Here is a 57,671-nt window from a genome sequence, read left to right on the forward strand (position 1 = left end):
GACCCCTATGAGCTGGATTCGTTGGAGGTGCTGCGCGGGCCGGTATCGTCGCTCTATGGTCAGAGCGATGCGGGCGGTCTGGTCAATCGCGTCACCAAGAAGCCGCAGGCTGAAGCCTTTCATGAAGCTTCGGTGGAATACGGCAGCTATAACCGCAAGCAGTTCGGCGTCGATCTGACGGGTCCGGTCAATGAAGACAAGACGCTGCTTTATCGCATGATCGGCGTGGTGCGCAAAAGCGATACGCAGTTCGAATATTCCAATGGCGACGAGGTCAAGGACGACCGGTACATGTTCGCGCCGTCGCTCACCTGGGCGCCGGATGCCGACACGTCGTTGACTGTTTCCGGCCAACTATTGCGTGACGACAGCGGCGGCAGTGTTCTGCCTGCCACGATCAGCAATCTTTATCCGAACTCGCCGGATATTCTGGTCGGCGATCCTGATTTCAACAGAAGCGTGCAGAAGCAGGGCAGCATCGGCTATGAGTTCGAACATCATCTGAACGACACCTGGACCCTGAAGCAGAACCTGCGTTACGGTCAGGTGAGCTTCCTTCTCGACAATGTTCTGGCGCTTGGTCTTGGACCGACGGGGATTACCCGTCAGGCGCGTCGTTTCGACGAGAATATGAGCGGCTTTGTTGTAGACAATCAGGCAGTTGCCGAATTCGAAACCGGCAATATCGCGCATGAAGCGCTGCTCGGTCTCGACTATTCCTATTCCGACTCCGACGTCTCGCAATATCGCGACCCGGCGCCAAGTCTCAATCCGTTCAACCCGTCTTACGGTATTCCCATCGCCGTGCCGACGACACTGACGCAGAGCTATCGCCAGAAATATAATCAGACCGGCATTTATGCGCAGGATCAGATCAAGTTCAACGATAGCTGGATCGTGACGCTCGGCGGTCGTTATGACTGGCTGAATCTCGACAATCATAACCGTCTCGATGACAGCGATACGGATCAGAACATCGGCAAGTTCAGTGGTCGCGCCGGCATCACCTATGTCACGCCTTGGGGCATTGCGCCCTATGTCAGCTATTCGGAATCCTTCGTTCCCAATCTCGGTACGGACAATAGCGGCAACACCTTCGATCCGTCGGAAGGGCGTCAGTGGGAAGCAGGCGTGAAATACCAGCCGAAGGAATTCGACGGTCTGTTCACGATGGCATGGTTCGACATCGTGAAGTCGAATGTGGTTTCCTACAGCTATATTGATGGCCCGCAGGCAACCGGCGAAGTCCATTCGCGTGGTCTGGAGCTGGAAGGCAAGGTCAACCTTTCCTATGGTTGGGACTTCATTGGCTCCTATACCTACACCCATACCGAAATCACTGAAGACGCCGCCGCCTATATCGGCAAGCAGTCCACAATGGTGCCTGAACATCAGGCCTCGGCATGGCTCAACTACACATTCAACAGCGGCGTTTTGGAAGGGCTGAGCCTTGGTAGCGGCGTGCGTTATGTCGGTTCCAGCTATGGTGACAAGGCCAATACCGTCAAGGTTGACGGCCGCACATTGGTTGATGCGGGTGTGAGCTACAAATACAAGGATATGACCTTTCAGCTCAATGCGACGAACCTCTTCGACAAGAAGTATTTCACGACCTGTGAAGATACCGTGAGCTGCTATGAAGGTGACCGTCGCTCGGTCATTGGCCGGGTTAAGGTCAGTTTCTAAGGCGAGTGCTTTGCTGACCCGTCGCCAGATATTACTCGGCCTGTTGTCGGGACCGGGCCTCGCACTTTGCGCGGGGCCTTCCGGCTTTCTGCATCAGGTGCAAGCAGGGGATGCGCCGCGCATTGTGTCGATAGACTGGGCGGCGGCAGAAGCTATGTTGTCTTTGGGTATCGTGCCGGTAGGGCTCTCCGATACGAGTTTCTACCGTCAGCGCATGGCGTCGCCGGTCTTGCCCGACACTGTCGCCGATGTCGGGCCATTCTGGGAAATCAATCTTGAAGCGCTGGCAGAATTGCGGCCAGATTTCATCATCGCCACCGATTATAATATGGTCATGACGCCGCGCATTGCGGATGTGGCGCGAGTGGAGCTGGTGCCAAGTATCACCACACCCAATGTCGAGCGCTATCAGCTGGCCGTCGATATTCTCAACCGCGTGGCCGAACTGTGCGGCGTGCCGCGTTCCGGCGCAGATGCGATTGCGCAAATGGCCGAGGACCGCTTTGCCGAGGCGCGGGCAAAGCTTGCCGGGCACAACCATCCTGTCGGGATCATGCTGCCCGATATTGGCGGGCGCGAGATGACCATGTATGGCGCGGGTACGCTGCCGGATGCCGTGCTGCGCAAGCTCGGTCTTGCCAATATCTGGACGGGGCCGGTCAACGGAACCGGCATGGCGCGCGCCGGTCTCGACCGGCTGATGGACAACCCTGATGCCGCATTTCTGGTGGTCGATATTCCGTCGCAACGGCTTCAAACGGAGCGTTCGCTGCAACAAAACACCATGTGGAAATTGCTTGCTCCTGTGCGTAACAAACGCGTTGCCTGGCTGAACCAGTTTCACCCCTTCGGCGGCATAGCGTCTGCGGTGCATCTGTCGGGGCTGATCGCATCTGCCCTGACACAGATGCCGGAAAAGGCGTGAGGTTGCGGTGATGCGTATCGGTGCTGTTTCATCCGGTCAGGAACATGCTCATCGGCGTTTTCCGCTTCGCTGGCCCGTGCTGATCATTGCCTTCGTTCTGGTTTTGCTGCTTGTCGTTCAGGGCTTTCTCAGCATTGCAAAGCCTGCGGAATGGCTGCGCATCATCATGGTCCCCGATCTTGACGATCCGCGCCATGTGATCGGCTTTTACAGTTTTCTGCCACGCCTTGCGGTGGCGCTTCTGGTGGGCGGGGTGCTGGGGTTGGGTGGTGCCGTCTTCCAGACTGTGCTGCGCAATCCACTGGCAGAGCCGGGTCTGCTCGGCGTCGCATCCGGCGCGCAGATCGCCCTTGCTCTTGCGCTTGTCTTTGCACCCGGCCTGTGGACCTTCGGCAGCGAACCCATCGCGCTTGCAGGCGCTGCCGTGGCGCTCGGCATTTCGCTGCTGGTCGCCTCGGCGGGGCGGTTCTCATCCACAACCGTGGTGCTGGCAGGGCTGATGGTGGGGCTCTATTGCAACGCTGTTTTCAGCCTGCTGGTCCTGTTCAACCATGACTATCTGATCAATCTTCTCACCTGGCAGGCGGGTTCCTTGCAACAGGGCGGATGGGAGGTCTTCCTTTATCTCCTGCCGCGTCTGCTGCCATTGGCTGTGCTGATTTTGCTGTTGCAGCGACCGCTCAACCTTCTGTCGCTGGGCGATGGTCAGGCCAAGGGGCTCGGCGTATCTCCGGCCTTCATGCGGCTGGTACTGCTGGCAGCGGCTGCGGCGATGGCTGCGATCGTCACCAGCAGCCTCGGATTGATCGGGATGGTGGGGCTTGCTGCTCCCAATCTGGCACGCTCCTTTGCGCCGGGCTATGATGGGCGGCGTCTGGCATGGTCCGCCATTTTGGGGGCGCTTCTGCTTGTGGGCGTCGATCAGCTTTTACGGGCAATCACGCCCTTTGTCGGCACTATTCCGGCGGGCGCTGCTGCGGGTCTCTTTACCGGGCCTGTCTTGGTGATCCTCGCAACGCGCGTGCGGCTTGGCAGTGCGCCACAAATGGGGGAAGCGGCATCTGAAACCAACGCTCTCAAGAATCCGGGGAGAGCGCTGCTCCTGCTTTGCGGTCTGTGTATCGTGAGTGCGGCTTTGTCATTTCTGGTGGCGAAGAACGCGCAAGGTTGGGCTTTCAGTCTGCCAGATGTGACGGATATGGCGGCGAGTTTCTGGCGTGTCCCGCGCATCTTTGCGGCGGCCGGCGCTGGCGTGTGTCTGGCCGTTGCAGGCGTGATCTTGCAGGGCACATTGAGAAACCCGATGGCGAGCCCCGATTTGTTGGGTATCGGTTATGGTGCTGGCGTTGGTCTGGCTGTCGCGGTGCTGTTTCTGCCCAATGCCGGTGGTATGTCCAAACTGGCCGTAGCCACCATTGGCGCTTTTGTCGTTCTGGCAGCGATTGCGCTGATCGGTAAACGCATGGCGTTTCAGCCGGAGCGTGTTCTGCTGGTGGGGGTTGGTCTTGGTAGTGCTTTCCAAGCTTTGATGATCCTGCTTCTCGCCAGCGGTAACCCGCGTGTGGCCGGGCTTTTGAACTGGTATTCCGGGTCCATGGGCAATGTCGGCAGCAGCGATGCTGTTCTGGTTTGTGTCTGTGCGCTGGTCGTTGTCCTCGCGGCGATGCTTTTGAAACGCCCGCTTGAAATATTCCCGCTTGGCGATACCACTACGCGCGCCATCGGGTTGAGAGTACCGCAAAGCCGTGGGGCTTTGCTGCTGATCGCAGGCGTGGCGACAACTGCTGCAACACTGACCGTCGGTCCCATCAGTTTCATAGGGTTGATGGTTCCGCATTTCGTGTCGCTGCTTGGCTTCCGCACAATCGGGCTTCGTTTGTCAGCAGCGGCGCTGGTCGGCGCGCTGATGTTGATCTTCGCCGACTGGTTGGGGCGCAATATCGCCTATCCATGGCCAATGTCGCCGGGTCTCATCGCTTCACTGGTCGGCGGTGTCTGGTTCCTTTGGCTGCTCTATCGCAGGAAAGGGATCGTCAGCTAGACGCCTGTTTTGGGGGTGACTCGAAGCACACGCCAACCGAGCAGCGTGAAGCCGATAGATAGCAGCAGGTTGATGATGTTGAAGAAGCAAAAGGCGGCATAGGCAGTGGTGCTGACCCCAAGTGCCGCCGCCATATAAGCACCACAACTGTTCCAGGGTATCAGCGGCGAGGTCACGGTTGCGCTGTCACCGATCACGCGGGACAGGAGGGCTGGCGCGAGGCCCCGGCTGGCAAAGGCCTGTTTGAACATGCGCCCCGGCAGGGCAATTGAAATATACTGATCGGACGTGACCACATTCGACAGCACGGCGGTTCCCGCAACGGTGGTGACCAGACCGGCATCGGATTTGGCGCGACGGATCATCGGGCCGATCAGGCGATTGAGAATGCCTGCATGTTCGATCACTGCACCGAAGGCGAGTGCGGTGATGATAAGCCAGATGGTCGTCATCATACTGGCCATACCGCCACGGCTGAGGATTATGTCGATGTCGTGGTCGCCAACGGAACTCGTATAGCCAGTGGCGAGCGCCAGCCATGCGCCTTTCAAAAGCGCAAGTGCGCTGGGCAGCGCGGCATCATTGGCAAAAGTGATCACGCGCTGCGGGTCCATAATGACGCCCTGGATCGCTCCGGCCAGAGCGCCGCTGAATATCGCGACGACGGGTGAAACCCGTGCAACTGACAGCACAAAGACCAGCAGCAACGGCAGGAAAGCCCAGAGCGAAACCTGAATCTGGCTGTCGATTTTCGTCAGAAGGGAACTGGCGTCAAAATCGTTCTGCTCACCCAGAAGGCCAAAAAGTACAATCGCGATGAGCAAGGCCGGGATCGACACCCAGAGCGATTCCCTGATGTGGTCGAATATTTCCGAACCGGCGGACGCTGCCGCCAGATTGACCGTATCGGATAGCGGTGATGCCTTGTCGCCGAAATAGGCGCCGGAAATGACGGCCCCCGCCGTAATGGCGGGCGACAGATTCATATGGGCTGCCACACCCATCAGCCCGATGCCGATGGTGCCCGCAACCGTCCAGGAACTGCCGATGCTGAATGCAACAGCAGCGCAAACAATGGCAGTCGTTGCATAGAAATAATCGGGGTTAAGCAGTTTCAGCCCATAATAGACCATGGATATGATCGTGCCGCTGAGCGCCCATGTGCCAATCAGTGCGCCCACCGCCATCAGAATGAGAATAGCAGGCAAACCAGCGGCGATCCCGTCGACAACGGAGGCGCGGACAGCGGACCATGTCGATCCGTTCTTGTAGGCCACGCCTGCGGCGATCATCCCGCAGACTGCAAGGGCGATCTGATTGGGACCGGACGAAGCCTCGTCTCCGAACAGATAATAGGAAAGGGCGAGGAACACGATCAGTGCGATACATGGCACCAGGGCATCCAGCATGGATGGAGGGCGGACGCCGCTTGTTGAACCCTGTTCGCTTTCGCTCACTCTATGGTCTCCCCGGTAGTGAATTGAGTGTAGGCGTAAGTTTAAACAAAGAAAACTCCGATCTTCGATGAAAGATCGGAGTTTCAATACTTAATTCAGTGCCAGGTTAGTTTCGGAAAGCCCGTGCTGACGATCGTGCCCTTCTTGCCATCGACAATAGCGGGAATGTCAGCCAGTGCGCCGATGGCGGCGGAGTTTCCCGTCGCCTTGGCGAAGTTACAGGCGGCATCTACCTTTGGTCCCATTGAGCCTGCCGGAAACTGGTATTGCGAGAGTGCTTCCGGCGTCGCTTCGTGAATGCCCTTTTGCGTCGGCTTTCCCCAGTCGGTGAAGACCGCCTCGGCATCGGTCGCCATGATGAAGAGGTCGGCATCGAGTTCCCGGGCGAGAAGTTCGCTGGCCAGATCCTTGTCGATGACAGCCTCCACACCGCCAAGCGACCGCTCCTTGCCCTTCTCATACATGGTGGGAATGCCGCCACCGCCCGCGCAGATGAGAATGGTGTCCTTTTCAAGCAGCCATTTCAGCGGGCGTATTTCGAATATCCGCTTCGGCAGTGGCGATGGTACAACCCGTCGCCACTTGTCGCCGTCCTGCTTGAAGGCCCAGCCTTTTTCGCCACGGATACGGTCGGCATCTTCTTTCGAATAGACCGGGCCGACGAACTTGGTCGGGTTCTGGAAGCCGGGATCGTCGCCATCCACCTCAACCATGGTGAGGATTGTGGCAATCGGAATATCGAACGGCAGAACGTTGCCAAGTTCCTGTTCGAGCATATAGCCGATCATGCCTTCCGTCTGGGCACCGAGAACGTCCAGCGGATAAGCTTCGTCGGGCTTGTAGGCTGCACCTTGCAAGGCAAGCAGCCCGACTTGCGGGCCGTTGCCATGGGTGATGATGACCTGATGGTCCTTGGTGATCGGCGCGATGGCCTCGACAGCAGTGCGTATGTTCTTGCGTTGCACCTCGGCTGTCATTGGCTCGCCGCGCCGCAAAAGGGCGTTGCCGCCCAATGCGATGACGATGCGCATCCTCAATCTCCAATCGTTGCCACAAGCAGGGCCTTGATGGTGTGCAGGCGGTTTTCCGCCTGTTCGAATGCGATATTGGCGTGGGATTCGAACACTTCGTCCGTCACTTCGAGACCATCCGAAATGCCGAACTGGTCAGCGATCTGCTTGCCCACCACGGTTTCCGTGTCATGGAATGCAGGCAGGCAGTGCATGAACTTCACCTGCGCGTTGCCCGCGGCTTTCATCAGCGCTGCGTTGACCTGATAGGGCTTCAGAAGCTTGATGCGTTCGGCCCAGACTTCCTTGGGCTCGCCCATCGACACCCAGACATCGGTATGGATGAAGTCCACATCCTTGACCGCAGCCTTGACGTCATCGGTGATGGTCAGCTTTGCGCCCGACGCCGCAGCGAGTTCCTCGGCGATCTTCCGATATTCTTCGGCAGGCCACAGGTCCTTCGGTCCACAAATGCGCACATCCATGCCCATCAGGCAGCCGACGATCATCAGCGAATGGCCCATATTGGACCGGGTATCGCCGACATAGGCATATTTGATCTGTGGGATCGGCTTGTCGCTGTGTTCCCACATTGTCAGCACGTCGGCCAGCATCTGGGTCGGGTGGTATTCATCGGTCAGGCCGTTATAGACCGGCACACCAGCATATTTGGCCAGCGTTTCCACGCCGCTCTGCGATGAGCCACGATATTCGATGGCGTCATACATGCGGCCCAGAACACGCGCGGTATCCTTGAAAGATTCCTTGTGGCCGATCTGCGAACCCGCAGGATCGAGATAGGTGACATTGGCACCCTGATCGGAGCAGGCGACCTCGAAGGCACAGCGCGTGCGGGTGGAGGTCTTTTCGAAAATGAGACAGATTTCCTTGCCCGACAGATGCTTTTGTTCGGTGCGGGCATATTTGGCGCGCTTCAGATCGCGTGCCAGATCCAGCAGGAAGCGAAACTCGCGCGGCGTGTAATCCTGCACCGTGAGGAGGGAACGATTGCGCAGATTAAAGCTCATGATACGTCTCCAAAACTATATAACGTTGCGATGAGTGCCCGGTGATCAAACCGGATCGCGCCAGATGGGGCAGGTCATGCAATGCCCGCCGCCTCGACCACGGCCAAGCTCAGAGCCGCGTATGGTGATGACTTCAACGCCGGCTTTGCGCAGTAGCGTGTTGGTGTAGGTGTTGCGGTCGTAGGAGACCACCACGCCGGGTTCCAGCGCCACGACATTGTTGCCATCATCCCACTGTTCGCGCTCGGCCTCATAAGCGTTGCCGCCCGTTGCGACCGAGCGCAGTTTTTTCAGCTCAAGCGCTTCGGCGACCACTTCCAGAAGATGCTTGGTTTCCGGGCGGACGGTGATTTTGCCATCGTCGCCGGGGTAGATGCTGAAGCAGCGGATCTGATCCACCACTTCGCCGAAAATGGTCACGAGGTCGCGGTCGCAGAAGCTGAACACCGTATCGAGATGCATGGCCGCGCGGCTCTTCGGCATCACGCAGGCGATGACGCGGGTAGCGGCCTTTGCTGCAAACAGCGCTTCGGCCACCTGGCCGACGGCCTGATAGGTCGTGCGCTCGCCCATGCCGATCAGCACGGTGCCATTGCCGATTGGCATGACGTCGCCGCCTTCCATCGTGGCATTGCCGTGGTCGGTATCGAAATCGCCCCACCAGATCTTGAAATCACCATCCTTGAATTCCGGGTGGTATTTGTAGATGGCGCGCTGGATCAGCGTTTCCGGCTGGCGTGCTGGCCAGAACATCGGGTTGACCGTCACGCCGCCATAAATCCAGCAGGACGAGTCGCGCTGGAACAGCGTGTTGGGGATCGGCGGAATGATGAATTCCGTGCCGCCCAGCACGTCGAGCATCAGTTCCTTGCCCCAGATATCGGGAAGGTCGGAAACGGCCACGCCGCCGATGAGCAACTCGGCAAGGTTTTTCGACGGAAGTTCGTCCAGCCATGGGCGCATGGAATTGGCAACATTGCGCCCCACCTGATTGGGCAGAATGCGGCGGTCGAGAACGAACTGGCGCGCTTCCTTGTCGTTCAGCGTTTCAGCGAGCAGGTCCTGCATTTCCAGAACTTCCACACCGCGTTCGCGCATTTTGAGCACGAAGTCGAAATGGTCCTTCTGGGCTTCGTGGACCCAGATAACGTCATCGAACAGAAGGTCATGGCAATTGGCTGGGGTCAGTCGTTGATGGGCCAGCGAAGGGCTGCAAACCATAACTGTGCGCAGCTTGCCGACTTCCGAATGCACTCCAAATTGTCTCATCTCGATGCTCCTGTTTGAAACCAGTGGTCTGGGTGGGAGGCCTTGCCGGTTCGGTTGCGTCATCTTGAAAGCCGGCAAAGGATCATTCCCACGGATAAGCGTGTCAGAACGGTGTGATGACCCCCGTCCACATCAGATAGATGGCGACCAGAGCCAGCAGAGTGATGCCTGCCGCGATCCACACTTCGTATCCTTCGAAGATCGGCTCGCCATGTTCCTTGCGGGCCTTGGCGTAAACCAGAATGCCGGGTGCAAAGAGCACTGTGCACATCAGCAGGAAGCTTAGTCCCGCTGCATAGACGAGCCAGACGCCGTAGAGGGTTGCAATCAGGCTCACCCACAGGTCGCGACGCCGCGCCTTGCTGTTGGCGCTATAGGTTTCGCCGCTGAGCGCAAGTTTCAGGGCGAAAGCGCCTGAGAACACATAGGGCGGCAGAATGGCGACCGACGCGATGAAGTAGAAGAACTGGTAGGCGCTTTCGGAAAAATAGGTGAGCAACAGGAAGAACTGGATCGCGAGGTTCGTTGCCCATAATGCGTGGGCGGGCGAGCCGTTCTTGTTCTCGACTGCAAACCATTTCGGGAAGGTGCCGTCACGACCGCAGGAAAACGGGATTTCCGCGCAAAGCAGCGTCCACGACAAAAAGGCGCCGCCAACCGAAATCAGAAGGCCGACATTGATGAGCAGCGCACCCCAATGTCCGACAAGCGGCTCGAAGACACCTGCCATGGATGGCACTTTCAGTCCGGCCAGTTCCGGCTGGCTCATCAGGCCGGTCGACAGCAGCGACACCAGCACATAGATGCCGAGCGCTCCAAGGAAACCGATGACGGTTGCGCGTCCCACATCCTTGCGGTTGGCCGCGCGGGCTGAATAAACACTGGCACCTTCGATGCCGATGAACACCCACAGGGTCACCAGCATGGTGCTCTTGATCTGGTGCGTGATGCTGCCGAGGGTGGCTTCTTCACCGCGGCCCCAGAAATTGAAGGTGAACTTGTCCCAGTGGAAGGCGATGATGGCGATCAGGATGAACAGCATCAGCGGCACCAGTTTCGCAATCGTGGTGACGATATTGACGAATGACGCCTGTTTGATGCCGTAAAGGACGAGCGTGTGGATCAGCCAAAGGCAGATGGACGCGCCGATGATCGACGGCAGGTTGGAGCCGTCGCCAAAGACCGGGAAGAAGAAGGAGAGCGCCGAGAAAATCGCCACTGCATAGGCCACATTGCCGAGAAAGGCGCTGAGCCAATATCCCCAGGCGCTGTTGAAGCCAATGAACGACCCGAAGCCGGCCTTGGCATAGGCGTAGGGTCCGGCATCAAGATCGGGGCGGCGGTTGGCCAGCGATTGATAGACCTTCGCCAGCATCAACATGCCGATGCCGGTGATGATCCAGCCGATAATCACTGCTCCCGGCGACGCTGCGCGGGACATGTCCGATGGCAGATTAAAAACGCCCCCGCCAATCATCGACCCAAGAACGAGCGCAATCAAAGGAAACAATGTTAGTTTGTGCGGTTCTTTTTCCACCGCAACCTGTCCGCTGTGCGTATCGGCCATGCAATTCTCCAATCGTGCGCGATTATGAGCATGAAACGAAATTTCACAGACAATGATATGAGAGCTAATCTCGCGTCATTGATCTCGATCAACGGTATAATTATTATTTATCAACTGCATTTGTGCTGGATTTCGTAAGTGAAATTAGCGCAAATTAAATAAAGTCAAGAAATTTTCTCAACTTAATTCCGAATCAGTATTTTCATGTCAGATTTATTGCTATATTCTAACTGTTAACCAGCTAAATATTGAAAAAATAATTTTAGTTTTATGGGTGTCTTTTGAATTATACTTAATTCCGACGGAAAGACTCTGAGCGTCGGTGGCGGTCAAGCCACGCACGCTGGTTCTTCCGTTCATCGTCAATGCCGTTCATTTTTTCATGCGATCCCCGCGATACGCAATTAAAACCGCCTGCGACCAAACCCGTGGTTGGCTACAGGCAGGGCAATAAATCAGCAAATTCTAATTGAGAGCTATGGCAGCGATGGATTTTATCAATATGGTTTTCTTAAAAAAATTCATGTGGTCCGGTTTTTCCAAATCGCTCGGTCATAACCTGCGGCAAGGGCGCTAATCTGCATTAGCGCCCTTGCCGCAGGTTATGACGTTTCGAAGAGTTTTCCGCTGGTCCGACTTCGTGATGCCGCTTTCGATATCAGCGGTTGCGAAACTGCGGCGGGCGTTTTTCGGCGAAAGCGTTCATGCCCTCCCGGCGGTCATCCAGCGCAAAGGTCGAGTAGAGCAGGCGGCGTTCGACATAAATGCCTTCCTGTAGGTGGGTCTCATAAGCTTTGTTGACCGCTTCCTTGGCCAATTGAACAACAGGTCGGGAATAGGTGGCCACCTTGGCGGCAAGCTTCACCGCCTCCTGCACTTGTGTGCCCACCGGAACCACGCGGCTTACCAACCCCATGCTTTGGGCTTCGACTGCCGAAAGCGCGCGGCCGCTCAGAATCATATCCATCGCCACGGCTTTGCCGACGATACGGGTCAGGCGCTGTGTGCCGCCAGCGCCGGGAATAATGCCGATGGAGGTTTCCGGCAACGCAAAGCGTGCAGTTTCGGAGGCGATGATCATGTCGCACATCATGGCGATCTCGCAGCCGCCGCCAATGGCGTGGCCGGAAACGGCGGCAATCGTCGGCTTGCGTACCCGCGCCAGCCCCTCCCATGTCGAGGTGATAAGCTGCTCCTCATAGACCTCGGCGAATGTCTTGTCCTTGATTTCCTTGATGTCGGCACCGGCGGCAAAGGCCCGGTCCGAACCGGTGACGACGATGGCGCCGATGGCCGGATCGGCATCGAAGGCGGCAGCGGCTTCGGAAAGCTCGGCAGTCAGCTGCCGGTTCAGCGCATTCAGCGCTTCTGGACGGTTCAATGTGATGATGCCGACCTGTCCTTCGACGGTGACAAGGATATTTTCATAAGTCATGAGAACCTCTCGGCAAGCTCAGGCGATGCGGACCAGAATTTTGCCCATGCGGGCCGGGTCTTCGATTTGGGCAAAGGCTGCGGGCACATTCTCCAGCGTGAAAGCGCTGTGGATCAGTGGCGCAAAACCGCCCGCCTCCCATGCGCGGATCAGGCGGACAAACTCCTCCATGCTGCCCATGGTTGAGCCGTGTATGGAAATCTGACGCACAAACAGGCGTTGAATGTCGGCGGAAGGGTGAGCGCCGGTCGTTGCGCCGCAGGTGACAAGGTGGCCGCCGCGCGCAGCACTGCGCAGGCTTGCGCCCCATGTTCGCTCGCCAACATTGTCGATGACGAGATCAGCGCCTTCTCCACCGGTCAGGCGCAGAACAGTCTTCGGCACATCGTCATTGCGATAGTCGATGACTTCAACGCCGAGATTGCGAAAATGAGCGAGCTTGTCGGTGCCGGATGTGGTGACGATAACGCGCGCGCCAGCCATGCGGGCAAGTTGCATGGCCGCATAGGCAACGCCGCCACCCGCGCCTTGGATCAACACCACGCTGCCGGGGCCTGTTGGTGCTTTGCCGAACACCATGCGCCATGCCGTCAGATAGGCGACGCCGAGGACGGCGGCCTGATCGATATCCGCATCATTGCTGATCTTGACCAGAGACCGCGCCGGAAGGGCGACCTCTTCAGCAAAGGTGCCATGGCGATGTTCACCGAGAATGCGCGCCGAGTGGCAAAGCGGCTGGTCTCCGGCAAGGCAGGGGCGGCAGGTGCCGCAAAATTCGTAAGGATAGAGAATGACGCGGTCGCCTGTCGCAAAGCCGCTGTCCTGCGGGGTTTCAAGCACTTCGCCCACACCATCAACGCCCATGATCAGCGGGAGGTCATGGGTGATGCCTGCGCCATTGTCGCGCATATAAAGATCGACGCGATTGATCGAGGCAGCAAGCATCCGCACCCGCGCAAAGCCCGGTGGGCAAGCTGGGCTCGGCATATCCATATAGGCGACGCCATCTGCGCCGCGCTCTTTCAAAACGATGGCTTTCATGATCAATCCTCCCGCCAAAGAAGGTAAATATATTTACTCAATTTATCAAGCTTCTTTCACGATGTCGTCTAAATACCGGCTTCAAAAGCCTGTTGCCTCAAATGGCATATGGGTATAAATGACAATATATTGCCATACATGGGAGGATATCATGGCTATGGATTCCGATACGCTGGCGCAATTTCTGGATACGCTGCGCCGTTTCGTTGATGACAGGCTGATCCCGGCGGAGGCTGAAGTGGCCGAAACCGACGCCATCCCGGCGGATGTTCTAGGTGAGATGCGCGAGATGGGCCTGTTTGGCCTGACCGCGCCGGAGGAGTTCGGCGGTCTCGGGCTCACGATGGAGGAGGAGGTTCTGGTCATGTTCGAGCTGGGGCGTGCTGCGCCCGCATTCCGCTCGATCTTCGCCACCAATGTCGGCATCGGCATGCAGGGCATCGCCATTGATGGTACCGACGAGCAGAAGGCAAAATACCTGCCGCTTCTCGCCTCCGGCGAGCTGACGGGTTCCTTCGCACTGACGGAGCCGGATGTTGGCTCGGACGCGGCTGCGGTCAAGACGACGGCGCGCAGGGATGGGGATTTCTACGTGCTGAATGGCACCAAGCGTTTCATTACCAATGCGCCGCATGCGGGTCTGTTCACCGTCATGGCGCGAACCGATCCGACGCAGAAAGGTGCGGCGGGCGTGTCTGCATTTGCTGTTGAGCGCGGTACGCCCGGCCTTTCTACTGGCAAGCCGGAAAAGAAGATGGGCCAGCAAGGCGCGCATGTCTGTGATGTGATTTTCGAAGATTGCCGGGTTCCCGCTTCCGCCCTGATCGGCGGCGTCGAGGGGCAGGGCTTCAAAACGGCCATGAAGGTGCTCGACAAAGGGCGTCTGCATATCGCCGCTGCCTGCGTTGGTCTGTCGGACCGGATCATCGATGATATGCTGGATTATGCGGTGAACCGCCGTCAGTTTGGCAAACCTCTGTCGGACTTCCAGCTCTTGCAGGCGATGTTCGCGGATTCAAAAGCGGATGCCTATGCGGCGCGCTGCATGGTGCTGGATGCAGCGCGCAAGCGCGACGCCAGACAGAATGTCAGTGTTGAGGCATCCTGCGCCAAGATGTTTGCCTCGGAAGCTGTCGGGCGCATTGCCGACCGCAATGTGCAGGTGCATGGCGGCAACGGCTATATTCGTGAATATCGCGCCGAGCAGCTTTATCGCGATGCGCGTTTGTTCCGCATCTATGAAGGCACAACGCAAATCCAGCAGATCGTTATCGCCAAGGCGCTTGTTGCAGGCGCGAAAGAGCGGGCCGGTCTGTAATCCCGATGCAGAAGGCGGCGGATTGATCTGCCGCCTTTATTCTATTCGGCAGCGTCTTCGGTTGAAGTCGCTTCGGGGTCAATGGCTTTGAAATTGTGCAGCATCTTGTCGAGGTAATGCAGCATGTGGATCTTGTCCTCGGTCGAGAACCCGTCCAGCGCTTCCTCGTAATAGCCGGTGATGACGGGGCGCATATTTTCGTCCCAGAGGCTAAGCCCCTTTTCGGTCAGCCGGATGAGGCGGGAGCGATTATCGGTTTCCGATACGGCGCGCTCGATATAGCCGAGACTTTCCAGTCGTGACAGGACGCCAGCCAGATTCTGCCGGCTGACCAGCAGGAAGGTGGCGAGATCGCCGACCGCAACGCCATTTTCGAAATCCGTGCGGGTCAGTGCGCCCAGCACAGCCCATTGCTGGGTGGTGATCCCATATTCTTCGAGCGCGCGCGTGCCCGTCTTATGCAGCATGTTGGCACATTGATACATCCGGAAGAACAGCCGGTTGCTGAGACCCAGGGACAGGTCGGTAAATTTTGCGCGCTCTTTTGTGGTCTTTGTCATGTTTTCCGCTTCGGTTATCGGCGACAGAGTGTACGTCCTTCGACTTTAGGTCAAGAGAGCGCGGCATATAAAATAACGTAAATATATTGACATAAATTTCTGATCGCTGTAACCATTTCAAATGGGAGTTTGCTCAGAGGTTCGGAGCTGGCTAAGGCGATAAATGCACTTATATCTGTAGTTATAAGGCATTGTTCCGCGAACCTGCCATTGGGAAGGAGAGCGCCATGCGTGGCTTAAAAGGTAAAGTAGTTGTCGTAACTGGCGGCGGTGGTGGGATTGGCTCGGCGACTTGCCTGCGTTTCGCCGAAGAAGGTGCACGTGTTGTCGTTGCCGACATCAGCGCGGATGCTGCCGCAAAGGTCGTGGATGCGATCAGGGCCAAGGGCGGCGACGCCACGGCGATGATCGTGGACCTGACGAATTTCGATGCGACGGGTGCGGCAGTAGCCAAGCTTGAGGCTGAATATGGTCCGGTCGATGTGCTGGTCAACAATGCTGGCTGGGATCTGTTCGTGCCCTTTCTCAAGTCCGAGCCGGATTATTGGGCGAAGATCATCGACATCAATCTGCGCGCAGTTTTGAACATCACCAAGCCGGTTCTGGCCTCGATGGTGGCACGTGGCAATGGCGGTCGTGTCGTGTCGATCGGCTCCGATGCGGGGCGCGGCGGCTCGTCGGGTGAGTCGGTTTATTCGGCCTGCAAGGCTGGTGTGATCGCCTTCATGAAAACGCTGGCGCGCGAACATTCGCGCAACAACATCACCTTCAACACGGTCTGCCCCGGCGTGACTGAAACGGCCATGCTGGAAAACTTCATGGAAGCGGCGGGTGACAAGGAAAAGCTGCGCACTGCCTTTGCCAAGGCTGTTCCGCTCGGTCGTCTTGGCCGTCCGGACGATCTGCCCGGCGCAATTGTATTCCTGTCGAGTGACGATGCGGCCTTCATCACCGGTCAGACGATCAGCGTCTCCGGCGGTCTGACGATGCACGGCTAAATGATCTGGAGGAAGCCATGACTGATTATACCGATATTCTCTATGAGGTTCGCGGCGGTGCGGCATGGATCACCATCAACCGTCCCGACAAGTACAATGCCTTTCGCGGTCACACGATTGACGAGCTGATCCATGCTTTCCAGAAGGCAGGCTGGGACAAGTCCATTGGCGCCATTGTGCTGACGGGCGCTGGCGACAAGGCGTTTTGCACCGGCGGCGATCAGTCCGCCCATGACGGGCAATATGACGGTCGCGGCGTAATCGGCTTGCCGGTCGATGAGCTGCAATGTCTGATCCGCGATGTGCCAAAGCCGGTCATCGCCCGCGTCAACGGTTTTGCCATTGGCGGCGGCAATGTCCTCGCCACGGTTTGCGATCTGACCATCGCGTCCGACAAGGCGCAGTTCGGACAGGTTGGCCCCAAGGTCGGTTCCGTCGATCCGGGGTTCGGGACCGCTTATCTCGCCCGCGTCATCGGTGAAAAGCGCGCCCGCGAAATCTGGTATCTGAACAAACGCTATACCGCGCAGCAAGCGCTGGAATGGGGCCTTGCCAATGCGGTTGTCCCGCATGAGGAGCTGGATGCGGAAGTGGATCGCTGGGTGGCCGAGCTGATGGAACGCTCGCCGACCGCGCTGGCGCTCGCCAAGCTTTCGTTCAATGCCGATAGCGAAAACATCCGGGGCATCGGTGCGCTCGGTATGCGCGCTCTGTCGCTCTACTACGATACCGAAGAAAGCAAGGAAGGCGGCGTCGCCTTCCGCGAAAAGCGCAAGCCTGATTTCCGCAGATTCGCGAAATAAGTCCGCCCAAGTAAGACCGGTCGGCGCGCCTGTTGCAAGGCGCGCCGCATATCCGGCGCAGACAACAAACATATGCAGACGTCTATCTGGGAGGAGGGACCAATGCTGTGCATTTCAGTGCCTCATAAGCGCCTTTGCGCCTCCTCGTTGACGTCCGGGTCAGTGAGGTAGCCATGTATCCGACCATTTTTGATACCGAGGAAATCAACGCACTGCGCGACCTCGCCCGCAAGTTTGCAAGGGACCGTCTCGCGCCGGGCTATCAGGCGCGGGAAAAATCCGGCAACTTCGGCCCTGAGCTGGTGCGCGAAATGGGCAGCCTTGGCCTCATCGCCCCTGAACTGCCGGAAGAATTCGGCGGTCTTGGTTCCGGCGCGCTCTATTCAGGCGTCATTATCGAGGAAATCGCCCGTGGTGATTTCAACATGGGCTATATCAATGTGCTCGCCTCGCTGAACGGGCAGATATTGGTGAAATTCGCCAATCCCGAGATCAAGCGCGAATGGCTGCCGAAACTGATTGCAGGCGAATTGATGCTCGCCATTGCGCTGACCGAACCGCGTGGCGGATCTGATGCCGCCAATCTTGGCCTCAAGATGGAGCGCGACGGCGACCATTACGTCATCAACGGCGAAAAGACGTCGATCTCCGCGGCTGATCAAGCCAAGGGCGCGGTGGTGTTTGCCCGCACTGGCAAGCCGGAAGATAGGGCGCGCGGCATCTCGGCCATTTTCGTGCCGATGGACCTGCCCGGCATTTCCACCACGCGTTTTGTCGATGTCGGTCAACATGCGATCGGGCGCGGCTCGATCTTTTTCGACAATGTGCGGGTGCCGGCGGATCATCTGCTCGGCGAAGAGGGCAAGGGCTTCGTGCAGGTCATGCAGGGCTTCGACTTCTCGCGCTCGCTGATCGGCCTGCAATGTCTTGGCACTGCCCGCCAGTCGCTGGATGAAGCGTGGGATTACATCAAGGAACGCAAGGCCTTCGACAAGCCGCTGGCGGCATTTCAGGGCATCACGCATCAGCTTGCCGATTTCGATACCAAGGTGGAGGCCGCGCGGCTTCTGTCACTCAATGCGCTGTGGCTCAAGGATCAGGGCATGCCGCATGTGGCCGAGGCGGCCATGGCCAAATGGTGGCCGCCGCTTCTGGCTTATGAGGCGATCCATGCCTGCCTGCTGATCCACGGCCATGCCGCCTATTCCAACGAGCTGCCGTTCGAGCAGCGCCTGCGCGATGTGCTCGGCCTCCAGATCGGCGATGGCACGGCGCATATCATGAAAAACATCATCGCACGCGAACGTGCGGGAAGGGCCGCTGTCAGCGGCTGACAATGCGCCGACAATGATTGGGAGGAGGAAACCATGAAATTCGACGCTGTGCTGATCGAGCCACGCCGCGCGAAGATGGAGGCCGAAGGCTTCTGGCCGGGCAAGACATTGCTGGACTATTTCGAAGAGTGCCTTGAAGCCAAGCCCGATGCGCTGGCGATGACGAGCATTGCCGTATCTTCGGGCGCACGGCGCGACCTGACCTGGAGGCAGATGGAAGATCTGTCCTGGCGCGCAGCGGAGGGGTTGCGGCGTCTGGGATTGGGCAAGGACGATGTTCTGGCCTGCCAGTTGCCCAATTCATGGGAGTTTGTGGTTCTCTATATCGCCTGCCGGCGCCTCGGCATCGTCTTCAATCCAGTCATGCCGATCTTTCGCGAGCACGAGTTGCGCTTTATGCTGAAGCACGGCGAGGTGAAAGCCTTTGTCGTGCCGAAGGTGTTCCGCGATTTCGACCATGAAGCCATGACTGAGGGTTTGCGGCCCGATTTGCCGGATTTGCAGCATGTGATCGTGGCGGGCGGAGCAGGCGACAATAGTTTCGATGCGCTGCTGATGGACCCTGCATTCGATAATGCGCCGGGTCTGCATGATTACTCCCTGACGGTGCGCGGCGACGCCAATGATGTCTGCCAGCTGATCTACACATCCGGCACGACCGGCGAGCCGAAAGGCGTGATGCACACCGCCAATACGATGTATTCCAATCTGGTCGCCTATGCCGCCCGTCTTGGGCTTGGCACGGAGGATATCGTCCTGATGGCCTCGCCGATGGCACACCAGACCGGCTTTATGTACGGTTTCCTGATGCCGTTCATGCTGCAAGCGCGCATGGTCCTGCTCGATCTCTGGGACAAGGCGCTGGCCGCAAGGGTGATTGCGGAAGAACGCGTGACCTTCACCATGGCCTCCACACCGTTCCTGATGGACTTGTCCACGGCGGTTGAGGACGGAGGCACGGATGCGTCTTCCCTGCGTATTTTCCTCTGCGCAGGGACAGCCATTCCGGGTCCGCTTGTCGAACGTGGCAATCGCATTCTGGGCGCGAAGGTGATTTCCGCCTGGGGCATGACGGAAAACGGCGCAGTGTCGGTCGTGCCGCCGGAAGACCCGGATGACCGGTCGGTGAATACCGACGGTCCAGCCTTGCCCGGCATGGAATTGCAGGTGCGCGGGTCTGATGGCAAACCCGCCCCGGCGGGTCACGAAGGCGAGCTTTTCGTGCGCGGCTGCTCGAATTTCGTCGGCTATCTGAAGCGTCCGCAATGGAACAATACCGATGCCGACGGCTGGTTCGATACGGGCGATATCGCGCGCATGGATGCGCAAGGCTATATCCGTATCTGCGGCCGTTCGAAGGATGTGATCATTCGCGGCGCGGAAAACATCCCCGTCGTTGAGGTGGAAGCGCTTCTCTACAAGCACCCCGCCGTGCAGCAGGTGGCGATTGTCGCCTATCCCGATGAGCGTCTGGGTGAACGCGCCTGCGCTTTCATCGTCGTGCGGTCTGGCCAGACGGTTGATTTCGACAGTATGATTTCGTTCCTTGGTGCGCAGCATCTGGCGCGCCAGTATTTTCCCGAGCGTCTGGAACTGCGTGACCGTCTGCCTGCGACGGCATCCGGCAAGATCCAGAAATTCGCGCTGCGCAACGAGTTGCGTGAAGAATATGAGAGGAACCGCAAGTGACCATAAACAGTGCCAACCGCATCGCCGGGTCGCGTGTCGTCGTAACAGGTGCTGGAGGCCCGATGGGCCGCGCCATCATTCGACGGCTCATTACAGACGGCGCACGGCAACTGGCGCTGACCGATATTTCCGGCACAAGGCTTGGCGAAACCGCTAGCCTGTTGTCGGAGGAATTTCCGGAACTGAATATCGTAACCCTGCGCGGCGATGTGACCGTGACGGCGGAAGCGGAGGCTTTCACCGCAGAGACGCTCAAAGCCTTTGGCGGTATCGATGTGCTGGTGAACACGGTTGGCGGTATCCGCTCTTCCCAGCTTTACACGCCCTTTCTGGAAATGGACGAGGCGCGGTTTCGCGCCACGCTCGACCTCAATCTGATGGGCAGTTTCCATCTGATCCGCGCCTTTGCGCCGGGCATGCTGGAGCGCGGGCTTGGACGGATCGTCAACTTCGCATCAGTGGTGTTCGGCGGTGAGGGCGGACAGGCGGATTATGCGGCGGGCAAGGCGGCGATCGCCTCGCTCACACGCAGTCTGGCGGAAGAATTTGCGCCCGCGATTACCGTCAATGCCGTTGCGCCGGGGCTGACACGCACGTCTGTCACCCAGACCATGCCCGCCGAAAACGCGGCGCGGCTGGTGTCGAGAGCCTATAACCGGCGCATGGCCGAGCCGGAGGAAATTGCCGAGGCGGTTGCCTATTTCGCTTCGGAACCAGCCCGTTTTGTCACGGGCGAGATCATGGCCGTTTCCGGCGGCTTCCATCCCCATTTATAGAGAGCGTGCCCCATGTCCGTGTCTATGTCCGATCCGGTCCACCTGTCTATCGATGACGGCATTGCGCTGATCACCATCGATAATCCGCCCGTCAATGTCACATCGCGTGCGGTGCGTGAAGGGCTGATGGCGGCACTGGAGGGGGCACAGGCGGCGGGTGTCGGACGGGTTGTCCTGACCGGAGCGGGTAAGATTTTTGTGGCCGGGGCTGATGCGAAGGAATTTTCTGCGCCGCCGCAACCGCCACAACCGCCGCATCTGCCGGATATTGTCAGTCGTATCGAGACCTTTCCGGTGCCGGTTGTTGCCGCCATCAACGGTGCGGCGCTCGGTGGCGGGTTGGAGCTGGCGCTGGCTTGCGCTGCGCGCATTGCAGCGCTGAACGCAACGGTCGGCCTGCCGGAAGTAACGCTTGGCGTCGTGCCAGGTGCTGGTGGCACGCAACGTCTGCCGCGACTGGTCGGGCTGGAGAATGCGCTGTCGCTGATCTCCGAAGGCAAGGTGATCGGTGCCGTCGAGGCGGAAAAGATCGGCCTTGTCGATGCTTTGGCCGACAATACGGTGGAAGCAGCACGGCGCTATTCCTGGCTGGAACGCCCGGCGACCGGCGCACTACGTGGCCCTGTGCTCAACAACGCTGCAATCGAAGCGGCACGCAAGCAGGTGGCAAAACGCAGTCCGAACCAGATTGCGCCACAAAAGGCCATCGATCTGATCGAGGCGTCATGCACGCTGCCTTTGAATGAGGGGCTGGCGCAGGAGCGCGCCGTCTTTCTGGAGTTGAAGTCCAGCGATCAGGCGGCTGCTTTGCGCCATGTCTTTTTCGCCGAGCGCGCGGCGATGGGACAGGGCAAGACTGGTGGCGCGGATATCGCCTCCGCAGTGGTGGTTGGCGGCGGCACGATGGGGGCAGGCATAGCCTATGCGCTGGCCGGGCTTGGCATCGATGTAGCGCTGGTCGAGACCGATGAAGCAGGCGCGGCGCGTGCTCGCGCCAATATCGCCAAGCTCTATGGCGAGGCGGTCGCGCGCGGAAAATCCACGCCGGAAAAGGCCGAAGCGGATCAGGCGGCGCGGTTCCGTTTCCATGTCGGCTATGATGCATTGCCCGCAGCCGATATTGCTATTGAGGCGGTGTTTGAGGATATTGACGTCAAGCGCGCAGTCTTTACGGCGCTTGATGCCGCCTTGCCGGAAACGACCATTCTGGCGACCAATACGTCCTATCTCGACGTCAATCGCATTGCCGAAGTGGTGCGCAATCCTGCCCGCTTTCTGGGGCTGCATTTCTTCAGCCCCGCCCATGTGATGAAGCTTCTGGAAGTGATCCGCGCGGATGACACCAGCCCGGAAACACTCGCGACGGCCTTGCGCCTTGCAGGGCGGATGAAGAAAATCCCCGTATTGGCCGGTGTTTGCGACGGTTTCATCGGTAATCGCATTTTGACCCGCTATCGCCAGATCTGCGATATCATGCTGATCGAAGGCGCGTTGCCCGCTCAGATTGATGCCGCCATGCGCGGCTTCGGCATGGCGATGGGTCCATACGAGGTGCAAGACCTCTCTGGTCTCGACATCGCCTATGCCAACCGCAAGCGTCTGGGGTGGAAGACCAAGGCAGGTTTTCGCTACATTCCCATCGCTGACCGTATCGTGGATGAAACGGGTCGCCTCGGTCGCAAGACCAATGCGGGCTGGTACGATTATGAGGGCAGCAAGGCGTCACCTTCGGCGCTGATTGACACCATCGTCATCGAAGAATCAAAACGCGCCGGTATTGAGCGTCGCGCCTTCAGCGACGAGGAAATCGTTTCGCGCGCGACGACGGCGATGGTCGAGGAAGGTTTTCGCATTCTGGAAGAAGGCATTGCCGCACGTTCCGCCGATATCGATCTGGTGATGATCTATGGCTACGCATTCCCGCGCTGGCGCGGCGGGCCGATGCATTGGGCGGGGCGTGTCGGCTTTTCGGAAATAGAGCGACGTATCGCGGAATATGCGGCCAAAGACCGGGCCTCTTGGGCTGTGCCGAATCTGCTCGCGCAAGCTGTTGCCGAGGGCAAAACACCTGAAGACCTTTAGAACAATTACCTCCCAAACTTAGCCCTTCACGACGAAGCGTTCGGGCCTTCCGTCTCTGGCGGGAGGCCCACTTTTTTCTGCCGTTCCGCAACAATTAAGATGAGCTGGAACGAACTGGCTTTTTATAGTCTATAAAAAATATAGAAATACTTTTCTTATCAGTCCGCGCCGCCCAATCTAGGGTTTGAGCCAGACTGTCCAGGCCATCAAGACCGAAGGCAAGACGACAGAATCCCACCGACCGTCCAACCTTCGAGGCCTTAATTTATGACATCCAGCCTTATCTCCCGCCGCTCGTTTCTTGTGGGCAGCTCGCTTCTCGCAATCACCCTGTCGACGGCTGCCAAAGCCGCATCCAAAGCAACATCAAGCGCGACGAAAGCCGCAACGGGCGAGCCTGTCTCCGGCGGCACGCTGGTGATCGGGCAGTATCAGGAGCCGACCTTCTACGACCCCAACCGGCAATATTCCTGGGAAACCTACCGTCTCGACAAGCATATCTATGAATCGCTTTTGGCTGAAGATCTGAGCGTCACCTCGCAGGACGGTCCGCCGCCGCTGGTGCCCGCACTCGCGGTAAGCTATGAAGCCAATGACGACTTCACCCGCTTCAAGTTCAAGTTGCGGCGTGGCGTGAAATTCCATGACGGCGAGGATTTCAACGCCGACGCGCTGCACTTCAACATCCGTCGCTTCACCGACAAGGATTTCGAGTTCTACGACGTTCGCGCTGGCGCGACGATGAAGAATGTCTATGGCACGCTGACCGCCTTCAACATCATCGACGATCATACCGTCGAATATGTGTTCAGCGAGCCATTCCGCGAGTTCCCACGTATGCTGCCGCAAGGCAATTACGTGTCGGGCGTTTTCAGCCCGAAGGCATTGCGCACCTATGGGCAGGACGGTCTGGCCGAACATCCAACCGGCACGGGTCCGCTGAAATTTGTCGAACGTATTCGCAATGAAAAGACGGTTCTGCAGCGCAACGATGACTATTGGGGCACCAAGGCGCGTGTCGAGCGCATTATCTTCCGCCCGATCACCGACGATTCCACCCGCCTTTCGGCGTTGCAATCCGGCGAAATCGACATTCTGACACGCACCCCGACCGATGCCGTCGAAACGCTGACGGATGCGGGTTATCAGGTGCTGGACAGCACCGGCGCGGGTCAGCTTTTTCTCGGCTGGCACTTCACGAACAAATATGCCGCGTCGGCCAAGGTCCGGCAGGCGATTATTCAGGCCATCGACCGCGAAGGTATCGCAAAAACGCTTTTCCGCGGCCATGCCCTGCCGTCTTACAGCATCCTGAATATCGGCAATACGGCCTATGATCCGGCGCAGCGCGACCATGCCTATGATCCCGAGGCTGCCCGCAAACTTCTGACCGAGGAAGGCTTTAAGGACGGCGAGATTGCCTTCACCATAGTCACCGACGAAGCCAACCAGCCGACAATCGAGTGGATCCAGCGCGATCTGGCCAAGATCGGCATCAAGGTCAGCATCATCTCGCAGGAATGGCTGACCTATACCGCCAATCTCGGCAAGCTGCCGGATGATGTCGCGCTGTTTGCGATGGAATGGGGCTTCATCACCCCATATTGGCTCAAGCTGGTCTATCAGGGATATATTCTCGGTCATGGTGGCAAGGACGCAGTCGGCGAGGAAGCAGCAAAGCTCATCGCCGCCGCCACACGCGAACCCGATGAAGCCAAGGCGATTGCGCTCTGGAAGCAGGCCAATGGCGTGCTTCAGGAAAAGTCGGCGATCCTGCCGCTGCTGACCTTCACGCGCTACTTCACTGCTGCCGCCAATGTTCGCGGCTTCAACGCACCGGCGCAGAATTTCTACGATCTCAGCACGGTCTGGCTTGAAGCATGACACGTTATATCCTGCATCGCGTCCTACAGACGATCCCGGTCTTCTTCGTCATTTCGGCGCTGGTCTTCGTTGCCGTCCGGCTTGCGCCGGGCGACCCGATCAGCAACGCGCTACACGGACAGGTCTCGCAGGAATCGATCAATGCAATCCGCGCGCAATACGGTCTGGACCAGCCTTTGCTGGTCCAGTACGGCGTCTGGATCAAGGATCTTCTCTCCGGCACATGGGGTAATTCGCTGGCCCTGCGTGTGCCGGTCGCCAGCGTGCTCGGTCGCGCTTTCGCCAACACACTGATCCTGACGGGTGCAGCCGTGGCGATCTGCCTCGTGTTCGGCACATTGATCGGCCTCTTCTCCGGCCTGCGTCAGGGCAGCTTTGGTGATCGCGTCGTCATGCTGCTGGTTCAGGTGGCGCATAATCTTCCGGTGTTCTGGCTTGGTCTGATCCTGATCTGGATTTTCGGCGTCCAGCTGCGCTGGCTACCGGTATCGGGCATGTACAATGCGCGCGGCGATCAGGGGCTGGCCGACCTGCTGCGGCATCTGGTGCTGCCCGCTCTGTCGGCGGCGATCATCTCGATGCTGATCCTCGCCCGCATGGTGCGGTCCAGCGTGATCGACATCATGAACTCCGATTACATCCGCACCTATCGCGCGCTGGGCTTTCCCCAGGCATCCATTGTACGCCGCCACGTTGGGCGCAATCTGCTGAGCCCTGTCATCAACATGACCGGCTTGCAGATCGGCTATCTGCTGAGCGGCGTGATCTTCGTCGAAAACGTGTTTGCCTGGCCCGGCATTGGCACACAGCTCTACAACGCTGCCGCAGGTCGCGATTACCCGATGATCCAGGCTGGAACCATGCTGATTACCGGCTGCTTTCTGGCCGTCAATCTCCTCACCGATATTGCTCTCGATCTTCTGAACCCGCGGCTGTCCCGGACGGCGAGCGGCTCCAACTGATGAAAGGCGACTTCTCATGGCTATCGTGGAAACCACGCAAACCATCCTGTCCCGCGAGTTGGGCAGCTCAACCGCATCCCTGCGCTGGCATCGCCTGACACGCGACAGGCTGGTCTTGGCCAGTCTGGTGTTCATTCTTGCAGTCGTGGCGGTCTCGGTCGCAGCACCCTGGATTGCACCATATGATCCGAATGTTGCCGACGCGGCGCTGCGTCTCGCACCGGTTGGCACGCCCGACCATATCCTCGGCGTGGATGCGCAGGGTCGCGATATTCTGAGTCGGGTGATCTGGGGCGGGCGTTCCTCGCTGCTGGTCAGTGTCCTGCCGGTTGCGGCTGCGGTGCTGCTCAGCATCGCGCTTGGTCTTGCTGCTGGCTACAAGGGCGGCAAGCTTGCGGCCTTCATCATGCGCGTCATCGATCTGGCATTCGCCTTCCCGATGGTGCTGCTCGCCATTGGCCTTGCAACAGCCTTTGGCCCCGGCCTGTGGACTGTCGGTCTCACCATCATCTTCAGCGCCACGCCCTATCTCACCCGTGTCGTCTATGCCGAAGTGCGTGCAGAACGCGACAAGGAATATGTTGAAGCGGCGCAGGCGCTGGGCGCATCGCAGTTTGAAATCGTGTTCCGCGAAATTTTGCCCAATGTTGCAACCTCGGTGCTGGTTTACGGCACTACGATGGTTGGCGGCATGATCGTCTTTTCGGCGGGCCTCAGCTTTCTCGGTCTTGGCGCACAGCCGCCGACCGCCGATTGGGGGCGCATGGTGTCGGAAGGCTCGAAGGTCTTGATCCTCGGATCGGCGCATGTGGCCACGGTCCCGGCTCTGGTGATTGTCGCTGTGGCGCTGGCTTTCAACTGGTTGGGCGACGGCCTGCGCGATCTTCTCGATCCGCGCCGATGACGCATTTCTGGAAAGAATTGATATGACACTTCTGGACGTAAAAGGCCTTACCGTCGCCTTTGCCAATCGCGACCGCTACGATACGGCGGTCGAGAACATCGACTTCCGTATCGAGCCCGGCGAGATCGTGGCGCTCGTGGGCGAATCCGGTTCGGGCAAAAGCGTGACGGCTTCGGCCATCATGGGCTTGCTGCCGCAACGCAGCACACGGCTTGGCGGCAGCATCCGCTTTGAAGGGCAGGAATTGCTGGATCTTTCCGAGCGGGCACTGAACAGTGTGCGCGGCGCAGGCGTCAGCATGATCTTCCAGAACCCGCTGACCTCTCTCGATCCATCGTTCCGGATCGGCCAGCAGCTTGAAGAAAACCTGCGTTATCGCAAGCAATTGAGCGCCAGTGCGGCGCGGGAAGAAGCGCTCGGCTGGCTGCACAAGGTCGGCATCCGCAATGCGGAACGGGTCTTACGCTCTTTTCCGCATGAGTTGAGCGGCGGCATGCGGCAGCGCGTGATGATCACACTTGCCATCATGAACAATCCGAAGCTGCTGATTGCCGACGAGCCGACGACAGCGCTCGATGCCACGATCCAGAAACAGATTCTGGATCTGCTTCTGGATATCAACCGTGAGTTTGGCACGGCGATCCTGATGATCACCCATGATTTTGGCGTGGTGTCCTATCTCAGCCAGCGCGTTGCCGTGATGAAGTCAGGCAAGATCGTGGAGCAGGGGCCGACGGCGCAATTGCTGACCGAGCCGCAGAACGATTATACGCGCCGCCTCATCAATGCAGTGCCGGTTGTCGGCGACCGCATCGCCAATCCGTCTGCATCGCGCCGCATCGGCGTGGCGGCTTCAGCCGGGGCCGATCAGGGCGCAGTGCATGTGCGTTCCGACGAGGTGGTGCTCAGCCTTGAGGGCATTCACAAGGAATTTGCCAGCCATGCAGGTTTCTTCAGCGGCAAGGCGGCGCCTATCTCTGCCGTGCGCGATGCCACTCTCGATGTGCGCCGTGGCGAGATATTCGGTCTCATCGGCGAATCCGGTTCCGGCAAATCGACACTGGCGCGCCTTGCGGCCAAGCTTATCCCCGTCACCAGCGGTTCTATCCGCTTTCTGGGAGAGGATATCGGCACGCTGGATGCCGAGGCCAATCGCCGGTTCCGCAGCCGGTTCCAGTTCGTGTTTCAGGACAGCACCGCATCCCTCAATCCGCGCAAGACTGTTGGCGAACAGCTGATCGTCGCGCCGCTGCGTCTCAAGCTGGTGCAAAGCCGCAAGCAGGCGCTAGAGCAAGCCGCCGAAACGCTGGAGCGCGTGGGGTTACGCGCGCAACATCTCAATCGCTATCCGCATGAGTTTTCCGGGGGACAGCGCCAGCGCATCGGCATCGCCCGTGCGCTGGCCGTCAATCCGGAGTTCGTCATTCTCGATGAACCAACATCGGCGCTCGACGTCTCGATACAGGCGCAGATTCTCAATCTGTTGCTCGATCTCAGAGAAAGCCTGAACCTGACCTATCTCGTCATCGGCCATAACCTGCCGGTTATCGAGTTTCTCTGCGACCGCGTCGCGGTCATGGAACAAGGCCGGATATTGGAAACCTTCAATGCCGTCGACCTTTTTGCCAACGGCAAGCACCCATCCACGCGCAAGCTTATCGAATCCGTTCTGCCCATCCGCCGGGTGCAGCAGCCTGCGGACCAAAGCGCGCACCTCAATGCAATACAGGAGTTAGCATGACACAGTCCCAACAGGTGGCGCTGGAGCCAATCTGGCCGCAGGTGCCGGATTCACAATTCGAGACGCTGGCAGCCCGGTTCCGGCCCATCTTCGCGAAAATCCGCGCCGGTGCGGTGGAGCGGGATCGCAACCGAATCCTGCCGGTCGAAGAGCTGCAATGGCTGCGTGCTGAAAAGTTCGGCGCAATCCGTGTTCCGCGCGAACATGGCGGCTATGGCGCAAGCCTTGTTACGCTTTTCGCGCTGCTGATCGAACTGGCGGAAGCCGATTCCAATCTTGCGCAGATTTTGCGTGGTCATTTCGGTTTCATTGAAACGTTGTTGCCTGATCCCACCAGCCCGTGGAGTGCACGCTGGCTGACGCTTGCCGGTGCCGGTGACTGGTTCTCGCCAGCTCATACGGAGCCTGGAGATTCCCGCCACGGCAGCTTTGCAACTGTCGTGACTGATGGACCGGAAGGACCAGAAATCAATGGACGCAAGTTCTATACGACCGGCGCTTATTATGCCGACTGGATCGGCGTCACCGCGGGGCGAAACGATGCATGGGTTACCGTCGTGGTTTCCACCAAGGCGGAAGGGCTTACCATCATCGACGATTGGGATGGGTTCGGTCAGGCACTGACGGCCAGCGGCACAACCATCTTCGACCATGTGAAACTCGACGAAGCGGATTTCGTTTCAGCGCTCACGCAGGCCGAACATCTGTCGTCGGTCTATCAGTTGACACATCTGGCGACACTGTCGGGTATCGGACGCGCAGCCGCGAGCGAGACGGCCACCTATATTGCCGAACGCCGCCGCACCTATGCCCATGGCAATGCCGATACGGCGCGGGAAGACCCGCAGATTTTGCAGGTCGTAGGCTCTGTCTTTGCCAAGGTTTACGGCGCCAATGTCGCCACGATAACCGCAACGACGACGATTGAGCGCTTCTTCGAAAAACTGCTGAAGGGTGAAGCCACGGAAGACGACCGCGTGCGGCTCGATGTGGAAGTGTTTCAGGCGCAGGTCGCGACAGCCACCCAGATTCTGGAGGCGACGACCTTGCTGTTCGGCGGGCTTGGCGCATCGGCGCTCAGCAAGTCGCGCGGTCTGGACCGGCTTTGGCGCAATGCGCGGGCGATTTCCTCGCACAATCCTCTGATCTATCGCGAGCGGCAAATCGGCGATTATGTGGTCAATGGCAATGGGCCGCAGAATATCTGGGGCGCCAGTCCTGCCAGGAACACGCAGACTGCCGAAGAGCTTCAACCGGCAAAGGCGGATGCAGCATGAAAAAGATCATCTATAACGCCTTCGCGCATGTCACGCCGAACCACCACAGCCATGGCTATTGGCGGCATCCTAATGGCCGCCATCAGGTGGATTTCAAAAAGCTCCAGCCCTGGATCGAACTTGCACAGGAAGCCGAACGCGGCTTTTTCGATGCGGTTTTTCTGGCAGATGTTGCCGGTGTTTACGACAAGTTTCGCGGCGGAAAGGAAACCTCGATCCGCACCGCGATGCAGTTTCCGAGCCACGATCCGGCAAGTCTCGTTTCGGCGCTGGCCGCCGCCACGAAACATATAGGCTTTGCGGTGACAAGTTCGGTCTTGCAGGAGCATCCTTTCGGCTTTGCCCGCAAGATGTCGACACTTGATCACTTCACTGACGGGCGTGTGGCGTGGAACATCGTCACCTCCTATCTCGACAATGCCGCCCGCAATTACGGTCTGGAAGCGCTGCCGCAGCATGACGACCGCTATGCCTGGGCCGAGGAATATCTCGAAGTCGTCTACAAGCTGTGGGAAAGCAGCTGGGAAGACGATGCGCTGCAAGCCGATGCCGAGCGCGAGATTTATGCCGATCCGGCCAAGGTGCACACGATCAATCATGTGGGCGAGCGCTATCGTGTTGAGGGTCCGCATATTGTCGAGCCGTCACCGCAACGCACGCCCTTCCTGTTTCAGGCAGGAGCGTCGGAAGCAGGACGCGATTTTGCAGCCAAACATGCGGAAGCGACCTTCATTCCTGCCCGGACGCCCGAAGGCGCACGGCAGGACATTGAAGACATACGCGCCCGCGCCATTGCCTTCGGACGCCAGCCGGACGATCTCAAGTTCATCGTTTCTCTGGCGCCGGTGATTGGCGCGACTGAAGAGGAGGCGCATCGCAAGCGCCGCGAGCTGAAGGAATGGTTGAGCATCGAGGCGTTGCAGTCGTTCTGGAGCGGCGGCATGGGCGTCGATCTCTCAGATATTGATCCGACGCGGCGGCTCGATGAAATTCTGGAGACCAATTATGTGCGCGGCAATGTGCGGGCCTTCATTCAGGCCGCACCGAGCGGCGTCGTCACCTTCGGCGATCTTCTCAAGGAAACTGTTTCGGGCCGTTTTGCCGGCACGCCGGAACAGGTGGCAGACGAAATACAGCGCTATGTCGATGTGGGTGTCGATGGCTTCAACATTGTCCCGGTGACGACGCTTGGCTGGTGGCCGGAATTCGTGGACGGCGTGGTGCCGGTGCTACAACAGCGCGGCCTGATCCAGACCGAATATCGGGAAGGAACGCTGCGCGAAAAGATCAGCGGAAAGAGCGCTCGACTGCCAGCCTATCATGCAGGCCGCAACTGGCCGGTAACGCAAGTCGCCGCCGAATAGAGCATTTCCAGCAAAAGTGCGAAGCGGTTTTGCGTCCGGAAATGCTAAAAAACAAAAACTTAGAGCGGTTCCGACGATTCCGTCAAACAGGAACCGCTCTAGATATAGCGGAGCGCCGATCACTCGGCGCTCCGCTTCAGATATTATCGTGCCAAACCTGCATCTTGCAGGAACTTGACCGACGGCATGATCTTGTTCTTGTCGCGCAGTTCGAGGATCAGGCGCGGATTGCTTTCCAGCTGGGCCAGAGCGGCGAAAACGCCATGCCAGCGTATGGTGCCTTCACCGATGCCCCAATGACGATCCGCATGGCCGTCCGCATCCTGCAGATGGACGTGCTGCAGGCGGTTGCCTGCACGGCGGATAAAGTAATCGACAGGATGCGCGCCAAGCGAGCCATAGGTGAAATGGGCATGGCCGGTATCGACTGAAACCGCGACCGATGGCGACTGGAAGCTGTCTGCGAGCAGGCAGCGCGCGTCGGTGTCGATGTCTTCGATATTCTCGATCACCAGCGTGCAGCCGATTTCTTCGGCGCGCTTGACGACTGGCGCCAGCGTTTCATGGGCATAGTCCACGATCTGCGGGCCGCTTTCCGGGAAATTGTCGATATTGTTATAGGTCCAGAAATTATAGGGGCTGTGAATCACCATCTGCGTAGCGCCGATGAATTCACAAACCTCCAGTCCCTGAAGATAACGCTCAGTGACGATCTTGCGAATGTCTTCGTCCTGATTGGAGAAGTTGAGACCCCAGAAAGGACCGTGAATGCCAAGGCGGCCCTTGTAGCCGTCAAGCAAGGTCTTGATGCGGCTTGCTGGTGTCTTCCAGTCTGCTTTCAGGAGAGCAACATGGACAAAATCCTGTATCTCCAGATCGCGGTTTTCCGACAGGATGAAATCGAGATTTTCTTCGAGATAGGACAGCGGCACGGCTGCGCCGAGAAGCGGCAGGTCGGACATAATCAATTTCCTGGATTGACCGGAAGCCATAAGGATAGAGCGGTTCTGCCTCGCCTCCGGATTGATGTGCAGGCAGAACCGTTGTTCAGGTAATATGTGTCAGGCTGTGGCTTCAGCCAGTGCCAGACGCGATGCGATCACCAGATCGGGACTGTCGGAGGTGATGTAGGCAACGTCACGCTCCATCCAGCGGTCGATCAGTGCGCGATCATTGAGCGTCCACACGCCAAGGCGGTCCTTGGGAAACAGCGACGTGATGCGATCGAATTCGGCTTCGAACAATTCGTGGTGAACACCCACATAACGGACCAGAGGTTCAACACTGCGGAAGAAGGTTTCCAGCCCGCCATTGCGCTCCACCCATTGTGCGTTGAGTGAAATCAGCCGGTCGATTTCCGGCGCGATTTCCGCGCAATGTTCAACCACGCTGCGGTCGAAGGAGTGCAGCACGACATGATCGCCAATGTTGCGGGCGCGGATGATTTCCACGGCCTTTTCCACCAGACCGTGATAGGGCTTGCCGTCCGAGCCGGATTTCAGTTCGACATAGAGAAGCACGTCCGGCCGCGCGGCGAAGACATCGAGCACGTCCTCGAAGGTGGGGATGTGATCGGCGGTAACCGTGCCCTGTTCGTCTTTCAGCCGAACGGCGCGACGACCAGCATCATCAAGCGCGCGCACGTCACCGGAGCCTGTAGTGGTACGGTCGAGCGAGGCGTCATGAATGACGAGAATTTGCCCGGCATCAGTCAGGTGAAGATCGAACTCCACGCTATCGATGTCGAGGTCCAGAACGTTGCGAAAGCCGGTGAGCGAATTTTCCGCCCACAGGTTGCGAGCGCCGCGATGGGCCATGATCTTTTTCATGTTTTGTGTCCTTACTGAACGGTCGGGTCGAGCTTGTCGCGAAGCCAGTCACCCAGAAGCGAAATGGAGAGGGTCGTCAGAACGATCACCAGTGCCGGAGCCAGCATTATCCACGGCGCACGTGTCAGATATTCGCGCGCGAACCCAACCATATTGCCAAGCGACGATTCTGGCGGCTGAACGCCGAGACCGAGGAAGGAAAGGCCGGATTCCATCAGGATGATTTCCGGAAATGTCAGCGTCATCGAGACGATCAGCGTCGAGGCGACATTGGGCAGGATATGACGGAAATAGACGCGGAATGGTGTTGCACCGAGCTGCATCACAGCGCTGGCATAGCCCTGTGCTCCGGCGGAAATGGCAAGGCCACGCGCGATACGGGCATAGCGTTCCCAGCCGTAGAAACCCATCAGGCCGATCAACAGCGGCATGGAATTGCCGAAGAAGGCGAGCACCGCAAGCGCCAGCACCATGAAGGGCAGGGCGGCCTGAAAATCGGCGAGCATCAACACGATGTGCTCGACCCAGCCGCGAAAGCGGGCGGCGAGAAAGCCCAGCAAAGTGCCGAAGACGGCAGACAGGATCGTCGCGCCAAAGGCAATCACCAGCGACACGCGGATCGACTGGATCAGGCGCGAATAAACATCGCGGCCCAACTCATCTGTGCCGAGCCAGTGTCCGGGTGATCCCACCGGAACAAGCCGCGCCATCAGGTCCATCTTGGTGATGGAATAGGGCCGCAGATAGTCGGCAAAGATCACGACGAACAGCATTAGCGCCAGCCAGAAACAGGCAAAGGCGACGCTCATCGGCATGGTGGTGCGCAGGCGCGTGATGAGCGCAGGCGCCTTGACGGTGGGGGTGGGGATCAGAGCAGTATCGGTCATTGCGTCCACCTCAATGCGCGGCTTTGGTGCGCAGGCGCGGGTCGAGAACGCCGTAGAGCACATCGACAACGAGATTGGAGATCACCATGCAGCTTGCAATAATCAGCAGCAGGCATTGCACCACGGCGAGGTCGCGATTGGCGACCGACACCACCAGAAGGCGGCCAATGCCGGGCCATGAGAAGATGGTTTCGACCACCACCGCCCCGGCAATCAGTGCGCCGACCATGAAGCCGACGATGGTGACAATCGGCACCGATGCGTTGGGCAAAGCGTGTTTCCACACCACATCGCTCCAGCTGATACCTTTGGCCGATGCCGTGCGGATATAAGGCTGTCCCAGCACTTCGATCATGGCCGAGCGTGAGAACCGCGCCAGAACCGCCGTGCCGCCAATGGCGATGGTGAGGGTCGGCAGAATGCCGTGAATCCATGTATCGCTGCCGCCGGATGGCAGCACGCCGAGCTGCACCGAGAAGATCAGTACCAGCACCAGACCGAGCACGAAAGACGGCACGGTGAAGCCGAGGATCGACAGGGTGATGACGCCACGGTCGGCGATGCCCTGACGGTGCAGCGCGGCGTAGACGCCTGCCGGAATGCCGAGGCAGAGCTTGATGATGAGCGCCGGAATGGTGATCTGGAGCGTGGCGGGCACACGTTGCAGCACCAGATCGATAGCCGGTGCCTTGTCGCGCATCGAGATGCCGAAATCGAAGCTCAATATGCCCTTGAGATAGGACAGATATTGCAGCCAGATGGGGTCGTCGAGGCCCCACGCCTTGCGGAAGGCATCGATGGATTCCTGTGGCGCATCAGGGCCGAGCATGATCTGCGCCGGGTCACCGGACATGCGCAGCACCACGAAGGCAAAGGTCATCACCAGAAAGACGGTGATCAGCGCGCGGAAAAGACGGGACGCTATGAAGGTAAGCATGGGTGCCTCACGCAGCGCTTTTCGCCGGCTCAACGAAGTGACAAGCCGTACGCCGGTCAAAGCCGGTTGATTCCAGATCGGGCATCGTCGTCGGGCATTGAAAGCCCGCCACCGGACACCGGGGATGAAACACGCAACCGCTTGGGCGGTTTGCGGGGTTTGGCGGTTCACCCTTGAGGATCATGCGCTGGTTGAATTTCTTGCCCGGTATGGGAACGGAAGACACCAAGGCCTTGGTATAGGGGTGCTGGGGTGTTTCGAAGATGACGCCGGAGCTTGCCTCTTCGACGATCTTGCCGAGATACATGACGGCGACGCGGTCGCAGATGTTGCGCACGACCTTCAGATCGTGGCTGATGAACACCATGGCGATGCCATGTTTTTCTTGCAGGTCGCGCAGCAGATTGACCACCTGCGCCTGAATGGAAACATCGAGCGCGGAAACCGGTTCGTCGCAGACCAGCAGCCTAGGGCTGGTTGCAAGGGCTCGGGCGATGATGACGCGCTGGCGCTGGCCGCCGGACAATTCATGCGGATAGCGTTCGCCCTGATCACGGCGCAGCCCGACGGATTGCATCAGTTCGCTGACGCGTTCCTTCAGTTCCGCGCCGGAAGCTAGCCCATGAATTTGTAGCGGCTCGCCGATCTGTGCCGCAATCGGCAGGCGGCGATCCAGTGCCGCCAAGGGGTCCTGAAAGACAAGCTGCATCTGCGCCCGCAATTTGCGCCAATCAGCTGTGTGGCGGCGCGGCAATGGCTTGCCGTCGAACAGAACCTCGCCCTCGGTGGCGTCGTCTATGCCAAGCAGCATGCGCCCGAGCGTGGACTTGCCGCAGCCGGATTCACCGACGATGCCAAGCGTCTCGCCGGGCTGGACACGCAGGCTGACCCCATCCACCGCCTTGACCGGATCGGCTTTTTTGAAGAGGCCGTCGCTCCGGTAAACCCGTACCAGATTGTTTGCTTCGAGCAGGAAACTCATGCCAGAGCGCCTTCTGTCGGGATGGTGCGGCTGTGATAGACGTGCGATGCCGCGCTTTCCGCATGGGGGTGAAAGCAGGCGACCTTCTGGCCGTTTCGCATCAGAAGATCGGGAATTGCGCTCATGCATGTGTCACTGGCTTGCGCACAGCGTGGCGCGAATGCGCAGCCTGTCGGGAGATTGCGCGGATCGGGCACGGTGCCGGGAATGGCGCGCAGTCGCTCACGTCCGCCGTCAAGACGCGGGATCGCTTCGAACAGTCCCCGCGTATAGGGGTGCTGTGGCCTGTCGAACAGTTCGATGGTCGGGCCGCTTTCAACGATACGCCCGGCATACATCACACAGACGCGTTCGCAAATCTGGCTGACCGCGCCGAGGTCGTGGCTGATGAACACAACGGCCATGCCGGTTTCGCGGCGAATCTGATCCAGAAGATCGAGAATCTGCGCCTGAATGGTTACATCAAGGGCTGTGGTGGGTTCGTCGGCGATGAGGACGTCAGGCTGACCGGCCAGCGCGATAGCTATCATTAGCCGCTGGCACTGGCCGCCGGAAAACTCATGCGGATAGAGATTGAAACGGCGCGCCGCATCGGGAATGCCGACACGTTCCATCAACTGGACAGCTTCGCTGCGCGCTGCCTTGTCTTTCAGGCCGCGATGCAGCGACAGCGATTCGACGATCTGATGGCCGACTTTCTTGACGGGATTGAGCGACGAACTCGGATCCTGAAAGATCATGGCGATACGCCCGCCGCGAACGCTTTCCTTGACGGAGCGGGCGGAGCCAACCAGCTCCCGACCGTCGACCTTGACCGAGCCTGACACGGAAGCCTTGCCGGGGAGAAGCCCAAGGGCGGCAAGCCAGGTCACGGACTTTCCGCAGCCGGATTCACCGACAAGGCCCAGCGTTTCACCGCGGCTCACGTCGAGATCGATTCCGTGCAGAACCTGCACGCCGCTGAAAGAGACCTTCAAGTCCCGGATGGAGACGAATGCCACGGTCGTCCCTTTCTTTCGGTCAATCGCGGTCTTTTGCGATTATCGATGCAATTTCATTGGGAATGAGAAGGCTGGCATTGTGAAATGCCAGCCCTGGTCTGTGGATCAGACGTTCCAGTTGGTGGAGCGGAAATCCATGGCGAATGCCGGTGCGGCCTTCCAGTTCAGTTCCTTCTTCATGCCGGTGAAGACGGCATTCTGGTGCAGAACATTGTAGGCCGGGTCTTCGCGCTCGCAGATTTCCAGCATGCGCTTGATGGCTTTCTTGCGCTGGTCGCGGTCGGTGGATGTTTCCATGATGACCGACAGTTTGTTGACCTCGTCGTTCGACCAGTCCTTCTTCTGCTGGGCTTCACCATTCGGGCCGAACTGGACCACCAGCGGCGTGATCGGATCGTTGATGTTGTTGGATGCCGACCAGTCACGAACGCCCTTGACGCCTTCCGGATCGTGAATCTGCGCCCAGTTTTCCTTCATCTCGATCTCGACATTCAGGCCGACCTGCTTCCACATTTCCACCAGAACCTGCGCCGTCGGCGTCTGGTTGGTGTAGTAGTTGTTCAGCAGGCGGTAAGGGATGGCATCGCCCTTGTAATTGGCCTGCTTGAGGAGATCACGCGCCAGTTCAGGATCGAATTTCGGCGGCTGCCAGTCATCGATGAACATGTCGGAGGTGCGGAAGCTCTCAAATTGCATGCCAGCCGGTACAACCGTCTGACCAGCCCACAGCGCATCGACAATCGCCTGACGGTCGATCGAATGGGTCATGGCACGGCGCACCAGCGGATTGCGCAGGATTTCGTTCTGCGTGTTGAAAACGGTGATGCGGTGGTTCCAGATGGTCGAGCTTTGGATTTCGAGGCCCGGATTGGCGGTAACGGTGCCGATCTGGTCTGGCGGCAGATCGCAGGCAAAGTCGTACTGGCCGGAGATCAGGCCGTTCACGCGGCTTGCAACTTCCGGCACTTCGACGAAGCGGATTTGCTGTAGCGGCGGCTGGCCACCCCAATATTCGTCGTGGGCTTCGAGAACGAGTTCAACGTCCGGCTTGTAGCTGGCAACCTTGTAAGGTCCGGTCGTGACCGGCTTGCGCGCCCATTCGGCATAAGACTTGGATTCATCCCAGGCGCGCTTGTTGGCGATCTGCGAGCCGAAGGCATAGAGGCGACCTTCGAGCGTGACATCCGGCGTCGCATTGTGGAAGCGGACCGTATATTTGTCTACGGCTTCGACACCGCGCAGCGCGGGCCAGAGACGGCGCGAAATGCCGGGGATGGCGGCAGGCAGTTCTTTTTCCGTCTGCGGCTTGAAATTGGCTTCATAAAGCGTCTTGCCGCCAGCAGGCTCGGTGCCGGCAAAAAGGCGCTCGTCGGAGAAGGAGAAAACCACGTCTTCGGCGGTCAGTTCATCGCCATTGTGGAACTTCACGCCCTGACGCAGCTTCAGTTCGATGGTCTTGTCGTCGAGACGCTTCCATTCGGTGGCGAGGCCCGGAACCGGACCCTGATTGCCCATCCAGTCGCGCAGGATCAGGCCTTCCCACAGGTTCGGGAAGAAAACGCGCTCGCCGACATTCGACTGTTCGTTCCAGATGTCGAGCGTGTTGTTGTTGGTGATCTTCTGAACGGCGACGGTGACCGAGCGGCGCTGATTGGCGCGGACAATCCCTGGCATGATGAACGTGCCAGCGGCAGCGCCCATGAGGCCCAAAGCGTGACGACGATTGATAAGCATGTTTTCCCCGATCCGTAGCGGCCGCGGAAATCCGCTGGCCAGACTAAAACTGAGGGCGGGGAATAGGCCTCAAATGTAACAGGCTTTTCTCAGTTGCTTGAAGCTTTCTTGACACTCTTGTGTATAAATCATCGCCCATGCATATATGTTAAGTTGAAATTCAAAGATGACATTTATTTTTACGTGTATCTATTATTTTAAACCGGCAATCTGTCGTGGCCTCACATTGGCCCCCTAAATTTTTTCTCGCCCCGCTTTTCGCCGAGAAAAACCTGCCGTAACTTTCGCCTGCACTCTGATTTGTTCTGTGGGTTTGAAAGCAGCGTTTATGTCCATCGATAAGGGTAATCTGGAAAAACTTGCCTCGCAGCGGGTCAATGGTGTCGGCGGGCTGACGGTCCATTTCAAGGACGGGCGCTCCCGCATTTCCAGGCTTTATCAGGAAGGCGCAGCCAAAATCCGTATGCCACAGGTGGCGCATGATCCGCTGGAGGCCATCCTGATCAATACATCCGGCGGGCTGACCGGTGGTGACCGGCTGCGCTGGGATGTGGAGCTTCAGGAAGGTGCTTCCGCCGTCGTCACCACGCAGGCCTGCGAACGTATTTATCGCTCGGGCGGTGGTGAAGCGCGCATCGAAACACACATCAAGGTGGCAAAAGGCACGCGTCTTGCATGGCTCCCGCAGGAAACCATTTTGTTCAACCGCTCTGTGCTCTCCCGAGAGCTGGATGTCGAGATGGATGAAGGGGCGGAAGTGCTGCTGGTCGAGGCAAGTGTGTTCGGGCGTCTCGCGATGGGTGAAGCGGTGGAACAGGCATCGTTCAGCGATCGCTGGCGGGTGCGGCTCGGCGGGCGTCTGGTTCATGCGGAAGAGTTCCGCCTTGGGCCTGATGTTGCTGCGGAATTGCGGGCCGGAGCGGTTGCGGATGGCGGGCTTGCGGTTGCCACGGTGCTGCTGGTTTCGGCGCAGGCTGAAAGGCAACAGGAGGCCGTGCGCGCCATCATCGGCGAAGAGGGTGGCGCCAGCGTCTGGCAGGTCGGCGGCGCCTCGAAACTTGGCGTGCGGCTCTATGCGCCAGACAGTTATGCCTTGCGCAAGCGCCTCGCTCCTTTGCTGGCGCTGCTCAATGGAAAGGCAGGACTGCCTAAAGTTTGGTCAATTTGAACGTGCGGCCACCGGGCCGTGTCTAAGGAGAAGGTTCGGTACGAAGTCATGAATTTGACGCCCAGAGAAAAAGACAAGCTGTTGATCGCGATGGCGGCGATGGTCGCCCGTCGCCGTCTGGAGCGCGGTGTGAAGCTCAATCATCCGGAAGCCATCGCCCTGATCAGCGATTTTGTTGTGGAAGGCGCGCGTGACGGACGCACCGTGGCCGACCTGATGGAAGCAGGCGCGCATGTCATCACGCGGGAACAGGTGATGGCGGGCGTTGCCGAGATGATCCACGACATTCAGGTCGAGGCGACATTTCCGGATGGGACCAAGCTCGTCACGGTGCATGAGCCGATCCGCTGATTTTGAATTTCAATTTTTGAAAAGGTGCAAGATGAAGAAGATAACGGTCCTGACGGCAGCAGGGTTTGCGCTCATAGCAAGCCCGGCCTTTGCCCATCTCAATCCCGCCGAACATGGTTCTTTTGCCGCCGGTTTCTCGCATCCGTTTTTCGGTGCCGATCATATTCTGGCGATGGTTGCCGTTGGTCTTTGGGCGGCAATGCTGGGCGGGCGTGCGCTTTTCATCGTGCCTGCGGCTTTTGTCGGCGTCATGCTGCTCGGCTTTGTGGCCGCACTCATCGGAATGCCGCTGCCTTTTGTTGAGCCGGTGATACTGGCTTCAGTGGTCGTGCTTGGCCTTCTCGTTGCGCTGGCCTTGCCTGTTTCGCCTGTCGTTGGCGCAGCGATTGCCGGTTTCTTCGCCTTCTTTCACGGTCATGCCCATGGCGGTGAAATCGGCACTGCGACCTTCTTCGATTATGCGGCAGGCTTTGCGCTGGCCACGGCTCTGCTCCACGCAGCGGGCATTGCCATCGGTCTTGGCGTCGGGCGTCTGGCCTCCGGTCGTGGCGGACGCCTTGCCTTGCGAGTCGCGGGTGGTGCTACGGCGCTTGGCGGCCTGATGCTGATGGCGGGTTGAGGTGCACCATGATACCCGGTGAAATCATCACACTTGATGGCGACATAGAGCTGAATGCGGGGCAACCCACGGTCACGATCAAGGTCGCCAATACCGGCGACCGCCCGATCCAGGTTGGCAGCCATTATCATTTCTACGAGGCGAATGCGGCGCTGTCATTCGACCGGCAAAAAGCGCGCGGCTGCAGGCTGGATATTGCCGCTGGTACCGCTGTGCGCTTCGAACCGGGGCAGGAACGCGATGTGACGCTGGTTCCCCTCGGCGGCAAGCGCGAGGTCTACGGGTTCCGCCAGAAAATCATGGGTAAGCTTTAATTCAGAACCAGAGCACATCCCGAAAAGTGTGAAACGGTTTTCGGACGAGATGTGCGTCAAAACAAACGGTTAGAGCGCCGACGGAGAATTTCATGCCAGCCAAGATCAGTCGCGCCACCTATGCGCAGATGTTCGGCCCCACCACCGGCGACAAGGTGCGCCTTGCTGATACGGAACTCGTCATCGAGGTCGAGCACGACCTCACCACCTATGGCGAGGAAGTCAAATTCGGCGGCGGCAAGGTCATCCGAGATGGCATGGGGCAAAGCCAGCTTTCGCGGGCGCAAGGTTCTGTTGACACTGTCATTACCAATGCGCTCATTCTGGATCACACCGGCATCTACAAGGCCGATATCGGTCTGCGTGACGGGCGCATTGCGGGTATCGGCAAGGCGGGCAATCCCGATACGCAACCGGGCGTCACGATCATCATCGGCCCCGGCACCGAAATCATTGCGGGTGAGGGCAAGCTCGTCACCGCAGGCGGTATCGACTCGCATATTCACTTCATTTCGCCGCAGCAGGTGGATGAGGCGCTGAATGCGGGCATCACATGCATGGTGGGCGGTGGCACCGGCCCCGCGCATGGCACACTGGCCACCACCTGCACGCCGGGGCCATGGCACATTGCGCGGCTGATTGAATCCTTCGACGGCATGGCGATGAATTTCGGTGTGTTCGGCAAGGGCAATGCCTCATTGCCGGGCGCGCTGGAGGAAATGGTTCTGGCAGGAGCTTGCGGCCTCAAGCTGCATGAAGATTGGGGCACGACGCCTGCGGCCATCGACAATTGTCTGTCTGTCGCTGACCATTTCGACGTGCAGGTGGCGATCCACACCGATACGCTCAATGAAAGCGGCTTCGTGGAAGATACGCTCAATGCCTTCAAGGGCCGTACGATCCACTCTTTCCATACGGAAGGTGCGGGTGGGGGGCATGCGCCGGATATTATCCGCGTCTGCCAGTATCCGAATGTTCTGCCCGCCTCGACCAACCCGACACGGCCCTATACGATCAATACGGTCGCGGAACATCTCGACATGCTGATGGTCTGCCATCACCTGTCACCGGCCATTCCCGAAGATATTGCCTTTGCGGAAAGCCGTATCCGCAAGGAAACCATCGCCGCCGAAGACATTCTGCATGATATGGGTGCATTCTCGATCATTTCGTCCGACAGTCAGGCCATGGGCCGTGTGGGTGAAATGATCATCCGTTGCTGGCAGACGGCGGACAAGATGAAGCGCCAGCGCGGCAGCCTGCCGGACGACAAGCCGGGCAATGACAATTACCGCGCCCGTCGCTATGTGGCGAAATATACCATCAACCCGGCCATTGCTCACGGCATGTCGCATGAGATCGGTTCGGTGGAAGTTGGAAAACGCGCCGATCTGGTCTTGTGGAATCCGGCTTTCTTTGGTGTCAAACCGGATATGGTGTTGCTGGGCGGCTGGATCGCGACGGCGCCGATGGGCGATCCGAACGGTTCTATCCCGACACCACAGCCGATGCATTATCGGCCCATGTTCGGCTCCTTTGGTAAAGCGCGTACGAATACCTCGATAACCTTCGTTTCGCAGGCGGCAATCGATGGCGGCTTGCGTGAGAGGCTCGGCGTGGACAAGCAGATGGCGGCGGTCGTCAATACGCGCGGCGGCATCGGCAAGCAGTCGATGATCCTCAACAATGCCATGCCGCAAATGGAAGTTGATCCGGAAACCTATGAAGTGCGCGCCGATGGCGAGCTTCTGACATGCGAACCGGTGGACGTCGTGCCGATGGCGCAGCGTTATTTCCTGTTCTGAGAATTGAGGTAGAGAATGTTCCGTGCAGTAGACATCATCCGTGCGCACGAAGTGATCGACGCCGTTCCGGCGGCTCATGCCGTGCTGGAGCGTGACGAACGCCATTTGCGCCGCAAGGCAATCACGCTCGACACGGGTGAGAAGGTGCTTGCCGATTTCGCCGATCCGGTGGTGCTGGAACATGGCGACCGGATTGTTCTGGACGACGGGCGCGAGATTGAAATTCGCGCTGCCAGCGAAGAACTTTACGAAATCCATGGGCGCGACCAGCTGCATATTGCCCAGCTTGCCTGGCATATCGGCAATCGCCATCTGGCGGCGCAGATTGAGACGGACCGTATCTTCATTCTGCGTGATCACGTCATTAAGGCGATGCTGGAAGGGCTGGGCGCAACTGTGACCGATGTGGTCGCGATTTTCAGCCCGTTGCGCGGAGCTTATTCGGGCGGCCATGCGCAACATGACCACGGGCATGGTCACGATCATGGGCACCATCACCACACGCACGACCATGACCATCACCACCACCATCACGACTGATCCCAACACCGCCCTTTTGCGGCTGATGGCATGGCTGTCGCCGGTCTTTCCGGTCGGCTCTTTCAGCTATAGTCATGGGCTGGAGCGGGCGGTGCATGATGGCTTCGTCACCGATGCGAAAGAGTTGAAGGACTGGCTGCACTGGCTCGTCACACGCGGTTCCGGTTGGAACGATGCGGTCCTGTGCGCGGCAAGCTGGCGACGGGCAATGGCGGGTGAGGATTTGCGCGACGTGGCCGATCTTGCGGAAGCGCTGGCAGGTTCGCGTGAGCGGCATATGGAAACCATGCTGCAAGGTGGGGCATTCATGGCCGCTGCGCGCAGCTGGTCTTCGCCAGTCTTTGATCAGTTGCCGGGCGACTGTGCTTATCCGGTGGCGGTCGGCGCAGTGGCAGGAGCGCATGGCGTTCCGCTCGGCTCAACACTGGCGGCTTTCTTGCAGGCTTTCTGCATCAACATGTTGCAGGCGTCCATCCGCCTGTCGGTAACGGGGCAAAGCGGCGTGACCACCACCATGGCCGCGCTGGAAAACACGCTGGCAGAAACCGCCATGCGCGCCGGACAGTCCGGTCTGGATGACCTTGGTTCGGCGACTTTCATCGCCGACATCATGGCCATGAAACACGAAACACAGCATTCGAGGCTTTTTCGCTCATGACACAGAAGAATGGACCGCTCAGGATTGGTATCGGCGGGCCGGTCGGCTCCGGCAAGACGACGCTGACCGAAAAGCTCTGCAAGGCGCTGCGCGACACATATTCGGTCGCTGTCATCACCAACGATATTTATACGCAGGAAGACGCCTTTATTCTGGCGCGCCATCAGGCATTGTCGGAAGATCGCATCATGGGCGTGGAAACCGGCGGCTGCCCGCATACGGCAATCCGCGAGGATGCGTCGATCAACTTGCAGGCCATTGCCGAGATGAACCGGCGCTTTCCCGATCTGGATATCGTGTTCATCGAATCCGGGGGGGATAACCTTGCGGCTACCTTCTCGCCCGATCTCGCCGATCTGACGCTCTATGTCATCTCCGTCTGTCAGGGCGAGGAAATTCCCCGCAAGGGCGGGCCGGGCATCACGCGATCGGACTTTCTGGTCATAAACAAGAGCGATCTTGCGCCCTATGTGCGGGTGGACCTTGAGGTGATGGAAAGCGATGCAGCGCGCATGCGTGGCAAGCGCCCGTTTGGCTTCACCGATCTGCATCGCGGTCAGGGTGTGCAGGAGGTGATCGACTTCATCGTCGAAAACGGCGGTCTGGATATCCGCGCCGCTTGATTGGCACGGTTTCGTTATATCTGAACCAGCGGCGTGTCTTCATCGAAGAAGCCGGAGAGGTTGTGCAGCGGATCGTTCAGCGACCGCTTGCGGATGGTCAGAAGCGTGTTGAGACCGTTTGCGATGCGTTTGGCATAGCCAAGGTCATTCAGAAGTGAGCTGAGTTGCAAGCCGCTGACTTTCTCCTGTCGGTTCGCCTCGAACAGCTTTGCGCCGAAGTCTCGCTCGAAGTCTTTGACCTTCTCGATGAAAGCCTGCTGGTGGGCGTCCCATTTGTCGCTGGCGGCATCGGCACGGCTCAGCACGCGAACCTCGTGCAGCACATTGACCAGATGTTCGCGCAGCTCCACATAAGCGTCCCGCGCCGGTGAATTGGTCTGCCGGAGATAGAAGCCGAGATTCTTCTGGAGATGCTTGGCGTCCTTGACCATTTCCGCCATTTGCAGCGCAATGACCTGACCGGTCATCCAGAAATTCTGCTGGTCCGTGTTGTTTCCGGGATCAACCTTGCCGATGAAGCTCAATATGTCGCCATAGACGCCCTTGATATAGAGCCGATAGAGCAGATCGGCATCGACATAATCGACGTCGGGCGCGGCGCGCATGATGGCTTCGTCATGCTTGGCACGATTGATTTCGCTGACCGGCAGGTAAAGCGCGTGGCAGATCACTTCGACACTCAAACGGCCAAGATGCTGCAATTCATGCACGAGCGCTTGCGCAGCCGTTTCGGGCGAACTGAGCGCCGACTTGTCGAGATAACGGGCGCGCAGCGCGTTTTCAGGAAGATCGGGCGTATCCGCCGGAATGAGAACGCGCGGCTCCGGCCTGTCCGGCAGCATGCGTTCCAGAAAGCGTGTGAACGGGACCAGCGCGGGCCAGAAGATCAGCACGCCCAGAATGTTGAACTCGCTGTTGAAGATCGCGAGCTGGATCAACTGATTATCCCCGACCCCCATTGCTTGTGAGAGCCATACGGCAAGGCGAACCAGCATTCCCATCAGGATCAGCGAAATACAGGCGGTGATGACATTGAAAATCACATGTGCCAGCGCCAACCGCTGACCGCTGCGATTGCCGCCGAGCGCCCCGGCAACGCCGGTGGTGACGCTGCTGCCGACATTGGCCCCGATGGCAATCGCCGCCGATTGCCAGAGATCGACTTGCCCGAGACCCAGCGCTGCAAGCGTCAGCATCAGGGTCGCATGGGTTGATTGCAGCAGCAGGGTCAGCACAAGGCCAATGCCCGCGAAAATAACCTGACCGAGCCAGCCGTCGATCCTGTATTGGGCGAGATCGAAATTCTCGGTGACGACGGAAAAGCCCTGCTTGATGCCGTCAATGCCGAGGAAAATGAAGGCGATGCCAAGCAGAATGCGCCCGAAGGCCTTGATCTTCGGCCCGAAGAAACTTGCCAACACGCCGAACACCATCAGGGGCAGCGCCAGCGACGACAGGCTGAAATTTTGTCCGGCCAGCGACAGCAGCCATATGCCGGTTGCCGAGCCCAAGTTTGCGCCGAAGATGATGGATATGCCCGCGGCAAGTGAAATGAGGCCCGTGGTGATGAAGGCGATGGTCATGAGCGAGACAAGCGTACTCGACTGCATCACCGTTGCGCCGACCAGTCCAACCAACAAGCTTTTCCATGAGGTGGAGGTGCCGCGCGCCAGCATGCGTTCCAAGGCGCTGCCCGCCAGATTGCGCAAGCCTTCTTCAAGGCATTGCATGCCGAACAGGAAAATCGCCAGTCCAGCGCAAAGTGTCAGCCAGCTTTCATTGAGCCAGAAACTATAGCCGAGGATGGCGATCAGTATCAGGCCAAGAAAGCGCGCTGCCTTCTGGCCCACTCCATTTTCCGACGACACGAGAGCTGCCATGGTTGCTGTCTTGTTTCCTTCGTGCGGGGGGATGTTTCCGTATTGCAGCCCGTCGGTGTCATTGTTGCGCCTTCGGGTGAAGTATTGGTTGATGATAAGCAGCTCGCCCAAAAAGTGCTATCTGGAAATTTCGGCCGGAAAGTTTCGACCGGAGAATTCCGAATACGAAATTCGTTTCAACTGAATTAATTTGAATTGCAAATCAAATTAATTCGTGCTTTATTGCCGTCATGCAGTCCAATTCGTCTTCTCCTCGCTCCCAGTTCGGGATTCGCTTTTCGTTGCTTGCCCGGCGTTGGCGGCGTGCGCTTGACGCGCGCCTTGCCGAAGCGGGGCTGTCCGATGCCACCTGGGTGCCGCTGATCCATCTTCAGACCACCGGCGGCGGCGTGACGCAGAAGGAACTCGCCGCGCTGGTCGGCATCGACGGGTCGAGCCTTGTGCGGCTTCTGGACATTCTGTGCCGTCAGGAGCTGGTCGAGCGTCGGGTCGATGAAAACGACAATCGCGCGCGCCTGATCTTCCTCACGCCGAAGGGCGAGCAGCGCGTCGCCGAAATCCGGCGTGAACTGGCCAAGGGCGAAGAAGACATGCTGGTGGATATTTCCGATGCGGATCTGGCCGCCATGCTTGACCATTTTGACTCTATCGAGCAGCGCCTCGCGGCCAACCAGCTGAGACGCTCACAGGAAGCCGGAGAATGAGCAGCGAAAAGACCTCTGTGACGGAATCGGCCCGCAGGCTGGACGCCGCGCGCCAGCTTTTGCAGCCGCAACAGTTTCAGGAGAGCGTCGCGCTTTCGCGGCAGCCTTCCATTCGCAATTCGTCGCTCGCGGGCCTTCAATCGGCAGCCACGGCAGTCATCGCCTTGCCGCTCGTCTATCTTTCGCCCTGGTCGCAGCTGATCGGCTTTGCTTCGCTTGGCGCTCTGGTTGCTTTGTTCGGACGCTTTGCACCGCAGGCAAGCCGCAATCGCGTCGTGCTGCTATGCGCGATCTGTCAAACGCTGGCTGTCCTTAGCATGTCGCTTGTCGCCGCAGCGGGTGCGCCGCTGGCGGTGCAGCTTGCGCTGCTCGCCGTTCTCTGCGGTATCTTCTGTTTCGTGACCACGACCGGAAAATTTGGCCCTCCTGGAGCGTTGATCTTCATTTTTGCCGCGGGTGCATCGATGAGCCAATCTGTTACCTTGCAGCAGACGATGGAACGCACGGCTGCTACTGCGATTGTCGCGCTGCTGGCCTGCGTGATCTGCATGTTGACGGAATATTTCCGCCATCAGGCCAGCCCGGAGAAGCCTTTCCCTTCGGAACCGTTGCGGCCAGTCAGTAACCGGTTGATCGCTGCTGCGCGCGTTGCCTTTGGTGCAGGCGTGGCCGCATTTGCCGTCTATGCTATGGGTGCCGCTCATCCGGCCTGGGCGGCGATGGGTGCCGTTGCCGTGATGCAGGGCGCGCATCTGCATATCAATATGAGCCGCGCCTTGCAGCGCATGGCAGGCACGCTTTTGGGCGCTGTCGTTGCCTGGATGATCCTGACGCATGCTCCGTCCATATGGACGTTGATTGCGATACTGGCGTTCCTGCAATTCGCAACCGAAGTGATCATCGGCTCCAATTATGCTCTGGGGCAGATCCTGGTCACGCCGATGGCGCTGCTGATGACCTATATCGCTGCGCCCAGCCTGAACGGGGCCGATATGGTGTCGGAGCGGGTGTTCGACACATTGCTCGGTGCAGGTATCGGCATTGTCTTTGCCGTGCTGTTTTCAACGCGGGACGACCGGGCCTATCTCGCCGAACACCATTCAAAAAGAACGCAGCGCTGATTGCGCTGCGAGCGGATTAATTCCATTCGTTTTATAGAAAATAGAAAATGCTTTCCCTATTCGGGGTGAGAAGGCAGTCGTCGGCTTTGAACGCCGCTGCATAGCGTGACACCATTTCGTTACGTCAGGTCCGGTCAATCGGACAGACAACGACCGCAATGAAATGATGGTGGCAAGCATGGGCGAAAAAGCGTTGAGACTGGTGGAAGATACAGCGGATATTGCTGTTTCACCCGATGAGCTGAAGGCTGCGATGCGGCAGTTGGCTGGCGGCGTCAGCGTTGTTACCGCCGGTTTTGGCGATGGACGCACCGGTGCGACAGTTACCTCGGCGACCGCGCTTTCGGTCGATCCGCCGACGATCATCGTCAACATCAATCGTGGTTCATCGGTCTGGCCCGCCATCAGCCGCCACAATCATTTCTGCGTCAATGTGCTGTCGGCTGCACAGCAGCCGATTGCGGATCGCTTTGCAGGCAAGGACGGTATCAAGGGCGTTGCGCGTTATGCCGATGCGGAATGGTATACGCTGGAAAGCGGCGCGCTGGCGCTGACAGGTGCTCTGGCTGCTGTCGATTGCGCGGTGGAAGACGTCATTGAACGGCACACCCACGCCATTATCATCGGTCGTGTTCTGAAAATCGTGGCAGGCGGCGGCGAGCCGCTTGTTTATCACAATGGCGGCTACCGGCTGCTGGACCTGTTGTCAGGCGCTTAGCTTGGCCCATTCCGGGGCTGTGCTGTCATCTTCGAGGCCACCGTTGCGGGCGAACTGTTCCAGCGTCATGGAATCAAGAACGCCAGCAATGGCTTCGCGCACGAGCAGCATTGACCGGCGCACCTGACAGGCGCGGTGATCTTCGCAATCTTCGCAGGGCTGATAGGCCATGCGGCTTGCGCAGCGTATGGGTGCGAGTGGCCCGTCGAGAACGCGGACCACCTGGCCTATTGTGACATCGGCTGCCGGTTTGGAAAGGCTGTAGCCGCCGCCGGGGCCTTTCTTGGAGCGCAGGATGCCATCGTTGCGCAGTTCCAGAAGAATGGCGTCGAGAAATTTCTTGGAGATATTGTTCTTGGAAGCAATCTCGGCGACGAAAGCGCTTTCGCCGGGTTCAAGCAAGGCAAGATGCGCCAGTGCTTTCAAACCATATTTGCCCTTCTTCGTCAGCATGAACACTCCACCGATAGTCGCCAATGGCTGGTTGCGCATGCTTTTGCACGAAATCGAGCGAATAGATAGTCTATTTACAGGTAATAGACCCCGATGCGCTTGCCTCCGATGATCTCAACCGCGATCTCCATATCGTAAATGTCGCTCAGAATTTCCGGATGGATCAGTTCGTCCGGCGTGCCCTGATGGGCGACCTTGCCATTGCGCATGGCAACGATGTGGTTGGAATAGCACGACGCGAAGTTGATATCGTGCAGCACCAGCACCACGGTCTTGCCAAGCTCATCGGCAGCGCGGCGCAGCAGTTTCATCATCGATGCCGCGTGTTTCATATCGAGATTGTTCAGCGGCTCATCAAGAAGCACATAGTCCGTATCCTGACAGAGCACCATTGCCACGAAGGCGCGCTGGCGTTGACCGCCGGACAGTTCATCCAGAAAGCGTTCGCTTAAGGTTTCAAGGCCAAGATAACCGATGGCCTGTTCCACATGCTTGCGGTCTTCGCTGTTCGGTCGGCCCTTGGAATAGGGGTAGCGCCCGAATGTCACGAGATCGCGCACGGTGAGGCGTGAATTGATGGCGTTTTCCTGCCTTAGAATCGACAGACGTTTTGCCAAAACATCGCCTGATGTGGTGGTGACATCGAGACCGTCCACGGTCACGCGGCCCTTGTCCATCGGTAAAAGGCGGCTGATCATGGAAAGCAGGGTCGATTTTCCGGCGCCATTGGGGCCGATGATCGACGTCACGCCGCCCGCGGTTAAGCGCAAGGACACGTCATCGACGACAAGCGCGCCGCTATAGGATTTGCTGACTTGGCTTATTTCGATCAACGCGCATTTCCCCTGACAAGAAGGATAATGAAGACGAGACCGCCCAGGAATTCAATGATGACGCTGAGCGCGGTATTAAAGGCAAAGGCCCGTTCGAGAATGGTCTGGCCGCCGACAATGCAGATGATGGCCAGAAGAACGGCAATCGGCAGAACGACGCGATGTTTCCCCGAGCCTGCCAGCATGTAAGCGAGATTGGCAACAAGCAGGCCGAAGAAGGTGATCGGTCCGACGAGTGCGGTCGAAACGGCGACAAGCACCGTGACCATCAGCAGGATGAGCCGCACCACTCGGCGGTGATCGACGCCGAGATTGATCGCAGGTTCGCGTCCAAGCGCCAGCACGTCAAACACATGCAACAGCCGCCAGCCATAGAGCGACACGGCAGCGACGATAATCGCCGAGAGCGTCAGAATGTCGGCGTTGATCGTGTTGAAACTGGCAAAGAAGCGGTCCTGCAAAACCGCGAAAAGGTCGGGATCGAGCATGCGCTGCATGAGATTGGACAGGCTGCGGAAGAATACGCCGCATATAATGCCGACCAGCATCACCAGATGCAGGCTGCGCGCCGCGCCCGAAAACAGCCAGTAATAGAGCGAACCCGCAAACAGCACCATCACCACGGTTTCGGTGATGAAGCGTATGTTCGGTCCGATCCAGTCGACATGCACCGCGCCGAAGAAAAAGACGATGACGGTCTGGATCAGAATATAGAGCGCATCAAAGCCCATGATGGATGGCGTCAGGATGCGATTATTGGTGACGGTTTGAAACAGCACGGTCGAAACGGCGATTGCATAGGCCACCAGCACCATGGCGGCCAGTTTTGTGCCGCGGAAGGACAGAATGAAAGACCAGCTGCCCTTCGCGCCAATCGTCATGAAGGCGACGGCGGCAAGAAGGGCAATCACGCCGAGAACGGGGATGAGGATCGCGGGGCGTCTAAGCAAGGCGCGAACCCCGCCGCAACAGGAGATAGAGGAAGATGACGCTGCCCACGACGCCCATCATCGTGCCGATAGGAATCTCATAGGGAAAGCGGATCAGGCGACCGGCAATATCGCAGGCGAGCACGAGGCCCGCACCGAGAACGGCGATCCATGGCAAGGCGCGGCGCATATTGTCGCCGATGAACATGCTGACGACATTGGGCACGATCAGGCCGAGAAACGGGATCATGCCGACGGTGACGACGACCGACGCGCTGACCATCGATACGATGACGAGGCCGAGCGTCACCACGCGGCGATAGTTGAGGCCGAGATTGGTGGTGAAATCTTCACCCAGCCCCGCCACTGTAAACCGGTCGGCGGCAATATAGGCGACGACGGTGAGCGCGAAGGCGATCCACAGCAATTCATAACGTCCGCGCAGCACGCCGGAGAAGTCGCCGGTGGTCCACGAATTCAGCGATTGCAGGAGATCGAAGCGATAGGCGATGAAAGTGGTGATGGCACTGATAACCCCGCCGAGCATGATGCCGACGAGCGGGACGACCAGCACGGAGCGAAGCGGGATGCTGTGCAGGATGCGCAGAAACAGTGCCGTTCCCGCCACTGCGGTCACCGAAGCGACGAGCATCTTGATGAAGACAGGCGCTTCCGGCGCGAAAAGAATGACAAGGAGAATGCCAAGACTGGCAGATTCGACGGTTCCCGCTGTCGAAGGCTCGACGAAACGATTGCGGGTCAGCATCTGCATGATCATGCCGGCAACGGCCATCGACATGCCCGCCAGCACAATGGCGATGGTGCGCGGAATGCGGCTGACAAGCAGCAGTTCAAGCGCGCTGGCCGGGCCGTCATTCGCACTTTCACCGGGGTAAATCAGGGCGTGCAGTGAGACGTCGCCGACCCCGATAAACAGGCTGATGACAGCCAGCACGGCGACAACAACTATAGCTGCGGCTAGACCTTTCACGCTTTGTCCTGTTCTCTTGCCTTGTCATGCATCGGGCTGTCCAGCATGGCGGACAGCCCGGGTGACTGGGTCAGAAAGTGCCCGACTTTTACTTTGCCTTGTCGAAGACTTCCGACAATTGGTCGATGGTGCCGTGCAGGCCATTGAGGCCGCCGCCGACGAGATACCAGTTCTGCGACTTCAGATAGACGATCTGGTCTTTCTTCGCTGCCGTGGTCTGGCGAACAAGATCATTGTCGAGAACCTGCTTGGCGGAGTTGCCTTCACGACCGATGGCGGCGTCGCGGTCGATCACGAACAGCCAGTCAGGATTGGTCTTGAGAATGAACTCCTGGCTGATCGGCTGGCCGTGATTGCCCTTGGTGGTCAAATCGGCTGCGGCAGGCGTCACGCCATAGGCGTCATGCAGCATGCCGAAGCGCGAGCCGGGACCATAGGCGCTCATCTTGCCGCCAGTGGTGAGGATCAGAAGACCCGTGCCCTTGCCCGCCGTCTTCTGCTTTAGCGCGGCCACATCGGCGTTGAGCTTTTCGATTTCAGCTTTGGCTTCCGCTTCCTTGCCGAAAATCTGGCCAAGCTTTTCAACATTGGCTTCGGTGCCGCCGATCAGGTCTTTCGCAGAAACCGTCAGATCGATGGTCGGAGCAATCTTTGCCAGTTCCGGATATTTGGCTGCCGAACGACCACCGACAATGATGAGATCCGGCTCGGCGGCATTGATGGCTTCATAGTCCGGCTCGAACAGGGTGCCGACTTTCGGATAATCGTCGGACTGGTACTTCTTGAGGAAGTCCGGAGCGGTGACCAGTGTCGGCACACCGGAAACCTTGACGCCGAGGCGGTCGAGATTGTCCAGCGTTGCCAGATCAAGCACGATCACCTTGGCTGGGGAAGCAGGCACCGCCGTTTCACCCTGCGCATGCTTGACGGTAATGTCGGCAGCGCTGGCAGCGGAGGCCAGAGAAAGAGCCACGACGGCTGCGCCACAGAGGCGGGCGACATGTTGGCCGAAATTCAGCATGATGCACAATCCTTTCGTCAATCCTGTGCTTTATAGTCCAGTTTTCCGCAGGTCCAACCCCGGCGGAAGAAAAAGTATCAATTGTCTGTGTGTTCGGGCTTCTTGCCGAGCAGAATGAAATCCAGACTGTCTTTCACCGTCAGCGGGATCATCGAGCCGTGGCCCTCATCGGCGAAGCGGTGGAACGCTGTTTCCAGTTGCGGCAGCTGTTCCAGTTCCTTGTAGACATCCGCGCCCGATGGTCCGCCGCGCAGTTTGCGCATGCGCTGAATGTCCTTAGCCGATTGGCCGGGACGGGAACCGCGCTTGCCGGAGGTTTCCATCAGCAAACGCAGCGGGTGCGGAGCCGATTTGAACGATGCGATGAAGCGATCCTTGTCCGACAGGATGGAATGATTATCCCACCAGATCGACGGATCGGCAGCGCTGTAGGTCTGGAAAGAGCCGGTGTGATTGAACAGCGCATAGAGCGTGAACATCCCGCCCAGCGAATGGCCGAACAGCGCCTGCTTGCGCTTGTCGATGGCGAAACGCTTCTCGATTTCCGGCTTCACCTGTCCGTCGATGAAGGAGAAGAAGGCATCGCGACCGCCGGTTTTCGGCTGGTTGGCCGGATCAGGCGTCAATTGTTCGCTGGTCGCCGAAGTCAGGTCGAAATAGCGCAGGCGCACGATTTCATCCGGAACGTCTGTCGGATAACCGATACCCACCAGAACGGCTTTCAGCTCTTCATTCTTGCCCATTTCAGCAGCAGCAAGCGGCAACATGCGGTTGCCGTCTACCATATAGACGACAGGATAGCCGCCCTCGGGAGCGGCCTCGGCAGGCGCTGCGGTGAAAATGCGATAGGAAATGCCGTTGGCTTCCATGTCGAAGAAAGCCCGCACAGGTTCCGCTGCCTGAACCGTGGAGGCAAAAAGAATGCTGCCGAGCATCAGGCACATCTTCTTCTTTATGTTTTTCAGAGCGCTCATCGAGCATCCATTCAATCGAAAAAATGACGCCAGCCTAACTAACGGCTGGCGTCATATGGAGTCAGATCAGAAGCGGGAGGTCATGCTGACCCAAAGGCGGCGACCGTCGACGACCGTGTTGAACTCATCGACATCGATCTGCTTGTCGAAGATGTTGTAGATGGCCGCGTTGAAGGTCACGTTCTCGCTGAAGTCATAGGAACCGCCGAGATCGACCGTCGCATAGGGCTTGTACTTACGTGCCAGAACGGTCTTCCCGTCCGCCGCATAGATCGGCGTTCCTGCCGATCCGATACGCGCGCCGGCATTGGTTTCCTCGCCATGATAATTGGCGGCGGCCCATGCCTTCAGCCCGTCAACCGGGGTGACCCAGTCACCGCGCAGGCTTGCCATATGCTTCGGCGTGCGGGCGAGCGGCAGACCTGCATAGGTGCCGGTCTTCTGTTCCGAATCCGTATAGGTGTAGTTACCGCGAAGGGTGATCGTGTCGGTCGCTTCCCAGTTGAAGGTCAGCTCCACGCCCTGAAGCACGGCTTCATCGATGTTGAAGGCATACCACAGACGGTAGTTCGGATCTTCGCTCCAGCGAACCGGATCGCCATTGCTGTCGGTAACGAGCGCGTTGGAAATCTTGTCCTTGAAGTTGGTGTAGAAATAGGTCGCGCCGAGACGCAGCCCTTCCTGATTGTCCCACAACACGCTGGCTTCGTAGCTGGTGCTCTTTTCCGGCTCAAGATTCGGGTCGCCGATAATGACGCCACACGTGCCGGTCGGGCCGTAGGAGCAACCGCCGCCGCCCGTCGTATAGGCATAGCCCGGCGCGATGGTGCGGATATCAGGCGCCTTGAAGCCGGTCGAGATGCCGCCCTTGAAGGTGATCTGGTCGGTCGCGTGCCACACGGCATAGCCGCGCGGGCTGAGATGCGAACCATAGACCTCGTGATCATCCATGCGCAGGCCGCCGGTCAGCGAGAAATCGGGCGTCAGCCACCATTCGTCTTCGGCGAAGAGCGCCCATTGGCGCACGCTGAATTCTTCGTCCAGACCCGTACGGCGTCCCGGATTCTGGTCGGTGAGAACCGTATCCATGAACTGGCCGCCGGTGACGAGCGTGTGATTGCCGTAAAGTTCGAACGGCGTGGTGAACTTGCCGTCCAGCACCGAGTTCTTCACATGTGGAGAGCGAAGATTCTCGACATAGCTCTTGGACGCATTGCTCCAGTTGAAGTTGGTCCGCTCGGACCATTCCTGCATGAAGGAGAATTCCGACGTCGTCGGGCCCCAGCGGCCGGTATGGCTGATCGACCAATGGTCGCGGTCGTTATAGTTGTAGGAATCGACAGCGGAGGCGGTCTTCTCCGTCGTATTACCGACTGTGCTGTCGCGGCGCAGACGCGTCTTGCCCAGTTCGAGCTGAACGTCGTGATCCTTGTTCGGCGTCCATGTGATACGCCCGGTGATGTCGACATCCTGCTGCTCGGGCGAACCGCTGACGATCTTGTCTTCCTGGCGCTTCAGGCCACGTCCCCAGAGCTGAACGCCGACAAGGTCGCGCACCAGCGGTCCCGTTATGTAATAGGAACCCTGAAGCGAGTTGCCGTATTTGGAATGCTGCTGGGCAATGCCGTCAACTGTGAACGAGCCGCTCCACTTGTCCGACACTTTCTTGGTGATGATGTTGATGACGCCGCCCATCGCATCCGAGCCATAAAGCGAAGACATCGGGCCACGGATGACTTCGATGCGTTCAATGGCGTTTGCAGGCGGCAGGAAGCTTTGCTCGAAGCCCGAATTGCCGTTGGTGCGGGCATCGCGGGTGCTCTGGCGTTTGCCGTCAACGAGCAGCAGTGTGTAGGAGCCGGGAAGGCCGCGAATATAGATGTCGCGCTCGGCGGCTGGGCCAGTTACGGCCACACCCTGCACGTCCTTCAGGGCGTCGGTGAGGTCGCGATAAGCGCCTTTTTCAAGCTCTTCGCCCGGTACGACGGTGATGCTGGCGGGGGCATCGGTGATACTCTGCTCAAAGCCTGTCGCCGTCACCACGATCTGGTTCAGCTTGACAGTGCCATCGGATGCGACACCGGCATCCTGTTCGCCTTCCGCAGCCTTTTTCTTCTGGGCTTCGGTTTCTTCAGTCGTACTGGCCGCCTGGGCGAATGCGTTGGTTTCGCTTAACAGAAGGGCGGTTGAAAGAAACGTCCCTGCGAGGATCGCTCTGTATATAAGCTTTCCCCCGGTCATCTGCCTGCCCTGCGCGCCAACGACACGCAAGCCCCAAAACAAGCTGGTCATTTTTTACCACCGTCTAAAGTTGAGTTTTCTACTCTCCTTATGTATGGCAATAAGATGACGTCAATCTTCATGTTTTAGAAAAGTTCCAAGTTTCAAAAAACGCAACTGGCGAGGGCAGACAAAGGCTATGGCGGACAAGCGGACCAAGAGCGCAAAGCTGGCACAAAAGGCCGAAAGCGACGGTGCGAATCTGCGTCTTGGCCAATTGCGCCTGTTGATTGCGCTTGATGCGCTTCTTGTGGAAGGCAGTGTCGGTGGGGCGGCCAAGCAGATGGGCTTGAGTATTCCGGCCATGAGTCGCCTGCTCGGTCAGATTCGCGAACATTTCGATGATCCGATCTTTGTCCGTTCCGGCCGCGCGATGATCGCGACGCCAAAGGCCGAAGCATTGCGCGGGCGTTTGCGGCGCTTGGCCAATGAAGCCGATGCCTTGATGAAGCCTGGTTCTGAAAACGCGCAGGTGTCGGCCTGTACGGGTCATCATGGATGGAACCGCAGCGCCATCGTGACGCCGCCGCCATTGACGATCCGCAAGGTGACGGATCTGGAGAACCATCCATCGGCGGAATATACCGCCGCCCAGTTTGCCGACATCCAGAGCGAAAACGATCCGACGCGGCGGCTGGCGAAATATATTGCCGTCATTGGCCGTAAGGCGGGACACACCCGCCCGTTGGAAATGCATGAGGCCGAAGATGCCTTCACGACCATCTTTGCAGGCGAAGCCGACCCGATGCAGATCAGCGCGCTTCTGCGCCTGATCCACTATCGCGGTCTGACAGCGCCAGAGCTTGCGGGCATGGCGCGCGCATCGGGGCGGTTCTATGCCGCCGATGCCAGCATCAACACACCGGCGCTGGACTGGCCTGCCTATCTGTCTCCAAATTCGGCGCAGTCGCCATGGTTCATGCTGTCTGCATTGCTGGTCGCGCGCGCCGGATATCCGGTTCTCATGCATGGCAGTTGCGGTGTGGGTGAACTGGCGGGCAAGCTGGAGATCGCGGCAGAAGCGATCAATCTGCCGATTGCCACGTCGCATGAACTGGCGGAAAGCGCGCTGAGAGCCCATGGCATATGCTTCATGCCAATGGCCGGTTTTGCATCGCAGGTGCAGGCGCTGCTGGCGCTTTATCCGCTGTTCGAATCCCGTTCTCCG

51 protein-coding genes (2 of these 51 cut by a window edge) are annotated in these 57,671 nt (G+C 58.7%); 28 read left to right on the forward strand and 23 right to left on the reverse strand.

The features are described from left to right. The 3 genes in view from FGI60_RS22115 to fhuB are tightly spaced (at most 10 nt apart) and all read left to right on the forward strand, a layout consistent with a single transcriptional unit that may run on beyond the window. On the forward strand, positions 1–1,686 hold the 3' portion of the coding sequence (locus FGI60_RS22115) for a TonB-dependent siderophore receptor (RefSeq protein ID WP_138787021.1). 774 nt of this gene lie to the left of the window's left edge; the window shows 1,686 of its 2,460 coding nt (coding positions 775–2,460); its start codon lies off the left edge, out of view; its stop codon occupies positions 1,684–1,686. A gap of 10 nt (positions 1,687–1,696) precedes the next feature. Next, a complete protein-coding gene (locus tag FGI60_RS22120; RefSeq protein ID WP_235889897.1) occupies positions 1,697–2,611 on the forward strand; it encodes an ABC transporter substrate-binding protein in 915 nt (304 codons plus the stop codon). Between the two features lie 10 nt (positions 2,612–2,621). Further along, entirely contained in the window at positions 2,622–4,652 is a 2,031-nt protein-coding gene (gene fhuB, locus FGI60_RS22125; protein WP_138787022.1) for a Fe(3+)-hydroxamate ABC transporter permease FhuB, read from the forward strand. Here fhuB and FGI60_RS22130 read toward each other — a convergent pair. From FGI60_RS22130 to FGI60_RS22160, 7 genes are all read right to left on the reverse strand, one after another. Next, a complete protein-coding gene (locus FGI60_RS22130; protein WP_210238466.1) occupies positions 4,649–6,109 on the reverse strand; it encodes a Na+/H+ antiporter NhaC family protein in 1,461 nt (486 codons plus the stop codon). The genes fhuB and FGI60_RS22130 overlap by 4 nt on opposite strands. A 95-nt stretch (positions 6,110–6,204) precedes the next feature. Then, positions 6,205–7,140, reverse strand: a complete 936-nt coding sequence (gene arcC / locus FGI60_RS22135) for a carbamate kinase (protein ID WP_138787023.1) — start codon at positions 7,138–7,140, stop codon at positions 6,205–6,207. A gap of 2 nt (positions 7,141–7,142) precedes the next feature. Then, positions 7,143–8,147, reverse strand: a complete 1,005-nt coding sequence (locus FGI60_RS22140; protein WP_138787024.1) for an ornithine carbamoyltransferase — start codon at positions 8,145–8,147, stop codon at positions 7,143–7,145. Between the two features lie 45 nt (positions 8,148–8,192). Further along, a complete protein-coding gene (gene arcA, locus FGI60_RS22145) occupies positions 8,193–9,416 on the reverse strand; it encodes an arginine deiminase (protein ID WP_138787025.1) in 1,224 nt (407 codons plus the stop codon). 103 nt (positions 9,417–9,519) lie between these two features. Then, on the reverse strand, positions 9,520–10,983 hold the full coding sequence (gene arcD, locus FGI60_RS22150; RefSeq protein ID WP_138787026.1) for an arginine-ornithine antiporter: 1,464 nt from the start codon (positions 10,981–10,983) through the stop codon (positions 9,520–9,522). Positions 10,984–11,641: 658 nt separating this feature from the next. Beyond that, positions 11,642–12,418 (reverse strand): enoyl-CoA hydratase-related protein, encoded by a 777-nt coding sequence (locus FGI60_RS22155; protein ID WP_138787027.1) that lies wholly within the window; start codon positions 12,416–12,418, stop codon positions 11,642–11,644. 18 nt (positions 12,419–12,436) lie between these two features. After that, on the reverse strand, positions 12,437–13,459 hold the full coding sequence (locus tag FGI60_RS22160; protein ID WP_138787028.1) for a zinc-binding dehydrogenase: 1,023 nt from the start codon (positions 13,457–13,459) through the stop codon (positions 12,437–12,439). A 151-nt stretch (positions 13,460–13,610) separates the two neighbouring features. Here FGI60_RS22160 and FGI60_RS22165 point away from each other — a divergent pair, with 151 nt between their 5' ends. Further along, a complete protein-coding gene (locus FGI60_RS22165; RefSeq protein WP_138787029.1) occupies positions 13,611–14,777 on the forward strand; it encodes an acyl-CoA dehydrogenase family protein in 1,167 nt (388 codons plus the stop codon). A gap of 41 nt (positions 14,778–14,818) precedes the next feature. Here FGI60_RS22165 and FGI60_RS22170 read toward each other — a convergent pair whose 3' ends face one another. Next, positions 14,819–15,337: a MarR family winged helix-turn-helix transcriptional regulator gene (locus tag FGI60_RS22170; protein WP_138787030.1), complete on the reverse strand. Its 519-nt coding sequence runs from the start codon at positions 15,335–15,337 to the stop codon at positions 14,819–14,821. A gap of 227 nt (positions 15,338–15,564) precedes the next feature. On the opposite strand from FGI60_RS22170, the gene FGI60_RS22175 reads away from it, so the two are divergent. From FGI60_RS22175 to FGI60_RS22230, 12 genes are all read left to right on the forward strand, one after another. After that, positions 15,565–16,335 carry an SDR family NAD(P)-dependent oxidoreductase gene (locus tag FGI60_RS22175; protein ID WP_138787031.1) on the forward strand — a complete coding sequence of 257 codons (771 nt, stop codon included), beginning with the start codon at positions 15,565–15,567 and terminating at the stop codon, positions 16,333–16,335. Between the two features lie 17 nt (positions 16,336–16,352). Continuing rightward, positions 16,353–17,138, forward strand: a complete 786-nt coding sequence (locus FGI60_RS22180; RefSeq protein ID WP_138787032.1) for an enoyl-CoA hydratase-related protein — start codon at positions 16,353–16,355, stop codon at positions 17,136–17,138. 173 nt (positions 17,139–17,311) lie between these two features. Further along, positions 17,312–18,472, forward strand: a complete 1,161-nt coding sequence (gene aliB / locus FGI60_RS22185) for a cyclohexanecarboxyl-CoA dehydrogenase (RefSeq protein WP_138787033.1) — start codon at positions 17,312–17,314, stop codon at positions 18,470–18,472. Between the two features lie 33 nt (positions 18,473–18,505). Further along, the gene (gene aliA, locus FGI60_RS22190) at positions 18,506–20,161 is read left to right on the forward strand and encodes a cyclohexanecarboxylate-CoA ligase (protein WP_138787034.1); all 1,656 of its coding nucleotides are present in this window, start codon (positions 18,506–18,508) and stop codon (positions 20,159–20,161) included. Beyond that, positions 20,158–20,937, forward strand: a complete 780-nt coding sequence (locus FGI60_RS22195) for an SDR family NAD(P)-dependent oxidoreductase (protein ID WP_138787035.1) — start codon at positions 20,158–20,160, stop codon at positions 20,935–20,937. The genes aliA and FGI60_RS22195 overlap by 4 nt, the downstream gene beginning before the upstream one ends. A 12-nt stretch (positions 20,938–20,949) precedes the next feature. Continuing rightward, on the forward strand, positions 20,950–23,019 hold the full coding sequence (locus FGI60_RS22200) for an FAD-dependent oxidoreductase (RefSeq protein ID WP_235889898.1): 2,070 nt from the start codon (positions 20,950–20,952) through the stop codon (positions 23,017–23,019). A 267-nt stretch (positions 23,020–23,286) separates the two neighbouring features. Further along, positions 23,287–24,903, forward strand: coding sequence for an ABC transporter substrate-binding protein (locus FGI60_RS22205; protein ID WP_138787036.1), 1,617 nt, complete (start codon positions 23,287–23,289; stop codon positions 24,901–24,903). Continuing rightward, positions 24,900–25,865 carry an ABC transporter permease gene (locus FGI60_RS22210; protein WP_138787037.1) on the forward strand — a complete coding sequence of 322 codons (966 nt, stop codon included), beginning with the start codon at positions 24,900–24,902 and terminating at the stop codon, positions 25,863–25,865. The genes FGI60_RS22205 and FGI60_RS22210 overlap by 4 nt, the downstream gene beginning before the upstream one ends. Before the next feature lie 16 nt (positions 25,866–25,881). Further along, a complete protein-coding gene (locus tag FGI60_RS22215) occupies positions 25,882–26,769 on the forward strand; it encodes an ABC transporter permease (protein ID WP_138787038.1) in 888 nt (295 codons plus the stop codon). 22 nt (positions 26,770–26,791) lie between these two features. Beyond that, entirely contained in the window at positions 26,792–28,510 is a 1,719-nt protein-coding gene (locus tag FGI60_RS22220; protein ID WP_138787039.1) for a dipeptide ABC transporter ATP-binding protein, read from the forward strand. Then, complete coding sequence (locus FGI60_RS22225; RefSeq protein WP_138787040.1) at positions 28,507–29,787, forward strand: acyl-CoA dehydrogenase family protein; 1,281 nt, start codon at positions 28,507–28,509, stop codon at positions 29,785–29,787. Before FGI60_RS22220 ends, FGI60_RS22225 begins: the two co-directional genes overlap by 4 nt. Beyond that, the gene (locus FGI60_RS22230) at positions 29,784–31,151 is read left to right on the forward strand and encodes an LLM class flavin-dependent oxidoreductase (RefSeq protein WP_138787041.1); all 1,368 of its coding nucleotides are present in this window, start codon (positions 29,784–29,786) and stop codon (positions 31,149–31,151) included. The genes FGI60_RS22225 and FGI60_RS22230 overlap by 4 nt, the downstream gene beginning before the upstream one ends. Positions 31,152–31,294: 143 nt before the next feature. Here FGI60_RS22230 and FGI60_RS22235 read toward each other — a convergent pair whose 3' ends face one another. From FGI60_RS22235 to FGI60_RS22265, 7 genes are all read right to left on the reverse strand, one after another. Further along, complete coding sequence (locus FGI60_RS22235) at positions 31,295–32,113, reverse strand: sugar phosphate isomerase/epimerase family protein (protein WP_138787042.1); 819 nt, start codon at positions 32,111–32,113, stop codon at positions 31,295–31,297. A gap of 99 nt (positions 32,114–32,212) precedes the next feature. Beyond that, the gene (locus FGI60_RS22240; protein ID WP_138787043.1) at positions 32,213–32,980 is read right to left on the reverse strand and encodes a glycerophosphodiester phosphodiesterase family protein; all 768 of its coding nucleotides are present in this window, start codon (positions 32,978–32,980) and stop codon (positions 32,213–32,215) included. A gap of 11 nt (positions 32,981–32,991) precedes the next feature. Beyond that, the gene (locus FGI60_RS22245; protein ID WP_138787044.1) at positions 32,992–33,867 is read right to left on the reverse strand and encodes an ABC transporter permease; all 876 of its coding nucleotides are present in this window, start codon (positions 33,865–33,867) and stop codon (positions 32,992–32,994) included. 10 nt (positions 33,868–33,877) lie between these two features. Beyond that, the gene (locus tag FGI60_RS22250; protein ID WP_138787045.1) at positions 33,878–34,804 is read right to left on the reverse strand and encodes an ABC transporter permease; all 927 of its coding nucleotides are present in this window, start codon (positions 34,802–34,804) and stop codon (positions 33,878–33,880) included. Positions 34,805–34,811: 7 nt separating this feature from the next. Beyond that, a complete protein-coding gene (locus tag FGI60_RS22255; RefSeq protein WP_138787046.1) occupies positions 34,812–35,786 on the reverse strand; it encodes an ABC transporter ATP-binding protein in 975 nt (324 codons plus the stop codon). Further along, a complete protein-coding gene (locus tag FGI60_RS22260; protein ID WP_138787047.1) occupies positions 35,783–36,787 on the reverse strand; it encodes an ABC transporter ATP-binding protein in 1,005 nt (334 codons plus the stop codon). Before FGI60_RS22260 ends, FGI60_RS22255 begins: the two co-directional genes overlap by 4 nt. Before the next feature lie 105 nt (positions 36,788–36,892). Continuing rightward, positions 36,893–38,521: an ABC transporter substrate-binding protein gene (locus tag FGI60_RS22265; protein ID WP_138787048.1), complete on the reverse strand. Its 1,629-nt coding sequence runs from the start codon at positions 38,519–38,521 to the stop codon at positions 36,893–36,895. Positions 38,522–38,849: 328 nt separating this feature from the next. Here FGI60_RS22265 and FGI60_RS22270 point away from each other — a divergent pair, with 328 nt between their 5' ends. The 8 genes from FGI60_RS22270 (at position 38,850) to ureG (ending at position 44,599) form a co-directional block, all read left to right on the forward strand. Further along, entirely contained in the window at positions 38,850–39,689 is an 840-nt protein-coding gene (locus FGI60_RS22270) for an urease accessory protein UreD (RefSeq protein ID WP_138787049.1), read from the forward strand. Positions 39,690–39,737: 48 nt separating this feature from the next. Beyond that, positions 39,738–40,040 (forward strand): urease subunit gamma, encoded by a 303-nt coding sequence (locus FGI60_RS22275; protein WP_078338387.1) that lies wholly within the window; start codon positions 39,738–39,740, stop codon positions 40,038–40,040. A 31-nt stretch (positions 40,041–40,071) separates the two neighbouring features. Next, entirely contained in the window at positions 40,072–40,659 is a 588-nt protein-coding gene (locus FGI60_RS22280) for a HupE/UreJ family protein (protein ID WP_138787050.1), read from the forward strand. A gap of 8 nt (positions 40,660–40,667) precedes the next feature. Beyond that, on the forward strand, positions 40,668–40,973 hold the full coding sequence (locus tag FGI60_RS22285; RefSeq protein WP_138787051.1) for an urease subunit beta: 306 nt from the start codon (positions 40,668–40,670) through the stop codon (positions 40,971–40,973). Positions 40,974–41,065: 92 nt separating this feature from the next. After that, a complete protein-coding gene (gene ureC, locus FGI60_RS22290) occupies positions 41,066–42,778 on the forward strand; it encodes an urease subunit alpha (RefSeq protein ID WP_138787052.1) in 1,713 nt (570 codons plus the stop codon). Between the two features lie 15 nt (positions 42,779–42,793). After that, positions 42,794–43,318 (forward strand): urease accessory protein UreE, encoded by a 525-nt coding sequence (ureE, locus tag FGI60_RS22295; protein ID WP_138787053.1) that lies wholly within the window; start codon positions 42,794–42,796, stop codon positions 43,316–43,318. Continuing rightward, complete coding sequence (locus FGI60_RS22300; RefSeq protein WP_138787081.1) at positions 43,290–43,976, forward strand: urease accessory protein UreF; 687 nt, start codon at positions 43,290–43,292, stop codon at positions 43,974–43,976. The genes ureE and FGI60_RS22300 overlap by 29 nt, the downstream gene beginning before the upstream one ends. Beyond that, on the forward strand, positions 43,973–44,599 hold the full coding sequence (gene ureG / locus FGI60_RS22305) for an urease accessory protein UreG (protein ID WP_138787054.1): 627 nt from the start codon (positions 43,973–43,975) through the stop codon (positions 44,597–44,599). Before FGI60_RS22300 ends, ureG begins: the two co-directional genes overlap by 4 nt. A gap of 14 nt (positions 44,600–44,613) precedes the next feature. Here the strand turns inward: ureG and FGI60_RS22310 are convergent, their stop codons facing one another. After that, a complete protein-coding gene (locus FGI60_RS22310; RefSeq protein ID WP_138787055.1) occupies positions 44,614–46,479 on the reverse strand; it encodes a Na/Pi cotransporter family protein in 1,866 nt (621 codons plus the stop codon). A 281-nt stretch (positions 46,480–46,760) separates the two neighbouring features. Here FGI60_RS22310 and FGI60_RS22315 point away from each other — a divergent pair, with 281 nt between their 5' ends. The 3 genes from FGI60_RS22315 (at position 46,761) to FGI60_RS22325 (ending at position 49,022) form a co-directional block, all read left to right on the forward strand. Then, the gene (locus tag FGI60_RS22315; RefSeq protein ID WP_235889899.1) at positions 46,761–47,183 is read left to right on the forward strand and encodes a MarR family winged helix-turn-helix transcriptional regulator; all 423 of its coding nucleotides are present in this window, start codon (positions 46,761–46,763) and stop codon (positions 47,181–47,183) included. Beyond that, positions 47,180–48,304, forward strand: a complete 1,125-nt coding sequence (locus FGI60_RS22320; RefSeq protein WP_138787057.1) for an FUSC family protein — start codon at positions 47,180–47,182, stop codon at positions 48,302–48,304. Before FGI60_RS22315 ends, FGI60_RS22320 begins: the two co-directional genes overlap by 4 nt. A 178-nt stretch (positions 48,305–48,482) precedes the next feature. Continuing rightward, positions 48,483–49,022 (forward strand): flavin reductase family protein, encoded by a 540-nt coding sequence (locus tag FGI60_RS22325; RefSeq protein ID WP_235889900.1) that lies wholly within the window; start codon positions 48,483–48,485, stop codon positions 49,020–49,022. On the opposite strand, the gene FGI60_RS22330 is transcribed toward FGI60_RS22325, so the two are convergent. The 7 genes from FGI60_RS22330 to FGI60_RS22360 form a co-directional block, all read right to left on the reverse strand. Further along, positions 49,011–49,475 (reverse strand): Rrf2 family transcriptional regulator, encoded by a 465-nt coding sequence (locus tag FGI60_RS22330; RefSeq protein WP_078338419.1) that lies wholly within the window; start codon positions 49,473–49,475, stop codon positions 49,011–49,013. The genes FGI60_RS22325 and FGI60_RS22330 overlap by 12 nt on opposite strands. A gap of 74 nt (positions 49,476–49,549) precedes the next feature. Next, positions 49,550–50,308, reverse strand: coding sequence for an iron ABC transporter ATP-binding protein (locus FGI60_RS22335; protein ID WP_138787059.1), 759 nt, complete (start codon positions 50,306–50,308; stop codon positions 49,550–49,552). Next, entirely contained in the window at positions 50,305–51,258 is a 954-nt protein-coding gene (locus FGI60_RS22340) for an iron chelate uptake ABC transporter family permease subunit (RefSeq protein ID WP_138787060.1), read from the reverse strand. Before FGI60_RS22340 ends, FGI60_RS22335 begins: the two co-directional genes overlap by 4 nt. Continuing rightward, entirely contained in the window at positions 51,251–52,228 is a 978-nt protein-coding gene (locus FGI60_RS22345; RefSeq protein WP_138787061.1) for an ABC transporter permease, read from the reverse strand. The genes FGI60_RS22340 and FGI60_RS22345 overlap by 8 nt, the downstream gene beginning before the upstream one ends. Before the next feature lie 88 nt (positions 52,229–52,316). Then, positions 52,317–53,249 carry a siderophore ABC transporter substrate-binding protein gene (locus FGI60_RS22350; protein WP_138787062.1) on the reverse strand — a complete coding sequence of 311 codons (933 nt, stop codon included), beginning with the start codon at positions 53,247–53,249 and terminating at the stop codon, positions 52,317–52,319. A 77-nt stretch (positions 53,250–53,326) separates the two neighbouring features. Beyond that, entirely contained in the window at positions 53,327–54,223 is an 897-nt protein-coding gene (locus tag FGI60_RS22355; RefSeq protein WP_138787063.1) for an alpha/beta hydrolase, read from the reverse strand. A 66-nt stretch (positions 54,224–54,289) separates the two neighbouring features. After that, complete coding sequence (locus tag FGI60_RS22360; protein ID WP_235889901.1) at positions 54,290–56,515, reverse strand: TonB-dependent receptor domain-containing protein; 2,226 nt, start codon at positions 56,513–56,515, stop codon at positions 54,290–54,292. Between the two features lie 127 nt (positions 56,516–56,642). Between FGI60_RS22360 and FGI60_RS22365 the strand changes: the two genes are divergently transcribed. Then, on the forward strand, positions 56,643–57,671 hold the 5' portion of the coding sequence (locus tag FGI60_RS22365) for a glycosyl transferase family protein (RefSeq protein ID WP_138787064.1). Its footprint extends 450 nt past the window's final position; the window shows 1,029 of its 1,479 coding nt (coding positions 1–1,029); the start codon lies at positions 56,643–56,645; its stop codon lies off the right edge, out of view.

This window comes from Brucella haematophila, assembly GCF_005938105.1.
Lineage (GTDB): Bacteria > Pseudomonadota > Alphaproteobacteria > Rhizobiales > Rhizobiaceae > Brucella > Brucella haematophila.

Excerpts from the sequence above, each read along its gene's own strand:
- fhuB (WP_138787022.1), top strand. The coding sequence starts at position 2,622 with ATGCGTATCGGTGCTGTTTCATCCGGTCAGGAACATGCTCATCGGCGT.
- arcC (WP_138787023.1), bottom strand. The coding sequence starts at position 7,140 with ATGCGCATCGTCATCGCATTGGGCGGCAACGCCCTTTTGCGGCGCGGC.
- FGI60_RS22140 (WP_138787024.1), bottom strand. The coding sequence starts at position 8,147 with ATGAGCTTTAATCTGCGCAATCGTTCCCTCCTCACGGTGCAGGATTAC.
- arcA (WP_138787025.1), bottom strand. The coding sequence starts at position 9,416 with ATGAGACAATTTGGAGTGCATTCGGAAGTCGGCAAGCTGCGCACAGTT.
- arcD (WP_138787026.1), bottom strand. The coding sequence starts at position 10,983 with ATGGCCGATACGCACAGCGGACAGGTTGCGGTGGAAAAAGAACCGCAC.
- FGI60_RS22155 (WP_138787027.1), bottom strand. The coding sequence starts at position 12,418 with ATGACTTATGAAAATATCCTTGTCACCGTCGAAGGACAGGTCGGCATC.
- FGI60_RS22160 (WP_138787028.1), bottom strand. The coding sequence starts at position 13,459 with ATGAAAGCCATCGTTTTGAAAGAGCGCGGCGCAGATGGCGTCGCCTAT.
- FGI60_RS22165 (WP_138787029.1), top strand. The coding sequence starts at position 13,611 with ATGGCTATGGATTCCGATACGCTGGCGCAATTTCTGGATACGCTGCGC.
- FGI60_RS22170 (WP_138787030.1), bottom strand. The coding sequence starts at position 15,337 with ATGACAAAGACCACAAAAGAGCGCGCAAAATTTACCGACCTGTCCCTG.
- FGI60_RS22175 (WP_138787031.1), top strand. The coding sequence starts at position 15,565 with ATGCGTGGCTTAAAAGGTAAAGTAGTTGTCGTAACTGGCGGCGGTGGT.
- FGI60_RS22180 (WP_138787032.1), top strand. The coding sequence starts at position 16,353 with ATGACTGATTATACCGATATTCTCTATGAGGTTCGCGGCGGTGCGGCA.
- aliB (WP_138787033.1), top strand. The coding sequence starts at position 17,312 with ATGTATCCGACCATTTTTGATACCGAGGAAATCAACGCACTGCGCGAC.
- aliA (WP_138787034.1), top strand. The coding sequence starts at position 18,506 with ATGAAATTCGACGCTGTGCTGATCGAGCCACGCCGCGCGAAGATGGAG.
- FGI60_RS22200 (WP_235889898.1), top strand. The coding sequence starts at position 20,950 with ATGTCCGTGTCTATGTCCGATCCGGTCCACCTGTCTATCGATGACGGC.
- FGI60_RS22205 (WP_138787036.1), top strand. The coding sequence starts at position 23,287 with ATGACATCCAGCCTTATCTCCCGCCGCTCGTTTCTTGTGGGCAGCTCG.
- FGI60_RS22210 (WP_138787037.1), top strand. The coding sequence starts at position 24,900 with ATGACACGTTATATCCTGCATCGCGTCCTACAGACGATCCCGGTCTTC.
- FGI60_RS22215 (WP_138787038.1), top strand. The coding sequence starts at position 25,882 with ATGGCTATCGTGGAAACCACGCAAACCATCCTGTCCCGCGAGTTGGGC.
- FGI60_RS22220 (WP_138787039.1), top strand. The coding sequence starts at position 26,792 with ATGACACTTCTGGACGTAAAAGGCCTTACCGTCGCCTTTGCCAATCGC.
- FGI60_RS22225 (WP_138787040.1), top strand. The coding sequence starts at position 28,507 with ATGACACAGTCCCAACAGGTGGCGCTGGAGCCAATCTGGCCGCAGGTG.
- FGI60_RS22230 (WP_138787041.1), top strand. The coding sequence starts at position 29,784 with ATGAAAAAGATCATCTATAACGCCTTCGCGCATGTCACGCCGAACCAC.
- FGI60_RS22235 (WP_138787042.1), bottom strand. The coding sequence starts at position 32,113 with ATGTCCGACCTGCCGCTTCTCGGCGCAGCCGTGCCGCTGTCCTATCTC.
- FGI60_RS22240 (WP_138787043.1), bottom strand. The coding sequence starts at position 32,980 with ATGAAAAAGATCATGGCCCATCGCGGCGCTCGCAACCTGTGGGCGGAA.
- FGI60_RS22245 (WP_138787044.1), bottom strand. The coding sequence starts at position 33,867 with ATGACCGATACTGCTCTGATCCCCACCCCCACCGTCAAGGCGCCTGCG.
- FGI60_RS22250 (WP_138787045.1), bottom strand. The coding sequence starts at position 34,804 with ATGCTTACCTTCATAGCGTCCCGTCTTTTCCGCGCGCTGATCACCGTC.
- FGI60_RS22255 (WP_138787046.1), bottom strand. The coding sequence starts at position 35,786 with ATGAGTTTCCTGCTCGAAGCAAACAATCTGGTACGGGTTTACCGGAGC.
- FGI60_RS22265 (WP_138787048.1), bottom strand. The coding sequence starts at position 38,521 with ATGCTTATCAATCGTCGTCACGCTTTGGGCCTCATGGGCGCTGCCGCT.
- FGI60_RS22270 (WP_138787049.1), top strand. The coding sequence starts at position 38,850 with ATGTCCATCGATAAGGGTAATCTGGAAAAACTTGCCTCGCAGCGGGTC.
- FGI60_RS22275 (WP_078338387.1), top strand. The coding sequence starts at position 39,738 with ATGAATTTGACGCCCAGAGAAAAAGACAAGCTGTTGATCGCGATGGCG.
- FGI60_RS22280 (WP_138787050.1), top strand. The coding sequence starts at position 40,072 with ATGAAGAAGATAACGGTCCTGACGGCAGCAGGGTTTGCGCTCATAGCA.
- FGI60_RS22285 (WP_138787051.1), top strand. The coding sequence starts at position 40,668 with ATGATACCCGGTGAAATCATCACACTTGATGGCGACATAGAGCTGAAT.
- ureC (WP_138787052.1), top strand. The coding sequence starts at position 41,066 with ATGCCAGCCAAGATCAGTCGCGCCACCTATGCGCAGATGTTCGGCCCC.
- ureE (WP_138787053.1), top strand. The coding sequence starts at position 42,794 with ATGTTCCGTGCAGTAGACATCATCCGTGCGCACGAAGTGATCGACGCC.
- FGI60_RS22300 (WP_138787081.1), top strand. The coding sequence starts at position 43,290 with ATGACCATCACCACCACCATCACGACTGATCCCAACACCGCCCTTTTG.
- ureG (WP_138787054.1), top strand. The coding sequence starts at position 43,973 with ATGACACAGAAGAATGGACCGCTCAGGATTGGTATCGGCGGGCCGGTC.
- FGI60_RS22310 (WP_138787055.1), bottom strand. The coding sequence starts at position 46,479 with ATGGCAGCTCTCGTGTCGTCGGAAAATGGAGTGGGCCAGAAGGCAGCG.
- FGI60_RS22320 (WP_138787057.1), top strand. The coding sequence starts at position 47,180 with ATGAGCAGCGAAAAGACCTCTGTGACGGAATCGGCCCGCAGGCTGGAC.
- FGI60_RS22325 (WP_235889900.1), top strand. The coding sequence starts at position 48,483 with ATGGGCGAAAAAGCGTTGAGACTGGTGGAAGATACAGCGGATATTGCT.
- FGI60_RS22330 (WP_078338419.1), bottom strand. The coding sequence starts at position 49,475 with ATGCTGACGAAGAAGGGCAAATATGGTTTGAAAGCACTGGCGCATCTT.
- FGI60_RS22350 (WP_138787062.1), bottom strand. The coding sequence starts at position 53,249 with ATGCTGAATTTCGGCCAACATGTCGCCCGCCTCTGTGGCGCAGCCGTC.
- FGI60_RS22355 (WP_138787063.1), bottom strand. The coding sequence starts at position 54,223 with ATGAGCGCTCTGAAAAACATAAAGAAGAAGATGTGCCTGATGCTCGGC.
- FGI60_RS22360 (WP_235889901.1), bottom strand. The coding sequence starts at position 56,515 with ATGACCAGCTTGTTTTGGGGCTTGCGTGTCGTTGGCGCGCAGGGCAGG.